Annotated in this window: 56 protein-coding genes and 2 pseudogenes (2 of these 58 only partly in view); 26 read left to right on the top strand and 32 right to left on the bottom strand. The window is 67.7% G+C overall.

Annotation, left to right across the window (positions count from 1 at the left end; all coding sequences use genetic code 11):
* The 3 genes from LGY53_RS15680 to LGY53_RS15670 form a co-directional block, all read right to left on the bottom strand.
* A protein-coding gene (locus LGY53_RS15680; protein WP_225727416.1) for an aspartate carbamoyltransferase catalytic subunit crosses the window boundary here: on the bottom strand, window positions 1-348 show its start. 612 nt of this gene lie to the left of the window's left edge; 348 of the gene's 960 nt are visible here — the first part of the coding sequence; it begins with the start codon at window positions 346-348; its stop codon lies beyond the left edge, outside the window.
* A gap of 76 nt (window positions 349-424) precedes the next feature.
* On the bottom strand, window positions 425-1,060 hold the full coding sequence (gene pyrR, locus LGY53_RS15675; protein ID WP_225727415.1) for a bifunctional pyr operon transcriptional regulator/uracil phosphoribosyltransferase PyrR: 636 nt from the start codon (window positions 1,058-1,060) through the stop codon (window positions 425-427).
* Window positions 1,061-1,229: 169 nt separating this feature from the next.
* Window positions 1,230-2,081 (bottom strand): SAM-dependent methyltransferase, encoded by an 852-nt coding sequence (locus LGY53_RS15670; protein WP_225727414.1) that lies wholly within the window; start codon window positions 2,079-2,081, stop codon window positions 1,230-1,232.
* A 106-nt stretch (window positions 2,082-2,187) separates the two neighbouring features.
* Between LGY53_RS15670 and LGY53_RS15665 the strand changes: the two genes are divergently transcribed.
* Window positions 2,188-2,742 carry a TetR/AcrR family transcriptional regulator gene (locus tag LGY53_RS15665; protein WP_225727413.1) on the top strand — a complete coding sequence of 185 codons (555 nt, stop codon included), beginning with the start codon at window positions 2,188-2,190 and terminating at the stop codon, window positions 2,740-2,742.
* 4 nt (window positions 2,743-2,746) lie between these two features.
* Here LGY53_RS15665 and LGY53_RS15660 read toward each other — a convergent pair whose 3' ends face one another.
* Window positions 2,747-3,328 (bottom strand): GNAT family N-acetyltransferase, encoded by a 582-nt coding sequence (locus tag LGY53_RS15660; protein ID WP_225727412.1) that lies wholly within the window; start codon window positions 3,326-3,328, stop codon window positions 2,747-2,749.
* Window positions 3,329-3,423: 95 nt separating this feature from the next.
* Between LGY53_RS15660 and LGY53_RS15655 the strand changes: the two genes are divergently transcribed.
* From LGY53_RS15655 to LGY53_RS15640, 4 genes are all read left to right on the top strand, one after another.
* Window positions 3,424-4,050: an alpha-ketoglutarate-dependent dioxygenase AlkB gene (locus LGY53_RS15655; RefSeq protein WP_225727411.1), complete on the top strand. Its 627-nt coding sequence runs from the start codon at window positions 3,424-3,426 to the stop codon at window positions 4,048-4,050.
* A gap of 95 nt (window positions 4,051-4,145) precedes the next feature.
* Window positions 4,146-5,246, top strand: a complete 1,101-nt coding sequence (locus LGY53_RS15650) for a mechanosensitive ion channel family protein (RefSeq protein ID WP_225727410.1) — start codon at window positions 4,146-4,148, stop codon at window positions 5,244-5,246.
* Between the two features lie 77 nt (window positions 5,247-5,323).
* Entirely contained in the window at window positions 5,324-6,037 is a 714-nt protein-coding gene (locus LGY53_RS15645; protein WP_225727409.1) for an HD domain-containing protein, read from the top strand.
* Window positions 6,038-6,135: 98 nt separating this feature from the next.
* Window positions 6,136-6,465 (top strand): type VII secretion target, encoded by a 330-nt coding sequence (locus LGY53_RS15640; RefSeq protein WP_225727408.1) that lies wholly within the window; start codon window positions 6,136-6,138, stop codon window positions 6,463-6,465.
* Between the two features lie 27 nt (window positions 6,466-6,492).
* Here the strand turns inward: LGY53_RS15640 and LGY53_RS15635 are convergent, their stop codons facing one another.
* The gene (locus LGY53_RS15635) at window positions 6,493-7,059 is read right to left on the bottom strand and encodes a TetR/AcrR family transcriptional regulator (protein WP_225727407.1); all 567 of its coding nucleotides are present in this window, start codon (window positions 7,057-7,059) and stop codon (window positions 6,493-6,495) included.
* A gap of 100 nt (window positions 7,060-7,159) precedes the next feature.
* Between LGY53_RS15635 and LGY53_RS15630 the strand changes: the two genes are divergently transcribed.
* The 3 genes from LGY53_RS15630 (at window position 7,160) to LGY53_RS15620 (ending at window position 10,525) form a co-directional block, all read left to right on the top strand.
* A complete protein-coding gene (locus LGY53_RS15630; protein ID WP_225727406.1) occupies window positions 7,160-8,128 on the top strand; it encodes a zinc-binding dehydrogenase in 969 nt (322 codons plus the stop codon).
* 99 nt (window positions 8,129-8,227) lie between these two features.
* Window positions 8,228-9,304, top strand: a complete 1,077-nt coding sequence (locus LGY53_RS15625; protein WP_225727405.1) for a mechanosensitive ion channel family protein — start codon at window positions 8,228-8,230, stop codon at window positions 9,302-9,304.
* A 21-nt stretch (window positions 9,305-9,325) separates the two neighbouring features.
* Entirely contained in the window at window positions 9,326-10,525 is a 1,200-nt protein-coding gene (locus tag LGY53_RS15620) for a serpin family protein (protein ID WP_225727404.1), read from the top strand.
* On the opposite strand, the gene LGY53_RS15615 is transcribed toward LGY53_RS15620, so the two are convergent.
* The 5 genes from LGY53_RS15615 to LGY53_RS15595 form a co-directional block, all read right to left on the bottom strand.
* On the bottom strand, window positions 10,484-11,716 hold the full coding sequence (locus tag LGY53_RS15615; protein WP_225727403.1) for an FAD-dependent oxidoreductase: 1,233 nt from the start codon (window positions 11,714-11,716) through the stop codon (window positions 10,484-10,486). The two genes, LGY53_RS15620 and LGY53_RS15615, sit on opposite strands and share 42 nt — an antisense overlap.
* A 149-nt stretch (window positions 11,717-11,865) precedes the next feature.
* Window positions 11,866-12,417, bottom strand: a complete 552-nt coding sequence (locus LGY53_RS15610) for a DUF4334 domain-containing protein (protein WP_225727402.1) — start codon at window positions 12,415-12,417, stop codon at window positions 11,866-11,868.
* A gap of 355 nt (window positions 12,418-12,772) precedes the next feature.
* The gene (gene nusB, locus LGY53_RS15605; RefSeq protein WP_225727401.1) at window positions 12,773-13,282 is read right to left on the bottom strand and encodes a transcription antitermination factor NusB; all 510 of its coding nucleotides are present in this window, start codon (window positions 13,280-13,282) and stop codon (window positions 12,773-12,775) included.
* Window positions 13,283-13,315: 33 nt separating this feature from the next.
* The gene (efp, locus tag LGY53_RS15600; RefSeq protein WP_225727400.1) at window positions 13,316-13,879 is read right to left on the bottom strand and encodes an elongation factor P; all 564 of its coding nucleotides are present in this window, start codon (window positions 13,877-13,879) and stop codon (window positions 13,316-13,318) included.
* Between the two features lie 36 nt (window positions 13,880-13,915).
* Window positions 13,916-15,043 carry a Xaa-Pro peptidase family protein gene (locus LGY53_RS15595; RefSeq protein WP_225727399.1) on the bottom strand — a complete coding sequence of 376 codons (1,128 nt, stop codon included), beginning with the start codon at window positions 15,041-15,043 and terminating at the stop codon, window positions 13,916-13,918.
* A 131-nt stretch (window positions 15,044-15,174) separates the two neighbouring features.
* Here LGY53_RS15595 and LGY53_RS15590 point away from each other — a divergent pair, with 131 nt between their 5' ends.
* The 5 genes and pseudogenes from LGY53_RS15590 to aroB all read left to right on the top strand — a co-directional run bounded on the left by LGY53_RS15590 (window position 15,175) and on the right by aroB (window position 20,071).
* Window positions 15,175-15,636, top strand: a complete 462-nt coding sequence (locus LGY53_RS15590; protein WP_225727398.1) for an A24 family peptidase — start codon at window positions 15,175-15,177, stop codon at window positions 15,634-15,636.
* A 76-nt stretch (window positions 15,637-15,712) separates the two neighbouring features.
* The gene (gene aroC / locus LGY53_RS15585; RefSeq protein ID WP_308102908.1) at window positions 15,713-16,912 is read left to right on the top strand and encodes a chorismate synthase; all 1,200 of its coding nucleotides are present in this window, start codon (window positions 15,713-15,715) and stop codon (window positions 16,910-16,912) included.
* Window positions 16,913-16,914: 2 nt separating this feature from the next.
* Window positions 16,915-17,427, top strand: a pseudogene (locus LGY53_RS15580) (shikimate kinase); the annotation flags it as partial.
* Window positions 17,428-18,568: 1,141 nt separating this feature from the next.
* Entirely contained in the window at window positions 18,569-18,889 is a 321-nt protein-coding gene (locus LGY53_RS15575; RefSeq protein ID WP_225727396.1) for a hypothetical protein, read from the top strand.
* 63 nt (window positions 18,890-18,952) lie between these two features.
* The gene (gene aroB, locus LGY53_RS15570; protein WP_225727395.1) at window positions 18,953-20,071 is read left to right on the top strand and encodes a 3-dehydroquinate synthase; all 1,119 of its coding nucleotides are present in this window, start codon (window positions 18,953-18,955) and stop codon (window positions 20,069-20,071) included.
* 159 nt (window positions 20,072-20,230) lie between these two features.
* Here the strand turns inward: aroB and LGY53_RS15565 are convergent, their stop codons facing one another.
* The 5 genes from LGY53_RS15565 to alaS all read right to left on the bottom strand — a co-directional run bounded on the left by LGY53_RS15565 (window position 20,231) and on the right by alaS (window position 26,468).
* On the bottom strand, window positions 20,231-20,719 hold the full coding sequence (locus LGY53_RS15565; protein WP_225727394.1) for a B-4DMT family transporter: 489 nt from the start codon (window positions 20,717-20,719) through the stop codon (window positions 20,231-20,233).
* Window positions 20,720-20,850: 131 nt separating this feature from the next.
* Entirely contained in the window at window positions 20,851-21,660 is an 810-nt protein-coding gene (locus LGY53_RS15560; RefSeq protein ID WP_374111186.1) for a shikimate dehydrogenase, read from the bottom strand.
* A gap of 4 nt (window positions 21,661-21,664) precedes the next feature.
* On the bottom strand, window positions 21,665-23,221 hold the full coding sequence (mltG, locus tag LGY53_RS15555) for an endolytic transglycosylase MltG (protein WP_225727392.1): 1,557 nt from the start codon (window positions 23,219-23,221) through the stop codon (window positions 21,665-21,667).
* A complete protein-coding gene (ruvX, locus tag LGY53_RS15550; protein ID WP_225727391.1) occupies window positions 23,218-23,805 on the bottom strand; it encodes a Holliday junction resolvase RuvX in 588 nt (195 codons plus the stop codon). The genes mltG and ruvX overlap by 4 nt, the downstream gene beginning before the upstream one ends.
* Window positions 23,805-26,468, bottom strand: a complete 2,664-nt coding sequence (gene alaS, locus LGY53_RS15545; RefSeq protein ID WP_225727390.1) for an alanine--tRNA ligase — start codon at window positions 26,466-26,468, stop codon at window positions 23,805-23,807. Before alaS ends, ruvX begins: the two co-directional genes overlap by 1 nt.
* 102 nt (window positions 26,469-26,570) lie before the next feature.
* Between alaS and LGY53_RS15540 the strand changes: the two genes are divergently transcribed.
* The gene (locus tag LGY53_RS15540; RefSeq protein WP_225727389.1) at window positions 26,571-26,987 is read left to right on the top strand and encodes a barstar family protein; all 417 of its coding nucleotides are present in this window, start codon (window positions 26,571-26,573) and stop codon (window positions 26,985-26,987) included.
* Window positions 26,988-27,000: 13 nt separating this feature from the next.
* Here LGY53_RS15540 and LGY53_RS15535 read toward each other — a convergent pair whose 3' ends face one another.
* The 3 genes from LGY53_RS15535 to LGY53_RS15525 all read right to left on the bottom strand — a co-directional run bounded on the left by LGY53_RS15535 (window position 27,001) and on the right by LGY53_RS15525 (window position 30,184).
* Window positions 27,001-28,353, bottom strand: a complete 1,353-nt coding sequence (locus LGY53_RS15535; protein ID WP_225727388.1) for a replication-associated recombination protein A — start codon at window positions 28,351-28,353, stop codon at window positions 27,001-27,003.
* A 43-nt stretch (window positions 28,354-28,396) separates the two neighbouring features.
* Window positions 28,397-28,951: a peptide deformylase gene (locus tag LGY53_RS15530; RefSeq protein WP_225727387.1), complete on the bottom strand. Its 555-nt coding sequence runs from the start codon at window positions 28,949-28,951 to the stop codon at window positions 28,397-28,399.
* A 63-nt stretch (window positions 28,952-29,014) separates the two neighbouring features.
* Window positions 29,015-30,184, bottom strand: a complete 1,170-nt coding sequence (locus LGY53_RS15525; protein WP_167476005.1) for a phosphotransferase family protein — start codon at window positions 30,182-30,184, stop codon at window positions 29,015-29,017.
* Between the two features lie 193 nt (window positions 30,185-30,377).
* Between LGY53_RS15525 and LGY53_RS15520 the strand changes: the two genes are divergently transcribed.
* Window positions 30,378-31,412, top strand: a complete 1,035-nt coding sequence (locus tag LGY53_RS15520; RefSeq protein WP_225727386.1) for a hypothetical protein — start codon at window positions 30,378-30,380, stop codon at window positions 31,410-31,412.
* A gap of 60 nt (window positions 31,413-31,472) precedes the next feature.
* Here LGY53_RS15520 and aspS read toward each other — a convergent pair whose 3' ends face one another.
* The gene (gene aspS, locus LGY53_RS15515) at window positions 31,473-33,251 is read right to left on the bottom strand and encodes an aspartate--tRNA ligase (RefSeq protein ID WP_225727385.1); all 1,779 of its coding nucleotides are present in this window, start codon (window positions 33,249-33,251) and stop codon (window positions 31,473-31,475) included.
* Window positions 33,252-33,487: 236 nt separating this feature from the next.
* On the opposite strand from aspS, the gene LGY53_RS15510 reads away from it, so the two are divergent.
* Both LGY53_RS15510 and LGY53_RS15505 read left to right on the top strand, forming a co-directional pair.
* Window positions 33,488-34,411: a neutral zinc metallopeptidase gene (locus LGY53_RS15510; protein WP_225727384.1), complete on the top strand. Its 924-nt coding sequence runs from the start codon at window positions 33,488-33,490 to the stop codon at window positions 34,409-34,411.
* Between the two features lie 251 nt (window positions 34,412-34,662).
* The gene (locus tag LGY53_RS15505; protein ID WP_225727383.1) at window positions 34,663-35,178 is read left to right on the top strand and encodes a hypothetical protein; all 516 of its coding nucleotides are present in this window, start codon (window positions 34,663-34,665) and stop codon (window positions 35,176-35,178) included.
* Between the two features lie 844 nt (window positions 35,179-36,022).
* Here LGY53_RS15505 and LGY53_RS15500 read toward each other — a convergent pair.
* Window positions 36,023-37,678, bottom strand: coding sequence for a hypothetical protein (locus LGY53_RS15500; RefSeq protein ID WP_225727625.1), 1,656 nt, complete (start codon window positions 37,676-37,678; stop codon window positions 36,023-36,025).
* A 2-nt stretch (window positions 37,679-37,680) separates the two neighbouring features.
* Window positions 37,681-38,013, bottom strand: coding sequence for a type VII secretion target (locus LGY53_RS15495; protein WP_225727382.1), 333 nt, complete (start codon window positions 38,011-38,013; stop codon window positions 37,681-37,683).
* A 246-nt stretch (window positions 38,014-38,259) separates the two neighbouring features.
* Between LGY53_RS15495 and LGY53_RS15490 the strand changes: the two genes are divergently transcribed.
* Window positions 38,260-39,264, top strand: coding sequence for an NAD-dependent epimerase/dehydratase family protein (locus LGY53_RS15490; protein WP_225727381.1), 1,005 nt, complete (start codon window positions 38,260-38,262; stop codon window positions 39,262-39,264).
* Between the two features lie 155 nt (window positions 39,265-39,419).
* On the opposite strand, the gene LGY53_RS15485 is transcribed toward LGY53_RS15490, so the two are convergent.
* Together LGY53_RS15485 and LGY53_RS44430 are read right to left on the bottom strand one after the other, a co-directional pair.
* Window positions 39,420-40,076, bottom strand: coding sequence for an NAD(P)H-binding protein (locus tag LGY53_RS15485; RefSeq protein ID WP_225727380.1), 657 nt, complete (start codon window positions 40,074-40,076; stop codon window positions 39,420-39,422).
* 35 nt (window positions 40,077-40,111) lie between these two features.
* A pseudogene (locus tag LGY53_RS44430) lies at window positions 40,112-40,258 on the bottom strand (hypothetical protein); the annotation flags it as partial.
* Window positions 40,259-40,368: 110 nt separating this feature from the next.
* Here LGY53_RS44430 and LGY53_RS15480 point away from each other — a divergent pair.
* The 5 genes from LGY53_RS15480 to LGY53_RS15460 all read left to right on the top strand — a co-directional run bounded on the left by LGY53_RS15480 (window position 40,369) and on the right by LGY53_RS15460 (window position 45,290).
* Complete coding sequence (locus tag LGY53_RS15480; protein ID WP_225727379.1) at window positions 40,369-41,385, top strand: Rv2578c family radical SAM protein; 1,017 nt, start codon at window positions 40,369-40,371, stop codon at window positions 41,383-41,385.
* A gap of 112 nt (window positions 41,386-41,497) precedes the next feature.
* Window positions 41,498-43,429: a 2-oxoacid:acceptor oxidoreductase subunit alpha gene (locus tag LGY53_RS15475; RefSeq protein ID WP_225727378.1), complete on the top strand. Its 1,932-nt coding sequence runs from the start codon at window positions 41,498-41,500 to the stop codon at window positions 43,427-43,429.
* Complete coding sequence (locus LGY53_RS15470; RefSeq protein ID WP_225727377.1) at window positions 43,426-44,505, top strand: 2-oxoacid:ferredoxin oxidoreductase subunit beta; 1,080 nt, start codon at window positions 43,426-43,428, stop codon at window positions 44,503-44,505. Before LGY53_RS15475 ends, LGY53_RS15470 begins: the two co-directional genes overlap by 4 nt.
* A 66-nt stretch (window positions 44,506-44,571) precedes the next feature.
* Window positions 44,572-44,871, top strand: a complete 300-nt coding sequence (locus LGY53_RS44425) for a hypothetical protein (RefSeq protein ID WP_225727376.1) — start codon at window positions 44,572-44,574, stop codon at window positions 44,869-44,871.
* A complete protein-coding gene (locus tag LGY53_RS15460; RefSeq protein WP_225727375.1) occupies window positions 44,868-45,290 on the top strand; it encodes a type II toxin-antitoxin system VapC family toxin in 423 nt (140 codons plus the stop codon). The genes LGY53_RS44425 and LGY53_RS15460 overlap by 4 nt, the downstream gene beginning before the upstream one ends.
* Before the next feature lie 5 nt (window positions 45,291-45,295).
* On the opposite strand, the gene LGY53_RS15455 is transcribed toward LGY53_RS15460, so the two are convergent.
* Entirely contained in the window at window positions 45,296-46,306 is a 1,011-nt protein-coding gene (locus tag LGY53_RS15455) for a malate dehydrogenase (RefSeq protein ID WP_225727374.1), read from the bottom strand.
* Window positions 46,307-46,440: 134 nt separating this feature from the next.
* The gene (locus LGY53_RS15450) at window positions 46,441-47,142 is read right to left on the bottom strand and encodes a hypothetical protein (RefSeq protein WP_225727373.1); all 702 of its coding nucleotides are present in this window, start codon (window positions 47,140-47,142) and stop codon (window positions 46,441-46,443) included.
* Window positions 47,143-47,651: 509 nt separating this feature from the next.
* On the opposite strand from LGY53_RS15450, the gene LGY53_RS15445 reads away from it, so the two are divergent.
* Window positions 47,652-48,116, top strand: coding sequence for a DUF6299 family protein (locus LGY53_RS15445; protein WP_225727372.1), 465 nt, complete (start codon window positions 47,652-47,654; stop codon window positions 48,114-48,116).
* 132 nt (window positions 48,117-48,248) lie between these two features.
* Here LGY53_RS15445 and hisS read toward each other — a convergent pair whose 3' ends face one another.
* A complete protein-coding gene (gene hisS, locus LGY53_RS15440) occupies window positions 48,249-49,523 on the bottom strand; it encodes a histidine--tRNA ligase (protein WP_225727371.1) in 1,275 nt (424 codons plus the stop codon).
* 174 nt (window positions 49,524-49,697) lie between these two features.
* Here hisS and LGY53_RS15435 point away from each other — a divergent pair, with 174 nt between their 5' ends.
* Complete coding sequence (locus tag LGY53_RS15435; protein ID WP_225727370.1) at window positions 49,698-50,573, top strand: peptidylprolyl isomerase; 876 nt, start codon at window positions 49,698-49,700, stop codon at window positions 50,571-50,573.
* Between the two features lie 391 nt (window positions 50,574-50,964).
* Complete coding sequence (locus tag LGY53_RS15430) at window positions 50,965-51,516, top strand: hypothetical protein (RefSeq protein WP_167476022.1); 552 nt, start codon at window positions 50,965-50,967, stop codon at window positions 51,514-51,516.
* A gap of 73 nt (window positions 51,517-51,589) precedes the next feature.
* Here LGY53_RS15430 and LGY53_RS15425 read toward each other — a convergent pair whose 3' ends face one another.
* The 6 genes in view from LGY53_RS15425 to LGY53_RS15400 are tightly spaced (at most 55 nt apart) and all read right to left on the bottom strand, a layout consistent with a single transcriptional unit that may run on beyond the window.
* Window positions 51,590-51,976, bottom strand: coding sequence for a DUF4913 domain-containing protein (locus tag LGY53_RS15425; protein WP_225727369.1), 387 nt, complete (start codon window positions 51,974-51,976; stop codon window positions 51,590-51,592).
* Entirely contained in the window at window positions 51,973-53,823 is a 1,851-nt protein-coding gene (locus LGY53_RS15420) for a type IV secretory system conjugative DNA transfer family protein (protein WP_225727368.1), read from the bottom strand. Before LGY53_RS15420 ends, LGY53_RS15425 begins: the two co-directional genes overlap by 4 nt.
* Before the next feature lie 32 nt (window positions 53,824-53,855).
* Window positions 53,856-54,497, bottom strand: a complete 642-nt coding sequence (locus tag LGY53_RS15415; RefSeq protein WP_225727367.1) for a hypothetical protein — start codon at window positions 54,495-54,497, stop codon at window positions 53,856-53,858.
* The gene (locus tag LGY53_RS15410) at window positions 54,494-56,143 is read right to left on the bottom strand and encodes a peptidoglycan DD-metalloendopeptidase family protein (RefSeq protein WP_225727366.1); all 1,650 of its coding nucleotides are present in this window, start codon (window positions 56,141-56,143) and stop codon (window positions 54,494-54,496) included. The genes LGY53_RS15415 and LGY53_RS15410 overlap by 4 nt, the downstream gene beginning before the upstream one ends.
* 7 nt (window positions 56,144-56,150) lie before the next feature.
* The gene (locus LGY53_RS15405; RefSeq protein WP_167476026.1) at window positions 56,151-56,459 is read right to left on the bottom strand and encodes a transposase; all 309 of its coding nucleotides are present in this window, start codon (window positions 56,457-56,459) and stop codon (window positions 56,151-56,153) included.
* Between the two features lie 55 nt (window positions 56,460-56,514).
* Window positions 56,515-56,580, bottom strand: partial view of a hypothetical protein gene (locus LGY53_RS15400; RefSeq protein ID WP_225727365.1) — the end only. 2,151 nt of this gene lie beyond the right edge of the window; only the last 66 of its 2,217 coding nucleotides appear in the window; its start codon lies beyond the right edge, outside the window; it ends in the stop codon at window positions 56,515-56,517.

Here is a 56,580-nt window from a genome sequence, read left to right as displayed (position 1 = left end):
GGCGATCTGGTGCGCCGCGCCGGAGGCCGGATGCCGGACGATCAGCGCGTCCGCGCCCGCCGCGTGCAGGGTGAGCGCGGTATCGCGCAGCGATTCACCCTTCGACACCGACGAACTGCTCGCGCTGACATTGATCACATCCGCGCTCATCCACTTGCCCGCCACCTCGAACGAAACCCTGGTGCGGGTGGAGTTCTCGTAGAAGACCGTCATCACGGTGCGCCCGCGCAGCGTCGGCAGCTTCTTCACCTCGCGGCCGAGCAGCGCCTGTTCGAAGCGTTCGGCCTCGTCGAGCAGCTGCGTGGCGGTGTCGCGATCCAAATCGGTCACCGTCAAGAGATGCCTCACGCCACGACCTCGCTGACGCTCGGTCGTGCCGTTCGGCACAGGGCCGCTGTGTCTTTGGTTCGCTCGCTGCGCTCCCTCACGCTTCATCCCCCTGGTGCAGGTAAACCCCGTCGCGGCCATCGGTTTCGGTGAGCAGCACCGAGATGTCCTCCGAGCGTGAGGTGGGGACGTTCTTGCCGACGTAGTCGGCGCGGATCGGCAGCTCGCGGTGGCCGCGGTCGACCAGCACGGCCAGCTGTACCGCGCGCGGGCGGCCGAGATCGCGCAGGCCGTCCAGCGCGGAGCGCACGGTGCGCCCGGAGAAGAGGACGTCGTCTACCAGCACCACCAGCGCGTCCTCGATACCGCCCTCGGGCACCGAGGTGCGCTCGAGCGGGCGATGCGGACGGCTGCGCAGATCGTCGCGGTAGAGGGTGATGTCGAGCGAGCCGAGGGCCGGGCGGACGCCGGCGAACTCCTCGATCTTGTCGGTCAACCGCGTCGCCAATGTGGTGCCGCGGGTCGGAATGCCGATCAGCACCACCCGCGAGGTATCCGGTTCACCCGAATCCAGGGCGGTCTTCTCGATGATCTGGTGCGCGATGCGCGCGATGGTCCGGCCGACATCGGAAGCCGACAACAGCTCCCGCCCCGCCGCCACCCATTCGGGTGTGTGTCGCTGCGATACCTCGGCAGCGCCGGACTTGGCGGCCCGTTCCTCGGGCACAGCCATGCCGACCTCCTTCCCCGCCTCACGGGACGGTCCGTTAAAGGATGTCTTACGGCTTGCAGCGTAACAGTGCCCGAAACAGGGCCTTCACCAGGGATATCCGGGTGTGAGGCAGGCCACCGGCGAACGGGGATCGCCCGGCCGCGACGACCGGGCGGTCCTCCCCTCGCCGCTACTCGCGAATCGCGAGCACGGTGCCGACGTCGGGGTCGTTCAGTGCCGCGGGGCGATCGAGTTCGGCGACCATCTCGTCCCAGCCGCGGAATTCGGTGCGCCAGCCGTGCTCGCGCAACCAGTCCTCGGCGCCGGGGCCGAGGCCGTGCGGTGTCCACTCCGGGTCGCCGCCGACAAGTTCGGCAAGCTCTCGGTAGTGCGGTTGGTTCGGGTCCACCTTCAATCGAGCGACGCCGAAACGGCTACCGGGCGCGGACAATTCGGTGATGGTGGTCACCACCCGGAGCGCATCCTCGTGCAGCAGATAGGGAATCGCGCCCTCGTCGACCCACTGCGTCGGTTCATCCGGCCGGAAGCCCTGCTCCCGCAAGGGTTTCGCCCAATCGCCGCGCAGGTCCTGGGCGATGACAGCGCGCACGCACCCCGGCACCGCACCGGCCGCCGCGAGTACCGGCTCCTTGAACGCGAACAGTTCCGGCAGATCGATCTCGAACCAGCGCGTCCCCGCGGGCAACGGCATCCGGAAGGCCCGGGTGTCGAGTCCGGCGCCGATCAGCACCACTTGGCGGCAACCGCTTTCGATACCGGCGCGCACCGCGTCGTCCACCAGCCGCACCGCCACCGACCGCCCGGTGTAGAACGCGTCGGCGACCGCCTCGATGCGCGACCAACGGTCGACTCCCCCTTCGGTTTCGGCGAAACCGGCGCGCGCGGCCTCGACGAATTCCCGCGCCAGCGGGTCGTCGTACAGCCGGTCCGGCCGCTCCGATTCCCGCGCCCTGATCACCGCGACACCGACCGCCGTCATCGCGACACCGTCGATCGGTACAGATCCCCGCGCCTGCGTCATTCGAACACTCCCCATATCGTTCCTTACTTGCCGACCGGCTAGTAAACCGCCGTCGGTCGCGACGCTAAGCTCCGTCTAGCCGGTCGTCAAGTAAACGAAGGAATCGATGGACGCGCGCCGAAGCGATACCCGCGAACGCATCCGGGCCGTAGCCATGGAACTGTTCGCCGAACGCGGCTACGACAAGACCTCGCTGCGCGAGATCGCCGAACGCCTCGGGGTCACCAAAGCCGCGCTCTACTACCATTTCCGCACCAAAGAGGACATCGTCGCGAGCCTGGCCGACGAGCTGACCCGCGGTATCGACGAGATCGTCACCTGGGCCGAGGCCCAGCCGCCGGGCCGGGAGCGAGCGCAAGGCATCTTGACGCGCTACGGCGTCCTGATGCACGGGCTCGGCCGGGACATGATCCGCTTCTGGGCCGAAAATCAGCCCGCCTTCCGCGATCTCGGCTTCGGCACCAGCCTGCGCTACAAGTTCCGCGTGCTGGCCGACCTGATGACCGAACCCGATGACGCCGCACTCGCCGCCTTCCACGCGCGACAGGCGCTGCTGGCCATCAGCTGGAGCCTGACCATGATGGGCGATCTGGAACTCGACCGGGACGAGCAGGCCGCCGCGGCGGCGGCAATCGCGACCGACATACTCGCCAGGATGTGAGGCGCTACCCGATTACCTTGTCGCGCAAGGCCAGCCAGCGTTCGCGAGTGATCGCGTACTCGACCTCACCGTGTTCCGATCCGGGAATCGGCTCCTCCCACTGCTGTTCGAAGGTTCGAACATATTCCAGGCCAACCGAATTCATGGTCGCGCGGGACGCGGCGTTCACCGCCATGGTCTCGGCGAAGATCCGGGCGAGCCCGAGATCGGCGAACCCGTGCCGGATCAGTTCGCGCGCACCCTCACTCGCCAAACCCTTTCGCCAGTAACGGGGTAACAGCCGATATCCGAGTTCGCCCTGACCCGCCACCGGTCCCTGATCCGGCCGATCGGGCGGCGCGAGCAGCCACCACCCCACGAAATCGCCGTCGACGAACCCGACCCAGAAACCGAGCCCGTCCACCCGATCGGCGACCGCCATGCGCCGCCCGTGGAACCGCTCGACCTCCGCGCGCGAACGCGGCTGGCCGGTGCCGAGGTAGCGCATCACCTGCGGCTCGGCATCCAGTTCGATCTCGTACTCGAGGTGCTCGTCGGACAATGGGACCAGCGCGATGCGCGGGGTATGTAATTCGGCTTGTGGCACCGAATGATGCTCGCCGCCATTCGGCCGTTCCGTCCAGCGAATTCCGGCACCCCAAGATCTAGCACATACGTTCGAATACGCGTACGCTCACGATCATGTCGACACCACTGCAGGGATCGCTGCTCGACGGGTTCGGCGAGGCGGAACTCGGGTCGCTCGACGGACTCCGGCGGACCGAGTTGAGCCAGGGCGCCTGGGTGGATTTGTTGCCGGGCTGGCTTTCCGGGGCCGATGCGCTGTTCGACCGGCTCGCGGCCGAGGTGCCGTGGCAGGCCGAGCGGCGGCCGATGTACGACCGGGTGGTGGACGTGCCGCGGCTGCTGTGCTTCTACGAGGAGCGCGAAACACTTCCCGATCCGGTGTTGGATGCGGCGCGGGACGCCTTGAGCGCGCACTATCTGCGCGAACTCGGCGAACCATTCCGCACGGCGGGGCTGTGCTACTACCGGGACGGGCGCGACAGCGTCGCATGGCACGGCGATACGTCGGGACGCGGCGCGACGCACGACACCATGGTCGCCATCGTGTCGGTCGGCGCGGCGCGCAGCCTGCTGCTGCGGCCGCGCGGCGGCGGCCCGAGCCTGCGGTTCCCGGCCGGACACGGCGATCTGCTGGTGATGGGTGGCTCCTGCCAGCGCACCTGGGAGCATGCGGTGCCGAAGACGCGCAGGCCGGCCGGGCCGCGGATCAGCATCCAGTTCCGGCCGCGCGGCGTCCGTTAAGCGAGCGCGACGCGCGGCGTACAATTCCGACCTGCTGGTTTGTTATCGGTGCACCACCTGCTGTTCCCTCGACCCCCGTCAGAAGGATCACGCGCGTGAACAAGCCACTGCTGCTGGCCGTCGCGGCCGCACTCGTCATCGCCGGGCCGCTGGCCGGAATCGCGGTCCGCCGCTTCGTCATCCGGCTCGAACACCGCACCACCGAGGGTCCGCGCTCGCTGCGCTCCCTCGGCCTGCGCCTGGCGCACGACCTCGCCATCCCGGTCGCGGCGCTGGTGGGGCTGATGGTCGCGCTATCGCTGCCGGGCGCGCTGCCCATCGCGCCGACCGCCGCGCACAACGCGCTGCTCGTCGCGCTCATCATCGTCATCTCGTACGCGGTGTCGCGGATCGCCGCCGACATCATCGCCTCGATCGTGCTCGCGGTCACCGGGGCCGAGGGTTCGGTGAGCCTGTTCGCCACCATGACCCGGGTGCTGGTATTCGGCATCGGCATCCTGATCACGCTGGGCAGCTTGGGAATCGAGATCACCCCGCTGCTCGGCGCGCTCGGCATCGGCGGTTTGGCCGTCGCGCTGGCCCTGCAGGCGACGCTGGCCAACCTCTTCGCGGGCATCCACATACTCGCCTCGAAGATGGTGCAGCACGGCGATTTCGTGCGCCTGGACTCCGGCGAATCCGGTTGGATTCACGATATCGGTTGGCGCAACACCACTTTGAAGGAGATTCCGGGCAACTACGTGATCGTGCCGAACGCCAAATTCGCCGACGCCATCCTCACCAACTATCACCAGCCCGAACAGAGTATGGCGGTGGTGGTGGAATGCGGGGTCAGCTATCGCAGCGACCTCGAACAGGTGGAACGGGTCGCGCTGGAGGTGGGCCGGGAGGTGATGTGCGAACTCGACGTCGGCGTCGCGCATGCCGAACCCCGGGTGCGCTTCCACACCTTCGGCGAATCCAGCATCGATTTCCGAGTCGTGTTGTGGACCAGGCATTTCGCCGATCAGTACCTGCTGGTGAGCGAGTTCATCAAGCGGCTGCACGAGCGATTCCAGCAGGAGAAGATCGTCATTCCGTACCCCATTCGCACGCTGGAACTCGGATTCACCAACGGGCACACCATGACTCCGTTCGACGCGCTCGCCGCGGAGCTGCCGATCGACCCGGAACCCCACCCGGCGGTGAGCCCGTGACGACGCGCGGTTGAACGGCACATGACGGACGCCACACCGGCTTACCTGTTCATCTCGGGCACCGATACAGTGGCGATATGACCATTCCGGGGGCGGGTGTACTTGCGGTTATGCCGCTGCACGCGATCAGTGAGGTGTACGGCGAATCCGGCCTGCGGGACCGACTGCTCCTGGAAATCGCCGAACTGCCGGAACCCGAAGGGCCGGCAGCGGCGCTGGATCTCGCGTCCGAACTGCATCGCGACGACCGCTACGGGCGCGAGCCGTATCTGAATCATCTACTGCGCGTTGCCATCCGGATCGTCAGCCACTACGAGGTGCGCGACCCGGACGTGGTCGCGGCCGGCCTGCTGCACGACGCGGTCGAAGATCACGGCCCCGAGTTGGCGGGCGACCGCCCCGGCCCGGCCACCGCCGCCGCACTCGGCGAACTGTCCACCCGCTTCGGCACCCGGGTCGCGGAAATCGTTGCCGCCGTGACCAATCCGGCGCCGGATCCGGCCGTCGACCGGCATGTGCAATACCGCGAGCACGTCGCGGCGAATCTCGCCCGCGCACCGTGGGCACGCGTGGTGAAGCTGTCCGACTTCACCGACAACGGCGTCGGCATCCTCTACGCCACCGGTTCGGCGATGCACCGCCTCGCCACCAAATACCGCCCACTCACCAACGTCTATCGCGACCTCGTCAACCGCCCCGACACCCCACTCGCCGACCATGTGAAATCGCACATCCTCGACCAACTCGACCGCGCCGACGAACGCTTCGACGCCATCCTCGGCGCGCGGTAGTCCGGTGCGGCCTCTCGCAGCAGCTGAATCCGATCGACCGGAAAACCGGTCTATCCGCGTACGCTGACATCGCATACGGCGCATACGAGGGGTGGACCATGAGTGACGCATCCGGGGTCGCGGTCGATCCGGAGAAGATCCGCACGCACGCGGCGAATGTGGAATCGGTTGGTCGATCACTGACGCAGGCCGTCGAGGCCGCGCAGGCGGTTTCACTGCCGACCGATGCGTTCGGCAAGCTCTGCGCATTCCTGCCGCCGCTATTTCTCGACTCGATCGAGTCCGAGGGTGTCACGACGCTGCAAACCGCGCAGCAGGCCCTCACCGATGATGCGGGCAAACTTCGCTCCGTCGCGGCGGGTTTCGAGCAGATCGATACGACCAACGCGGCGAACCTGAAATCCGTCGAGGCCAACGGCGCGCGCTGACCGCCTGCGCCACAAGGCATTCGAGACTTACGGGGCGCGTAGCACGGATTCGACGATTTCGCGGACCGCGTGCAGTAGCGGTTCGGTCTTTCCGGCCCGGGCCATCGCGGGAACCATTTCGCCGCCGAGAATAGATAGCAGCAGCTGGCCTACGGTGTCGGCGTCGAGATCCGGGCGGGCTTCACGGAGCAATTCGGCGATGTGGCCGGCCCAGAAGGCGTGGAATTCATCGCGGCGCGGATGCGGCGGGATGGCGTTGTAGGCGACGACCAGTTCGACGTTCGCGATAACCAAGCGGGTGAAGGCGTCGAAGAAGGCCACCAGGCGATCGCCCGCGGCGGCGCCGGGGCCGAGCGGCGGCGGACCGGACCGGACCGCCGCCATGAGCTCGACGGCCGGTTCGCCGATCAGCTCGTGCAGCAGCCCGGCCCGGCTGCCGAAGCGGTGGAAGATGGTCCCCTTGCCGACCCCGGCCGCGGCGGCGACCCGGTCCATGGTGACCGCTTCGGCGCCGTGTTCGATGAGCATCGCCCTGGTGGCGTCGAGGATGGCTCGGCGGTTGCGAGCGGCGTCCGCCCGCTCTTTCGGGGGCATCTCACCTACTTTCGTTGCGCGGCAACCCCATTGACAAGTTGACCGGCGGTCCATATTGTCGGGCAAGCAACTGGACCATCAGTCAACTTATGGAGTTTTGATGCGAGCAATCGTAATGACCGGAGTCGGCGGGCCCGAGGTGCTGGTCGCCCGGGACGTCCCGACCCCGCGGCCGGGGCCCGGCGAACTGGTCATTCGGGCCGAGGCGATCCCGGTCCTCTACCCGGAGACAGTGGTGCGGGCCGGTATCTTCCCGATGGCCGCCGAACTGCCCGCGGTATTCGGATTCCAGGCGGTCGGCGTCGTCACCGAGACCGGAGCCGATGTCGACCAGGCACTGGTCGGCAAGCGCTATGCCGTCGCGACGACGGGCGCCGGATCGTATGCCGAATTCGTCTGCGCCCCTGCGGCTTCCGCCATCGAAATCCCGGAGGGCCTGGCATCGGCCGACGCCGCGGCCGTGCTGATGAGCGGATCGACGGCCATCGCGCTGCTCGAACGGGCACTGCTCACCGGCGCGGAAACCGTGCTGATCGAGGCCGCCGCAACGGGTGTCGGCGCATTCCTCACCCAGCTCGCCAAGGAGTACGGCGCGGCACGCGTCATCGCCACCGCGGGCGGCCCCGAAAAGACCGCCCAGGCACGGAAACTCGGCGCGGACGCGACGATCGACCACACCGATCCGAACTGGCCCGCGCGATTGCCCGAAATCCTCGGCGACACAACCGTCGACGTGGTCTTCGATTCGATCGGCGGCACCAGCGCCAACGATCTGGTGCCCGCCGTGACACCGCTGCACGGCCGGATCCTCAGCTACGGTTGGCTTTCCGGCGCACCGACGCAACTGTCGGTCGCCGACCTGCTCGGTTCCGGCCTGACCCTGCAGGTCTGTGCGGGCCCGGCCTGGCTGGCGACCGTCGCCGCCGCGCGCGGCGCCATCCTGACCCGTGCGGCGAGCGGAACGCTCGACCCGCTCGTCGATTCGGTGCTGCCGCTGGCCGACGCCGCCGAGGCGCACCGCCGCGTCGAACGGCGTGCGCAACTCGGCCGCATCGTGCTGCGCCCCTAGTCCAACCCTTGGCAAACCGCAAGGCGGACAACAGGACAACCACATCGCCGCAGCGCGAAAACTCGTACCGAGCCCTCGCTTTGCTGCCACCATTTCTGCGTGAACCAGCCACTTACGTGGGGAGCCGCCGCGGCGGTCGTCATCATTGCCCCCGCGCTGGGGTTCGGACTGCGCAAGGTTTTCGACCGCCTCGGTGCCAAACCCGAGGAGCGCAGCCGGACCTTCCGGGCGCTCGTCCTGCGCCTCGGACGTGATCTGTCGGTCCCGTTGATCTCGTTGACGGGCCTGCTCATAGCCATTTCGATACCGAACAAACTCCCGGTGGCCACCGATGTGGCCCGCAATACGCTCGTCGCGGCGCTGATCATCGCGGTCACCTTCGCGGTGGCCCGGCTGGCCGCCGACATCATCACCTCGATCGTGATGGCGGTCAGCGGGATCGGCGGTTCGGCCAGCCTGTTCGCCACCATCACCAGAGTGGCCGTCTTCGCGATCGGCATCCTGATCAGCATGAGCAGCTTGGGCATCTCGATCACCCCGCTGCTCGGTGCGCTCGGCATCGGCGGTCTCGCGATCGCACTCGCCCTGCAGGACACGCTCGCGAATATCTTTGCCGGCATGCACATTCTGGCCACGAAGATGGCCCAGCCGGGCGATTTCGTCCGGCTCGACAGCGGTGAGCAGGGCTGGCTGCACGATGTCGACTGGCATCACACCACCATCCGGGAACTGCCGGGCAATCTGGTGATCGTGCCGAATTCCCGGTTCGCCGAGGCGATTCTGACCAACTACAACCGGCCATCGCCGGATTCCGAGGTCACCGTCGACATCGCCGTCGGGTGCGAGAACGACCTCGACTATGTCGAGCGGATCACCATGGAGGTGGCGCGGGAGATCGTCGGCAATTCGGAAACCGCCGCGCCCGAACATGATCCGCAGCTGCGCTTCCACACCTTCGGCGACAGCATCGGTTTCCAGGTGCAACTGCGCAGCCGCCGCTATCCGGACCGCAACCTGCTCGCCAGCGATTTCATCAGGCAACTGCACCGCAGGTTCCGCCTGTCGAAGGTCACCCTGCACCGTTCCGGCGTGACCGAGGATCTGGTACCCAAGCACCATATGGATCTCCCGATCCGCACCAGGGATTCCGAACCGGACTTCGACAACGCTTCATAGCCGGCCCACTAGGCTGTGCTGGTGGGCACATCGCTGAAACAACAGGTCGGCGCGGCCAACGAGTTGACCGCGCGCTGGTGCGCGGCCGCGGGCGAGGCGGACTTCGTCCTCTCCGGCGCGGGCGTGTGGCCGCTGCTGGCGCTGCTCGCCGCGGCGGCGGACGGACCGGCCCGCGCCGAATTGGCGGCCGCGGCCGGAATTCCGGCGGATACCGCACAGGCCGCCGCAGTCCAATTGATCGGGATACTCGACGACGCCGTCGACATCGCGGGCGCGCTCGGCATCTGGGTGCGCAAAAAGCTTCCACTGCACGACGATTGGGTCGCCGAGCAGCCGAAGGGCACGATCGACCTGCTCACCGACCAGGCGGCGCTGGACAGCTGGGCCGCACAGCACACCGGCGGGCTGATCGAGAAATTCCCGCTCCAGCTGGATCCGGCGACGGTATTGGTGCTGGCCACCGCACTGGTTGCGAAGACCAAGTGGCGCAAGCCTTTCGAGGAAATCCTGCTGATACCGGAGCACGGGCCGTGGCAGGGCGCTCGGATAAGCGGTCTCTATCGCTCGACCGACGATATCGACGCCGCCGCGATACTCGACGGGCCGACCCCGGTCACCCGCGTAATCGTCACGGGCACCGCGGATTTGGACGTGCACCTGCTGGTCGGCGACGGCGATCCGGGAATCGTGCTGCGGACCGGTCTCGGCGCGCTCACCGGCGCGGTGCCGGTGAACACCGAATTACCGCCCGGGACAACGGGTCCCGGGCTGAGGGTGACCACCATCGAATCGACCGACCGCCACGATCGGCTCGGTATCCGGTTGCCGTCCTTCGATATTCGCTCCTTCCACAACCTGCTCGCGCTGCCCGACGTCTTCGGCCTGCGGGCGGCCACCGACACCACCCGCGGCCACTTCCCCCGGATCTCCCCCGCCCCGCTCGCGGTGAACCAGGCCGCACAGGATGTCCTGGCGCGCTTCACCAGGGAGGGCTTCGAATCGGCCGCGGTCACCGCGATGGGCATGGTCCTGGCGGGAATGGCCCGGCCGACGCATACGGTCCGAGCGGCCTCGGTCGAATTCGACCGGCCGTTCGGGTTTCTCGCGGTGCATCGGCCGTCCGGGCTCGCCGTCACGGCGGGCTGGGTGGCCACCCCCACCCCGGCGCCGCCGCCCCGATCAGGCGGTGCGCCTGGCGAATTCGGGCGCGTGTTCCGGTAAGAAGCCGCGGGCCACCACGAACGGCGGCGCGCTGCGCAGCACCGGAATGCGACGCAGTATGCCGAGTGTGGGTGGCAGCGTGGTGCGGCCGGTCAGGTTGATCCGGCCGTACAAGGCGGGTTCGATCACCCGGTCGTGCAATAGGCGCTGCATGGCCTGAGTCGCGACGGTCGGGTACATCCGGCGGCGCTGCACCCGCGCCAGGTCCTCGGTGCGCACCGAACCCGAACGCAGCGGTCCGGCCAGGATCCGCGCGGCGGCGACCGCGTCCTGTACCGCGAGGTTGATGCCGACGCCGCCGACCGGCGACATGGCATGTGCGGCATCACCGAGGCAGAGCAGGCCGTCACGGTACCAGCGCCGCAACCGGTCCAGCTTGACGTCGAGCAGCTTCACCTCGTCCCAGCCGCTCAGCGCGTCGACGCGATCGCCGAGCCACGGCGCCACCGTCGCGATATCGCGCACGATATCGCCGACCGGATTCCGCCGCGCCGCCGCGTCGGTGCCCTTCGCTATGAGCAGCGCGACCTGCCAGTAATCCCCGCGGTCCAGCATCACGCCCGCCCGATTGCCGGTGGCGAACGGTACCGCGGCCGCCGGATCGATCTCGGTGCGTGGCAGGCGGAACCACCAGACGTCCATCGGCGTCGTCCAAGTAACCGACGGCAGCCCCGCCGCGGCCCGCAGCACCGAACCGCGACCGTCACAGGCGACGGTCAAATCGGCTCGGATCTCACCGGTTTCGCCACTCGAGGTCCGGTAGGCGATGCCGATAACGCGGCCGTCGTCCCGGATCAGGTCCGTCGCTTCGGTATTCATCCGCAGGTGGAAACTCGGTTCCTGTTCGGCGTTGCGCGCCAACAGATCCAGTAGATCCCACTGCGGCACCATCGCGATGTATTTGTGTTTTCCGGGCAGGTTCCGCAGCTCGAACGCCGTGCCGAGCGTTCCGTTGACCGGCAGCAGAACCGTCTCCACCCGCCGCTGCGGCAATTTCGCGAATTCGGCGCCGAGGCCGAGTTCGTCGAGCAGATCCAGGGTGGTGGGGTGCACGGTATCGCCGCGGAAATCCCGCAGGAAATCCTTGTGCTTCTCCAGCACGGTGACATCGACACCGCCTCTGGCCAGCAGCAGTCCGAGCACGATTCCGGCTGGTCCACCACCGGCGATCAGGCAGGTTGTCCGCTCCATCCGACTGTCCTCCCTCGAGGCGCGCGCGGTGATCCGCGCCCGCTGTTCGGTATTCGTCGATGTGCACCCGCCATCGATGGTAATTGGACCGCGGACTCGTGACGAGCGAAATTATTTGTGCGACAACGGGAATCGGAAACCGGACAGCATCATATTTCCCGGCGCAGCACGAAGAAGTACGGCTCGCGCATGCCGCGCATATCCATGATGCCGAGCAGCGTATCCGGGTCGACCTTGCGGAAATGGTCGATCACCGGCAGATGGTCGTAGATCATCGCGGCGCTCACCGTGCCGCGGTATTCGATATCGCGCAGCCGGGCCTTCGGCGTCGTGGTGCGCAGGGCGGGCGCGAGGTACCGCAGCGATCGACGCACCAGCCGCATCCCGGACCGCGGCAACACACCGGCCAACCGCATCGGCACCCGCCTCGGGTCGACCGCGAAGATCGCGCCGGTCTCATCGGCGAACAGCAGCGGATGCACATCCTCGGGACCGTCGAATTGCTTGCCGTACCAGCCGGAGGCGGCCAGCGCCCCGGCGAACGGATGTCCGGTGTCGAACTCCTCGCCCTGCCACCGCCCGCTCGTCACCTCGGTGACGAGCGCCGCGGGCAGCCGATCGAACAGCGCCTGCGCCGCTTCGGCCGTACAACCCTCGGCCTGCAAAGCCCTCAGCTCGTCCGCCGCCGATTTTCCGTCCATGAGAGCCTCCTTGCCGCGTCGATGCGAGATAAACACTATCTACCTCTCGCAGCACCGTCGCGGACACTCTGTCAGCTCAGTCTAGATAAATCCGAGATCACTTATTGGACAAGGGATTTCACTCGCGAAAAGCATCGAGTGACCCAGCTCACCCGAGCGGGCATTGACCTCAACCCGAGTTGAGATACCAGTATCGAAGTCGAGGCCCGGACGGAAAAACAACCGGTAGCTGGGTCCGGGCCTCGTTTCCGGGAAAGCTCCCGCCGGACAATCCAGTACACCCACCGGCGGGAGCAATCCGGAAAGCACAACGGCCGCACCCGATTTCGGATGCGGCCGTGCGATATACGCCGAATCAGTCCTCGGACTCCCGGCGCGGTGCGCGGGTGGCCGCCGCCGCGGCCCGCACCTGCGGCGCGACCAGCACCACCTGGCCGAGCACGCCGTTGATGAACGACGGCGAATCGTCGGTGGACAGCTCCTTGGCCAGCTCCACCGCCTCGTCCACCGCGACCACCGGCGGAACATCGTTGGCGTGGAACAACTCCCACACCGCGACGCGCAGCACGGCCCGATCCACCGCGGGCAGCCGGGACAGCTCCCAATCCTTCAGGTACGACTCGATGGTGCCGTCCACCCGATCCAGATCGTCGGCGACGCCCTCCACCAGCGTGCGGGTATACGCGTGCACCGGCGCGACCGACTGATCGCTCGCGGCCAAGGCGACCCGCTCGTCCAGCAGGTCGGCCGCGTCGACATCCCGGGCCTCCGCCTCGAAGAGCAGATCCACCGCGCGACGGCGCGCCTTGTGCCTGGCACCGAGCTTCTTGTACGTGGACTTCTTGTCCACCGGCTGTTCCGCCACAGTCACATTATTTCCCGGCGCCGCCGACGCCGCTCAGCTGTTGACCCGGCCGAGGTAGCTGCCGTCGCGCGAGTCGATGCGCAGCTTGTCGCCGGTGTTGATGAACAGCGGGACCTGGACCTCGGCACCGGTCTCCAGGGTGGCGGGCTTGGTGCCGCCGGTGGACCGGTCGCCCTGCAGGCCGATATCGGTGTGCTGGACCACCAGCTCGATCGACACCGGGAGCTCGACGAACAGCGGCTCGCCCTCGTGCACGGCGACCTGCACCGGCATATTCTCCAGCAGGAAGCGGGCGCCCTCGCCGATGGTGGCCTCGCCGATGTGCATCTGGTCGTAGGTCTCGCCATCCATGAAGATGTAGTCCGACCCGTCGTGGTACAGGTAGGTCATATCGCGGCGGTCCACCGTCGCGGTCTCCACCTTGACGCCCGCGTTGAACGTCTTGTCGACGACCTTGCCGGACACCACGTTCTTCAGCTTGGTCCGCACGAACGCAGGGCCCTTGCCCGGCTTGACGTGCTGGAATTCGATGATCTGCTGGAGCTGACCTTCGATCTTCAGCACGAGGCCGTTCTTGAAGTCGCTGGTGTCCGCCACTGTCCTCGGATCTCCTGTTCTAGGGCACGACCGACGTCAATCGACGACGGTCAGGTCTTTGCTGGTGTGGGTGAGCAGCTCCGGGCCCCCTTCGCGCACCACGAGCGTGTCCTCGATCCGGACCCCGCCGCGGCCGGGAAAGTACACACCTGGTTCGACGGTCACCGCCACGCCAGACAGAAGTGTACCGGTTCCGGTTTTGGCGAGTCCGGGCGCTTCGTGGATGCGCAATCCGACACCGTGCCCGAGACCATGTACGAACAGCGCGCCGTGACCCGCCTCCTCGATCACCGCGCGGGCCGCCGCATCGACGCCGGTCACCGACGCACCCGGTTTCAGCGCCGCGCAGCCCGCCCGCTGCGCCGCCTGGACCAGCGCGTACACCTCGCGCTGCCAGTCGCTGGCCGCACCGAGCACGAAGGTGCGGGTCATATCCGAGTGGTAGCCGCCGACCATGGCGCCGAAGTCGAGCTTCACGAAATCGCCGGTCTTCAGCACCGCATCGGTCGGACGGTGATGCGGCACCGCCGAATTCGCGCCCGCCGCGACGATCGTCTCGAAGGCGAGCGCCTCGGCGCCGACCTCGAACATCGCCCATTCCAGATCCCTGGCCACCTGGCGTTCGGTGCGGCCGGGACGCAGGCCGCCGCGCTCCAGCAGGGCCGCGAGCCCGGCGTCACCCGCGGCGCACGCGGCGCGCAGCTGTTCCACCTCGTACGCGTCCTTCACCATTCGCAGCTGCTCGGTCAGGCCCGGGGTCGGGACCAGCTCCAGGCCGGTGCTCTGATCCTCGAATCCGCGATGCTGGTCGACGGTCACCACATGGCTTTCGAATCCGACCCGGCCCAGCTGCCACTCCCCGGCCAGCTCGACGATGCGCCGCGCGCTGGCGCGGGCGATCTCGGCGTGCAGATCCGGCACCTGTTCGGCGACCTGGGTGCGGTAGCGGCCGTCGGTGCAGATCACCGTGCGCTCCTCGGCATTGCGCATATCCCAGCAGTGCACGAGCAGTACGGCGTTGGAGCCGGTGAACCCGGTGAGGTAACGAATGTTCACCAGATCCGTCACCAGCAGGGCGTCTACCTCGTTCTCCACCAGCAGACTGCGCAACGCGCCACGCCGCGCCGCGTAGTCGGGCCCGAGGCCCGCGTGATCAGCACACATGTGTCAAAACTACCGCTGACACGCCGTTGGCCGGGAGGTAACACGGGGCCCAGCCGGTCCGGATCGCAAGATTTCCACATTTCGGGAATCCATCCACAATCGGCGCATCGGGGGTTGTTTCGAGCGAGCCGATGACGAGGCTGGAAGGCATGTCCTTCGTCGCGTTCGCCGCGCTCGTGCTGTGGTGTGCGGTGCTGAGCGTCATCGATATCCGGGAACGCAGGCTGCCCAACGCGCTCACCGGCGTCGGCGCGCTCGGCGTCCTCGGATATGCGCTGTACTCGGCGCAATTCACCGCCGCACTGGTCGGTGCGGCAGTGCTCGCCCTCCCATACCTCGCCGTCCATCTGGTGACGCCGACGGGTTTCGGGGCGGGCGACGTCAAACTGGCCGTCGGGCTCGGCGGCGCCGCGATGCTCGCCGGGGCCAGGGCGTTGGCGCTCGCCGCGATTGCCGCACCGGTGCTGACGGCCCTGATCGGCACGATCCTGCTGATCCGAAGACGCGTCACGGGCGGCGCGGCGCCCGGCCCGATCCCACACGGCCCCGCCATGTGCCTGGCGACGGTCTCCGCGATACTGCTGGTCCGATGACCGGTGGGCGGCCGAGCCGGAAAAGGCGCGGAGGGGCGGACGAGGGCGGGCGCGCCGACATGGGAAGATGGACGGCGTGTTGCGCTGGATAACTGCCGGAGAATCCCACGGTCCCGCCCTCGTCGCGATTCTCGACGGAATGGTCGCCGGGGTCGAGGTGACGTCGGAGGAGATCTCCGCCCAGTTGGCCCGCCGCAGGCTGGGTTACGGGCGCGGCGCGCGGATGAAGTTCGAGGCCGACAAGGTCACCGTCGTCGGAGGCGTCCGGCACGGGCGCACCATGGGCGGTCCGGTCGCCATCGAGGTCGCCAACTCCGAATGGCCCAAGTGGACCACCGTCATGTCCGCCGATCCGGTCGATCCCGCGGAACTGGCCGAGCTGGCCCGCAACGCGCCGCTCACCCGGCCGCGCCCCGGCCACGCCGACTACTCCGGCATGCTCAAGTACGGCTTCGACGACGCGCGAAATGTGTTGGAGCGGGCCAGCGCCCGGGAGACCGCGGCCAGGGTCGCCGCGGGCACCGTCGCCCGCAACTTCCTGCGGCAGGCGTTCGGCGTCGAGGTCGTCTCGCACGTCGTCTCGATCGGCGCCGCGGCCAACACCACCGGCGTCGTGCCGACCGCCGCCGATCTGGCCGTCATCGACGAGAGCCCGGTGCGTGCGTTCGACAAGGACGCCGAGGCCGCGATGATCGCCGAGATCGAGGCCGCGAAGAAGGACGGCGACACCCTCGGCGGCGTCGTCGAGGTGATCATCGAGGGACTTCCGGTCGGCCTCGGTTCGTTCACCAGCGGCGAGCAGCGGCTCGACTCGCGACTCGCGGCCGCGCTCATGGGAATTCAGGCCATCAAGGGTGTCGAGGTCGGCGACGGATTCGAAACCGCGCGCCGCCGTGGCAGCCAGGCGCACGACGAGATGCGACCCGGCCCCGACGGTGTGCTGCGCTCCACCAACCGCGCGGGCGGCCTGGAGGGCGGCATGACCAACGGCGAGGCGCTGCGGGTGCGCGCCGCCATGAAGCCGATTTCCACCGTGCCGCGCGCGCTGTCCACCGTCGATATGGCCACCGGCGACGAGGCCGTCGCGATCCACCAGCGCTCCGACGTGTGCGCGGTGCCCGCCGCGGGCGTCGTCGCCGAATCGATGGTCGCGCTGGTCGTCGCGCAGGCCGCGCTGGAGAAGTTCGGCGGCGATTCGCTGGCCGAGACCGCGGAGAACATCACCAGCTACGTCAAGCGGATCGGCAGCCGTCCCCACATCCCGGCACCGCAGTGATCGTGCAGACCGACCCGCGCACACCGCGCGTTGTGCTGGTCGGGCCGCCCGGCGCGGGAAAATCGACGATCGGCCGCAAGCTGGCCAAGGAACTCGACGTCGAGTTGTACGACACCGACGCGGGTATCGAACGCGAGACCGGCCGCACCATTCCGGAGATCTTCGCCCAGGACGGTGAACCGGAATTCCGCCGGATCGAGGAGCGGGTCGTGCGCCGCGCCATCCTGGCCGAACGCGGTGTGGTCTCGCTCGGCGGCGGCGCCGTCCTGTCCAAGGAGACCAGGGCGCTGCTGCGTGGCCGCACCGTGGTCTATTTGGAAATCAGTGTCGGAGAAGGACTTCGGCGCACCGGGGCGAGCACCAACCGGCCGCTGCTCAACGGTGACGACCCGGGCGCAAAATATCGGGAGCTGATGCGCATCCGGCGGCCGCTCTACCGGGAGGTCGCCTCCGTCCGGGTGCGCACCGACGGGCGCAGCCCGGGCCGGGTCGTCCGGATGATCATGGCGAAACTGGGTCTCGAACCGGCCGAGCCGAATCCCGCCGCACCCCCCACCGAATCCAACGGAATCCCCCAGGGCAGCAGCCGGTCCCGTGCCCGTCGTCGCGCCAGGGCCCGCGCCGCCGCCCGCCGCCGCGCCGAGGCCGCCGGACAGACTGCCGCGGCGATCCCGGCCGATCAGCCGGCCGCGCGCAGCGGTACCGCATCCGCCGCCCCGACGCCCGATACCGCGAAAACTGCTGGCAACCAGGACAATTCGACCGAAGCCCGCAACCCCACCGCCGACGCCCCCGCAAACCCGGCAACCGATCCCGCCGCCCCGCGTCGACGCCGCCGCCGTCGCCGCACCACCCGCCGCGAACCCGGCGGCACCACCACCGGCGAAACGACGACCGACAACCCGCATACGGACACCGGCAACGCCGCCGAACCCGAAACCGCCATCGGCACCGGCACCGGCACCGGCACCGGCACCGGCACCGGCACCACCGATCCCAGCAGCGGCGGGAAAGCAAGCCGTCGGCAACGTCGCACGACCTCCCCCGCCCGCGGCCGTACCTCGGGCAACTCGCGGCCCGGCGCCGACAGCAGCGCCCCTCGCGAACCCGAGACAACCGACCTCACCACCAGCCGCAGCCATAGCCGCACACCACCGCCCGGCACCGACAACAGCACCTCACACGAACCTGAGACAACCGACCTCACTACCAGCCGCAGCCATAGCCGCACAACGCCCAGCACCTCACACGAACCCGGGGCACCGACGTCCGGCGCTGATGACGCCGCTCGTCGGAGCACCGGGACTCCCGGGCGTGACGGCAGCGGCATTGCGGCCGATCACAACGCTGGCCCCGCCGAAAAGGCCTCCGGCACAGCTGAATCCGGCGGCAGGGGGGATCGAAGGCGGCGCAGGGTCGCGTCGCGGCCCGCCGGTGCGCCGGAACGACCGCCCGCCGTATCCGGCTCCGATGCGCGGCCGGGTACGACGGCGGTCGAATCGGGCCGGTCCGATGCCGAAGCGGCGAGTTCCCGAGGCGCTGCGACACGCATGGAAGCGGATCCGCGGCAACCGATGCCGGTTGTGAATCCGCCATCCGGTGGTCACGGCACTGCCGATCCCGTTCGGAGTAACAGGTGAAAAGAACTTCGACGCAATGGATTTCGCCAGCCACACCGATGACGGAAGCCGGATGTCGGCGAGCGGTTCGACCGCCGTCCCCTGCGACCACGGCAATTCGGCGGCGGGATCATCCAGCGATGATGTCGCCGAGTCGCCTGGCAGTTCGACCGGCTTCCCCGCTTTCGGCGGCCGGGACAATCCGTCGGTGGCAGCACCCGGCGACAACTCGGCGGCGGCCCGAAGTTCCGGACCAGATCGCGGCCCGGCCGCTGAGGGTCAGCGAAACCACTTCGGCGCAACGGGTTTCGGCGCGCGAGAGCAGTCGGCCGACTCGGCGCGGCCGGGTGCGCAGTGAGGGGTGGTCCCGGATGGCATACGAGTACAAGCAATCAGCAGCAACAGGATCGGAGAGGCAGTCGTGAGTGAGCCGACTCGTATCGAAGTCCGGACGGCGCAACCGTATCCGGTGATCATCGGGCGCGGGCTGCTCGGCGAGCTGGTGGAGGCGGTCACCGGCGCCGACGGGGTGCGCACGGTCGCCATCTTCCATCAACCGCCGCTCGCGGAGACCGCGGAGGCGGTACGGAAGGCGTTGGCCGACAAGGGGATCGACGCGCACCGGGTGGAGATCCCGGATGCCGAGGCCGGTAAGGATCTCGCGGTCGCCGGTTTCTGCTGGGAGGTGCTCGGGCGGATCGGCCTGACCCGCAACGATGTCGTGGTGAGCCTCGGCGGCGGCGCCGCGACCGATCTGGCCGGTTTCGTGGCCGCCACCTGGATGCGCGGGGTGCGCATCGTGCACGTGCCCACCACCCTGCTCGCCATGGTCGACGCGGCCGTCGGCGGTAAGACCGGCATCAATACCGAGGCGGGTAAGAATCTGGTCGGCAGTTTCCACGAACCGAGTGCGGTACTCGTCGACCTGGTGACGCTGGAGACGGTGCCGCGCAACGAGATCGTGGCCGGGATGGCCGAGATCATCAAGGCCGGTTTCATCGCCGATCCGGTGATCCTGGATTTGATCGAACGCGACCCGCAGGCCGCCCTCGACCCGAAGGGCGAGGTGCTGCCCGAGCTGATCCGGCGCGCCATCCAGGTCAAGGCCGACGTGGTCGCGGCCGATCTGAAAGAGGCCAGCCTGCGCGAAATCCTCAATTACGGGCACACTCTGGGTCACGCGCTAGAGCGCAGGGAGCGCTACCGCTGGCGGCACGGCGCGGCGGTCGCGGTCGGGCTGGTGTTCGCCGCCGAACTCGGCAGGCTCGCGGGCCGCCTCGATGACGAGACCGCGGACCGGCACCGCACGGTACTCGAAAGCGTCGGCCTGCCGACAACTTACGACGCCGACGCACTCCCCCAACTGCTCGACGCCATGCAAACCGATAAGAAAACCCGTTCCGGCGTATTGCGTTTCGTGGTCCTGGACGGCTTGGCCAAGCCGGGCCGCCTGGAGGGTCCGGACCCGGCGCTGCTGGCCGCCGCCTATTCCGCGATCGCCCGCGAGGAAGGCCCTCAAAGCAGCGCAATCCTGTTGTAGAACAATCGGATCGGCGCATCCGAACGGATGCGCCGATCCGACTGACAGTTATTGGGTTCGCCTGAACGCCTCAGTCGCCAGGAACCCGGAGATCGTACCTATCGCTCCCACCGGGCGCTTGCGCATCTCGAAAGGTGCGCCGATCCACTCATGTCGCGGTCAGGCCGTCACCGCGGGGAGCTGCTGGGTAGGCGGGTCGACCTCGTTCACCTGCGCGCCGTTGTCGAGCTTTCGGCCCGCCACCCAGCGACCGATGGCGACGCCGAGCAAGGCGGGCAGGAATACCACCAGGATGATGGCCGAAGCCGATGCGGTCAGCTCGAAAAGCAGCCCGTTGTCGCCGAGGTCGAAGCGGGGCAGGAAGTCCAGCAGCCAGGCGACCAGTCCGCTGCCGAGTCCGGCGCCGACCGCCGCCTTCAGCCACAGGATGGTCAGGTCGGAGCCGTGCTCGGGGTCGACGTGCACGGCCCGGTCGCGGCGGCCGTCCAGGATGCCCCAGTACACGACCGCGGCGAGCAGCAGGATCAGGCACAGCACCCGCATCCACGCACCGTGCGTCGGCCAGTACACCATCGCGAAACCGAGTACGGCCCGCAGGACGACGACCAGCGCCCCGAGCCCGACGGCCCGCAACACCCAAGCATTCATGCCGACCACCATAACCCGCAGCGCGGCGGATCCAAACGAGAACCTGTGTCAGCACCGGCCCACGCGGACAATCCCGGCGCGAAACGGCCCTATTTTCCGCATTGCCGCCGATTATTGTCCGCTCAGGCCGGTTACGCCGAAAGATCCAGCGCCGCGGCCATTTCCGCGCGCGGCGCCGGCCGACCGGTGAACTGCTCCACCTGGCCGTATGCCTGGTTCAACAGCATCCGCAGCCCGCTCACCACGACATGTCCCGCACGCTCGACGGCCTGCGCCAGCGGCGTCGGCCACGGGTTGTAGATCGCGTCGAGCACCACCGGCGCGGTCGCGATCGCGGCGGCGAACGGAGCGGCCGCATCGGCCGGAACGGTGCTGACCACGGCTCCCGCGCTCGCGCACGCCTCGGTGATGGCGAACGGGTCGAAGCCGATGACCTCGGCGGTCAACTCCAGTCGCTCGGCCAAATCCAGTGCGCCCCTTGCCCTTCCGGCGTCACGGGCGACCACGGTAACCGATTTGACGCCGAGTTCGGCCAGCGCGAGCAGCGCGGGCCGCGCGGTGCCGCCCGCGCCGAGCACCACCGCCTCCGACAGCTCGGCGACACCGGCCTCACGCAGCGCGCCGATCACCCCGTCCACGTCGGTACAGTCGGCGCGCCAACCGTTTTCGGTCCGCACCAGGGTATTCGCCGAGCCGACGAGGACTGCCCGCTCGGAGCGTTCGGTCGCGTAGGCGAGCGCGGCCTCCTTACCGGGCATGGTCACCGACAGCCCGACCCATTCGGGTCCGAGCCCGCCGACCAGCGCGGGCAGCTCCTCGGCCGAACATTCGATACGCTCATACGTCCAGTCGAGCCCGAGCGCCCGATAGGCCGCCAGGTGCAGCTGCGGTGACCGCGAATGCGCGATCGGCTTACCGAGGACGGCCGCTTTGCGGGACAACGAATCACCTGCCACTGTCGAGGATTCCGCTCTGCTCGGCCTGGTGCACATTACGGATGTGCTCGGCATAGTTGTCGGCGAACAGGGTGGTGCCCTGTACGGGGTCGACGGTCACGAAGTACAGCCACTTCCCCGGCTCCGGATTCTCCATGGCCTTCAGTGCGTCGATCGACGGTGAAGAGATCGGCGTCGCGGGTAGGCCGGTCATCGCGTAGGTGTTCCAGGGGGTTTCCTTCGCCCGGTCGGTCCCGCTGGTGCTGACCTCGGTGCGGTCGAGCGCGTAGTTGACGGTCGAGTCGAACTCCAGCTTCTGGTCGGCGTTCAACCGGTTGACGATCACCCGTGCCGCCTTGCCCATGTACTGCGGGTGCACCTCCCGCTGGATCATCGAGGCGCCGGTGAGCATCTGGTATGGGTTCAGTTTGGCGTCGCCGCCGGACTGCAGCAGCCCGGTCGACTCGTATCTCGCGGCGCTCGCGGTGATCAGCTGCTTCAGGATGTCCTGCGGCGAACTGCTCGGATCGAAATCCAGCGAGCCCGCCATGATCAGCCCCTCGAGCTGCCTACTGCGATCGGGTACCGCGCGCACTGCGGCGACGGCCCAGTTCGGCACCCCGAGAGCGGCCAGATCGGTGCTCGCGCCCGCCGCGTCGAGCTGTTCGTAGGTGACGCACTTCTTGTCGGCGCCGGTGCCGATGCAGCTGGCGTCGGCGATCTTCCGATAGATGCCCTCGGTGGGTGCACCGGTCTTCACGTCGTGTTGATCGTGCAGCTGCCTGCCCTCGGAGATGACGAGGTAGCCGACCCGCGATTCCTTGTTCACCAGCGCCGCAACCGCTTTGGCGCCCTGACTGTGGCTCGGGACGGCGTAGAAGCCGGGCTGCACCGAGTTCATATTCGTATTGCGCAGCGCCGCTTCGTAGAACGCGCCGGTGCTGGCGACGACGCCCTTATTCAGCATGGTTTGGGCGATCTGCTCCGAAGTGTCGCCCGGATGCACCTGCACCACCACCAGCGGTCCGGGCGCCCCGGCGTAATCCTCCGGCGCGCTGAACCGCTTCATCAGTTTCAGGCCCGCGAAACCGGCCGCGGCCAGGAACAGCAGCACGAACACCGCGCCGACGATCCACAGATTGCGGCGGCGGCGTTTGCGCTCGGCCGCCTTGCGCGAAGCCATCCTGGAGCGCTTACGCGGTTGTGCCGCACGCGATTCCGTGCGCCCGCGCCGCGGCTGCTTGCGCGCGGGCGGCTCCTCGTATTCGGGCTCGCCGTACTCGTCGTATTCGTGACTGTCGTACTGGTGACTGTCGTAATCGGGCTCGCGTCGACCGCTTCGACGATGGTGCCCGGTATGGCCCTCGTCCTCGTCGGTGTAGCGGGGGATGACGGTGGTGTCGTCCTCGTATTCGGCCCAGGCGTCCTGTTCGGGTCTGGCGACCCGGTCGCGCGACTCCCGGTTGTCGCGCGCCTCCCGGCCCCACGCTCGGTCGTCGCGCCGGTAACGCCGCTCAGCCTCGCGCTGTCGGAAACGTTCCTCGGCCCGCGCCCATCGATCCGTCATGCATCGTCCCCTGGCACTGGACGAGCCATTCCGATCGACCTCAACACCGCACTCCGTTCGTCCAACCATCCTTGCAGGATCGATACGGCCGCCGCCTGATCGATCACCTGCCGCTGGCCACGCGCGCGAACTCCACTGTCCCGCAATGCACGTGCAGCAGACACCGTAGTCAAACGTTCGTCGGAAAGTCGGACGGGCACCGGAGCGATCGCGACCCGCAAATCGTCGGCGAACGCTGCGGCAAGCCCGGCCGCGACGCCTTTTTCGCCCCGCAATGTCCGGGGCAGGCCGACGATAACCTCGACCGCCTCGTACTCCCGCACAATTTCGGCAATTCGGTTGATATCCGGTGCGCCGCCACCGGGCGTGCCCGGTTGATCACCGCGGCGGCCGGATTGCTTGGCGCGCGGCACGGTTTCGACGGGTGTGGCGAGGATGCCGTCGGGATCGCTGGACGCGACGCCGATCCGGACACTGCCGACATCGACGCCGATCCGCCTGCCCCGGCCGGGATCGGTGGCCGGGTCGGGCCGGTCGGCGCCGCGTCCGGCGTCCGGCGAAGATGTACTCGCGGGGTCCTCCATTACTTCGCCAGCTCGGCCACCCGAGCGCGGACCGCGGCCAGTCCGGCCGCGATACCGGACGGATCCGAGCCGGCGCCCTGCGCCATCTCGGGTTTACCGCCGCCGCGGCCCGCGATGCTCGGGCCGAAGCTGCCGACCAGATCGCCCGCCTTGAAGCCAAGATCCTGGGCGCCCTTGTTCACGGCGACCACGAACGGCACCTTGCCGTCGGCATTGCCGAGCAGCACGACCACCGCGGGCTGACTGCCGAAGCGGCCGCGAATATCGGTGGCCAGGGTCCGAAGGTCGCCCGCCGCAACACCTTCCGGCGCGGCGGCGGCCACCAGCAGCACGCCGCCAATCCGCTCGGCATCCTCGACGAATTTGCCGGCCGAGGCCAGCACGGACTGAATCTTGGTGCGCTCCAACTCCTTTTCGGCCACCTTGAGGCGCTCGACGAGCTGTTCGACCCGCCCCGGCACCTCCTCCGACGGCACCTTCAGCGAGGCCGCGACACCGGCCAGCAGCGCGCGCTCCCTGGCCAGGTACTTGTAGGAGTCCAGGCCGACGAAGGCCTCGACGCGCCGCTTACCGGATCCGATGGCCGATTCGCCGAGCAGCGTGATCGGGCCGATCTGGGAGGAATGCTGCACGTGCGTACCACCGCAGAGCTCCATCGAGAACGGGCCGCCGATCTCGACCACGCGGACCTCGTCGCCGTAGTTCTCACCGAACAGCGCCATCGCACCCATCTGCTTGGCCTTGTCCAGATCGGTGACGAAGGTGTTCACCGGGAAGTCCGCCCCGACCGCATCGTTCGACACGGCCTCGATATCGGCCTTCTGCCGCTCGGACAGCTGCCCCTGCCAGTTGAAGTCGAAACGCAGATAGCCCGGCTTGTTCATCGAACCCGCCTGCACGGCATTGGGTCCGAGCACCTGACGCAGCGCGGCGTGCACCATATGCGTACCCGAGTGGCCCTGCGTCGCGCCGCGCCGCCACGCCGGATCCGCCTGTGCCAGCACCACATCGCCCTCGGTGATCTGGCCCTGCTCGACGGTGGACTTGTGCACCCACAGCGTCTTGGCGATCTTCTGCACATCGTTGACGCGCAACTTCAACCCGGCCGCCGTGATGCTGCCACGGTCGGCGATCTGACCGCCCGACTCGGCGTACAGCGGGCTGCGGTCCAGGATCACCTCGACATCCTGACCGACCGTCGCGGTCGGCACCCGGACGCCGTCGGCGATGAGCGCGAGCACATTGGCCTCGGAGGTCAGCTCGTCGAAGCCGGTGAATTCGGTGGGGCCGCGGTCCACCCACTCCTTGTAGATCGAAAGGTCGGCGTGGGCGTGCTTGCGGGCCTGCGCATCCTCCTTGGCGCGCTGGCGCTGCTCGGCCATCAGCGAGCGGAAGCCCGCCTCGTCCACCGTGAGCCCGGCCTCGGCGGCCATCTCCAGGGTCAGATCGATCGGGAAGCCGTAGGTGTCGTGCAGGGTGAAGGCGTCCGAACCGGCAATCGTGTTGCCGCCCTTGGACTTCAGCGCCGCCACCGTATTGTCGAACAGGGTGGAGCCGGTGTTCAGCGTCTTCAGGAACGCCGTCTCCTCGCCGACGGCGACGGTTTCGATGCGCTGGAAATCGGTGGCCAGCTCCGGATACGACGGGGACATCAGCTCGCTGACGACCTTCATGAACTCGCCCATCACCGGCTTCTCCGCGCCGAGCAGGCGGGCCGAGCGCACGATGCGACGCAGCAGGCGACGCAGCACGTAGCCGCGGCCGTCGTTGCCCGGATTCACCCCGTCGGCGATCAGCATGGCGCCGGTGCGCGCATGGTCGGCGATGACGCGGAAACGCACGTCGTCGACGTGTTCGACACCGTAGGAGCGGCCGGTGAGCTGTTCGGCCTTATCGATGATCGGGCGCAGCAGATCGGTCTCGTAGACGTTCTCCACGCCCTGCAGCAGGAATGCGACGCGCTCGACACCCATACCGGTGTCGATGTTCTTCTTGGGCAGCGGGCCGAGGATCTCGAAATCGTCCTTGCCGCGCCCCTCGCCGCGCTCGTTCTGCATGAACACGAGGTTCCAGATTTCGAGGTAGCGGTCCTCGTCGGCCTCCGGACCGCCCTCGCGGCCGTATTCCGGACCGCGGTCGAAGTAGATCTCCGAACACGGGCCGCACGGGCCGGGGATGCCCATCGACCAGTAGTTGTCGGCCATGCCGCGGCGCTGGATGCGCTCCGGCGGCACGCCGACGCTCAACCAGATCTGCTCGGCCTCGTCGTCGTCGAGATAGACGGTGGCCCAGAGCCGTTCGGGATCGAAGCCGAAGCCGCCGTCCTCGACGCTATTGGTGAGCAACGACCAGGCCAGCTCGATCGCGCCGCGCTTGAAGTAGTCGCCGAAGGAGAAATTGCCCGCCATCTGGAAGAAGGTGTTGTGGCGGGTGGTGATGCCGACGTTCTCGATATCCAGGGTCCGCACGCATTTCTGCACGCTGGTCGCGGTCGCGAACGACGGGGTCTGCTGACCGAGGAAATACGGCACGAACTGCACCATGCCCGCGTTCACGAACAGCAGGTTCGGGTCGGCCAGGATCAGCGAGGCACTCGGCACCTCGGTGTGGCCGGCACGGACGAAATGGTCCAGGAAACGCCGTCGAATCTCGTGGGTCTGCATAACCATCCAGCCTACCGGGGCGGCTCCATCGGGTTTTCATCGGTAGCCGGTGATCCGCGCCGGTCAGCGCACCGGGTTCGTCAGACGTGGTACACCTGCCCCGTGACGTCTGCTGAGGCAAAACCGGTGCTGGTCATCGACGGATCGGCGTTCGACGACTTCGAAGGGTTCGCGCGGGAATTCTCGAAGCTGCTCGACGACTACGTCTGGCGCGGCAATCTCGACGCGTTCAACGACATTCTGCGGGGTGGGTTCGGGACGCCGGAGGACGGGTTCGTGCTGCAGTGGCTGCATTCGGAACGGTCGCGGGAGGCGCTGGGGTGGGCCGCGACCATCGCTCGGCTAGGGCAGGTCGCGACCACCTGTCATCCGGATAATCGGGAGCATTTCGCCGCGCGAATCGCCGCCGCGCGGCGGCGCGAGGGGCGGACGCTGTTCGACGAGGTGGTGGCGATCATTCGGGACCACGGGCCCGGCGGACAGCAGCAGGCCGACGGCGTCGATCTCGAACTGCGCTGAATCTCGACGCGCCTCATTCCCCCCGCACGATCCGGCGCAACTTGGTGACCCGCGGCCCGACCTCACGCTCATACCCGTGATCCGTCGGATGGTAATAATCCGACCCCACCAGCTCGTCGGGCGGATACTGTTGCGCCAGAACACCATCCGGATGATCGTGCGGGTATTTGTACCCCTGCGCGTTGCCGAGCCGAGCCGCACCCGCGTAATGCCCGTCGCGCAGATGTGCGGGCACCGCACCGGCCTTACCCCCGCCGATATCGGCGAGCGCTTTACCGATCGCGGCGGCCACCGCACCCGATTTCGGCGCGGTGGCGATATGAATCGTCGCGTGGGCCAGCGCCAACTGCGCCTCCGGCATGCCGACCAACTGCACCACCTGCGCGGCCGCGACCGCGGTCTGCAGCGCGGTCGGATCGGCCATGCCGACATCCTCACTGGCCTGAATCATCAACCGGCGGGCGATGAATCGCGGATCCTCGCCCGCGCTGATCATCCGGGCGAGGTAGTGCAGCGCGGCATCGACATCGGAGCCGCGAAGGGATTTGATGAACGCGCTGATCACGTCGTAATGCTGATCACCGGCCCGGTCGTACCGGACGGCCGCCCGGTCCACGCTGGCCTCGACCAGATCCACATCGACGACGCCGTCCAGTGAGGATTCGGCCGACGCCTCCAGCGCGGTGAGCGCGCGCCTGGCATCACCGCCCGCGATGCGCACGATGTGATCGAGCGCCGCATCGGTGACGGTGTATTCGCCGCCGAATCCGCGCGGATCCTCGACCGCACGCGTCAGCACCTGCCGCACATCCGCCTCGGTGAGCGAACGCAGTTGCAGCACAAGCGATCTCGACAGCAACGGGGATACCACCGAGAAGGACGGGTTCTCGGTGGTCGCGCCGACCAGCAGCACCACCCGGTTCTCCACCGCGGCGAGCAGCGCGTCCTGCTGCGTCTTGGAGAACCGGTGCACCTCATCGATGAACAGCACGGTCTGTTCGCCGGCGGCCAGCCTGCGCCGCGCCAGATCGATGACCGCGCGCACCTCCTTCACCCCGGCCGAGAGCGCGGACAGCGCCTCGAACCGCCGCCCGGTAGCTTGCGAGATGAGGGAGGCCAGCGTGGTCTTGCCGGTGCCCGGCGGCCCGAAGAGCAGCACCGATGCGGCGCCCGACCCCTCGATCAGCCGCCGCAGCGGCGATCCCGGGCCGAGCAGATGCCCCTGGCCGACCACCTCGTCCAACGACGCGGGCCGCATCCGCACCGCCAGCGGCACGAAATCCCCGGCGCCCCGGAACTCGACGCTGCCGCGCGCATCCGGCTCCGCCGCGACCTGCCCCGGCATGTCGAACAGCCCATCGCTCATATCCCGACCGTATCGTCCGGGTGCGACATCTCCCGGGCCCGGATCACCGCGTCCCGTCGGGCAGCCACGAATTGCCGGGCACCGTCCAGTTCTGGTCCTTGATCATCCGCCGAGCCGCCCGCTGATTCCGGCCGATGAGGCGGGACAGGTAGAGCCGTCCGCGGAGGTGATCGGTCTCGTGCTGCAGGCAGCGCGCCAGGTAGCCGGTGCCCTCGACGGTCACCGGTGCACCGGTCACGTCGACGCCGGTGACCCGCGCCCAGTCCGCGCGACCGGTGGGGAACCATTCGCCGGGCACCGACAGGCAGCCCTCCAGGTCGTCGTCAGGGTCGGGCATGGTCTCCGGCACCTCGGACGTCTCCAGCACCGGGTTGATCACGCAGCCGCGATGGCGCACCGAATCATCGATCAGGTCGTATACGAATACGGCGCGCGGATCGCCCACCTGGTTGGCGGCCAGGCCCGCGCCGTGCGCCGCGGTATTCGTCTCGAACAGGTCGTCCACGAACGCGGCCAGCTCGTCGTCGAACTCGGTGACGGGCAGCGCGGGCGCGGACAGCCGGGGATCACCGGCGATGAGAATCGGTCGAACAGCCATGCGATGAGGGTACTAGCCGATTTCGGTTGTCCCTGAAGGGCTTCCGATTCTCCGCTGCGAAACCTATTCCGCCCAGCGCTCTTCCAGCATGGCGGAGACGTCCTCGGCGAAATCGCCGACCGCGTCGTCGCCGGTGCAGCGGGCGTCCTCGGCGAGCGCGGCCCACCGATTGATCAGCGCCTCCGACCGCGGCACCGACAGCCCGTGCTCGCGAGCCGCCGCGATCCGGGTGTGATCCGCGGGCAGGAACCAGTAGGTGGTCAACCAGACCCAGATGAGGCGTGCCTCCAGGATCCGCTCGGCCAGCACCGCGTCGTCCGCGAGCGCCGGCCAGACACCGACCACCTCGGAACGCCACGCCTCGACCATCTGCCTGGCGCGCTCCCTGGACAGTTCGAAATCGCACAGGCAGCCCGGGAAGGAGACCAACGCGTACGCGATATCCAATGTGGCATCCCGGAATCCGCCCCACTCGTAGTCGAGGAAGCGTGCGCCCTCGTTGTTGAGGATCACATTGTCCGGGCACAGGTCCGACGGGCTGAACGCGCGCAGGCGCCCCGCCGAGAACAGCCGGTTGCCCCGAACGATGCGCTCGGCGATCTCGCCCGGCACCTCGATGCCGAGTTCGCGGCGCAGCAGATGCGGCACCTCGGCGATGGCCGATTCGGCCTGCTGGGCGATGCCGTCGACGCGGTGCACCACATCCACCCGGCGCAGCAGCGCGACGAAATCCGCCTCGCGCCCGACGGTCGCGGCGTGCATCCGGCCCATGGCCTGCGCGAACGCCATCAACGCATTGCGGGTGGCCGGTTCGGCGCCGGACTGCAGCACGGAGGTGAGGCGGGTGTTCTCGCCGAGATCGCTCAGCACCAGCAGCCGGTCGGGCAGGCTGTGCGCGATCAGGTAGGCACCGGGCCGCTGCTCCCGGCTGAGCGCGGTGGTGAACTGATACGACACCGCCTCACGCAGGAATGCGGAATCGATGCTGGCGACGCCCGGCGCGAGACCTCCGGTGCGGCGGTCCGCCGCCGAGCCGCGGACCTGTTTGAGAATCAAGGTCCTCGGCAACGAGAAGGCGTTCTCGGCGACACGCACGCGTAGGACCGTCGTCCTACCACTGCCGCTGAGTTCGATCGGATCGCTCAGCTTTACCGGAGCACCCATTCGCTTTGTGAGCAACTGTTGCGCTGCGGACACGACTTCGGTGGCGCGTTCGGCCAATAGTGCGGTCATCGCCTCTCAAGTTACTCGCATCGGGTCACTTCTAGCGAGCGGTTGCACAACCTTTCCGCGTCGTTCGGCGTGTCTCGCTCGAGGTTGCGGAACGGGCGCTGATTTGCTTGACAGTGCAAGTGCCCGTGCGGTTTTCTCATCGTGAACTGCAGTGCGCCACACCGCAAACCGGCTGCGTCGAAAGGTCTTGGCAATGACCGAACCGCCCGCCTCAACACCCGCCGAACCGGGTGGCGACGCACCCGGGCACGGGGGTGGGGAACATCGCACAGCGCAGCCGGGTCCGGCCCAGCACGCCCCGGGTCCGGCCGCCGACCACGGCAGGCACGAGATGGCGGGCTCGGCCGGATATCCGCAATTCGAGGGTCCGGGCGCGCCGCAGTACGGCAGTGAACCGGTCGAACCGCCGCCGCCCATGCCCCCGCACCCGGGCGCGCCGCAGCCGACCTACGGTCCGCCCGGCACCATGCCACCACCCACCGCCGCGATGCCACCGCCCACCGGAACCATGCCACCCGGCGCCTATCAGCCGCCCTATCAGCCGCCCGGCGCGATGCCGCCGCCACCGCCACCCGGAGTTCCGCAACCGTATGGCTACCAATACGCCGCACCGACCGGTCTCGATGTCGGAATCGCGCTGAGCTACGGCTGGGAGAAGTTCCGCGCCAACGCGCCCGCCTGGATCGGGGTGACCGCGCTCGGCGTGCTGATCTATCTCGCGTTCGTGATCGTCGTGCAGATCACCGAGGTGAATTCGATCCTGCCGCTGTTCATGATCTTCCTGGCCGTCATGGTCGCGGTCTGGCTGCTGCAGGCCGCGTTGGTGCGCGGCGCGCTCTACGAAACCGACGGCAACAGACCGGCTTTCGGCTCGTTCTTCCGATTCGTCAACGCGGGCAACGTATTGCTCACCGCACTGCTGGCCTTCCTCGCCACCGCGATCGGATTCGGATTCTTCATCCTGCCCGGCATCGTCATCGGCTTCCTGTGCATGTTCTCGATACATTTCGTCATCGATCAGGACCTCGGCCCGTTCGCGGCGCTGAAAGCCAGTGCGGTGCTGGTGCTCAACAATCTGCTGCAGACATTGCTGCTGGCCATCGCGGTGGTGGTGATCACCTTCGTGGCCGCGCTGCTGTGCGGACTCGGATTGCTGGCGGCCGGGCCGGTCTGCGTCATGGCGGTCACCTATGCCTATCGCGTGCTCAGCGGCGGAGTCGTCGCCTGAACGAAAAATCCGCGGCGTCACCGGTTTTCGGTGACGCCGCGGATTTCGTGTCCGAGCGGCCTACTCGGCCGCGTCCTTCTTGTCCGGCTTGAAGTCCAGCCCGGCCTCCTTGCGCTGCTGCGCCGTGATCGGCGCGGGCGCATCGGTGAGCGGGTCCACGCCGCCACCGGTCTTCGGGAAGGCGATGACCTCACGGATGGAATCCAGGCCCGCGAGCAGGGCGGTGATGCGGTCCCAGCCGAAGGCGATGCCGCCGTGCGGCGGCGCACCGAAGGCGAAGGCGTCCAACAGGAAGCCGAACTTCTCCTGCGCCTCCTCGTGGCTGATGCCCATCACCTTGAACACCCGCTCCTGCACGTCGCGCCGGTGGATGCGGATGGAGCCGCCGCCGATCTCGTTGCCGTTGCAGACGATGTCGTAGGCGTAGGCCAGCGCCGAACCCGGATCGGTGTCGAAGGTGTCGAGCGACTCCGGCTTGGGCGAGGTGAACGCGTGATGCACCGCGGTCCACGCCGAATAGCCAAGCGCCACATCGCCGCTCGCGGTCGCCTCGGCGGCGGGTTCGAACAGCGGCGCGTCGACGATCCAGACGAAGGCCCAGGCGTTCTCGTCGATCAGGCCGCACTTGCGGGCGATCTCACCGCGCGCCGCGCCGAGCAGCGCCCGGCTCGACTTCACCGCACCGGCCGCGAAGAACACACAGTCGCCGGGTTCCGCGCCGACCTGCTTGGCCAGCCCGTCGCGCTCGGCCTCGGTCAGATTCTTGGCGACCGGGCCGCCGAGCGTGCCGTCCTCGTTCACCAGCACATACGCCAAACCCTTCGCGCCGCGCTGCTTCGCCCACTCCTGCCAGGCGTCCAGCTGACGGCGCGGCTGGCTCGCACCGCCCGGCATCACGACGGCGCCGACATACGGCGCCTGGAAAACCCGGAACGGCGTGTCCTTGAAATAGTCGGTGAGCTCGGTGATTTCGACGCCGAACCGCAGATCCGGCTTATCCGAGCCGAAGCGCCGCATGGCCTCCGCGTAGGTCATATGCGGGATCGGCGTCGGGATCCGGTAACCGATGAGCTCCCACAGCGCGCTCAGGACGTCCTCGGCGAGCAGGATCACATCCTCCTGGCGCACGAAGCTCATCTCGATGTCGAGCTGGGTGAACTCCGGCTGCCGGTCGGCGCGGAAATCCTCGTCGCGGTAGCAGCGCGCGATCTGGTAGTAGCGCTCGATGCCGCCGACCATGAGTAGCTGCTTGAACAGCTGCGGGCTCTGCGGCAGCGCGTAGAAGCTGCCCGGCTGCAGCCGCGCGGGCACCAGGAAGTCGCGCGCGCCCTCGGGCGTCGACCTGGTCAGCGTCGGGGTCTCCACCTCGACGAATTCATGTTTGGCCAGCACCTGCCGCGCCGCGGCGTTCACCTTCGAGCGCAGCCGGATCGCATGGGCCGGGCCCTCCCGGCGCAGATCCAGGTAGCGGTGCTTGAGCCGGGCCTCCTCACCGGGCTGCTCGTCGAGTTGGAACGGCAGCGGGGCGCTTTCGTTCAGCACCTCCAGCTCGGTGACGTTCACCTCGATCTGCCCGGTGGGCAGCTCCGGATTCTCGTTGCCGCCCGGGCGCTGTTCCACCACACCGGTGACCTGGACGCAGAATTCGGCGCGCAACCGGTGCGCCTGCTCCGCCGGATCGCCCTCGCGGAACACCGCCTGCGCAACGCCCGACGCATCACGCAGATCGATGAAGATCACCCCACCGTGGTCACGACGACGGGCCACCCAGCCGGTGAGGGTGACGGTCTGACCGGCATGCTCGCTTCGCAGCGAACCGGCCAAGTGGGTGCGCAGCACGGGATTCCTTTCGACGATGTGACACCGGAATGCCCACCCGGTGCGCTAGCCATCGTAGTTAGACACATTCCCCGAGTGAAAACCGATCTCGGCCCGCACATGCCAAGCTATAGCTGCCCCGGGTTGCCACACGGTTTTCCGGGCCGCGGATCGGATACAGACTCTATGCGAGACTCCTCCCGGTCCGCGAACGAGCGCCAGGCGCTGCCGAACAACACAGAAAGCGATGACGACCCATGACCTTCAACGAGGGCATGCAAATCGACCCCGATGCGGTCAAGTCCGGTGGCGGGATGGGCGGCAAGATCGCGCTCGGCGGCGGTGCGGGTGGACTCATCCTGGTGGTGATCGCACTGCTGCTCGGGGGAAACCCCAGCTCCCTGCTCGGGCAGTTCACCGGCGCGAAGGGCCAGGACCAGAGCCAGTCGCAAGCCCTGCAGGGCACGCCGGCGCACTGCAAGACCGGCGCCGATGCCAACAAGTACGTCGACTGCCGGGTCGCGCTGACCGCGCAGAGCCTGAACGCGGTGTGGGCCGCCGAACTGCCCAAGCAGGTCAACAAGAACTACGCCAAGCCGACCGTCCGGTTGTTCTCCGCCGCCGTCGGCACCGGCTGCGGCCAGGCGTCGAGCGCGGTCGGCCCCTTCTACTGCCCGGCCGATCGCGTCGCCTACTTCGACACCAGCTTCTTCCAGGAACTGGTCGATCGCTTCGGCTCCAGCGGTGGGCCGCTTGCCCAGGAGTATGTGGTGGCGCACGAAATCGGCCATCACATCCAGAACCTGCTCGGCGATATCGGCCGGGCGCAGAAGGATCCGCGCGGTCCCGAATCCGGATCGGTCCGCACCGAACTCCAGGCCGACTGCTACGCGGGCATCTGGGCCTATTACGCGGATAAGCTGCCCGCACCCGGAACCAACCAGCCGTTCCTGAAACCGTTGTCGGACAAGGATGTCAACGACGCGCTGTCGGCCGCGGCCGCGGTCGGCGACGACCGGATCCAGAAGTCGTCCACCGGCCGCGTCAACCCGGAGGCATGGACACACGGCTCCTCCACCGAGCGGCAGAAGTGGTTCCTGTCCGGGTACAAGACCGGCAAGATCAGCGCCTGCGACACCTTCTCGGCCCAGGACCTGAACAACCCACCCCCACCGCGCTGACCTTTCGCCTTGTCTCGCAAGGCTTTTCGTCAGCCTCGGCGCGGCGGGCGGCCACTCGCGCGGTCGTCGGCCGCATCCGCATGGACTCCGTCAGGTTGCGCACGCCCGCCGGACCGGATGCGGCCGAGCGATGACCTGGATCGACTCACCCGCGCGACAGACGGCAAGGTGAGCCGCGCGCGATGCCCGCGTGCGGCACTGCCATGATCTACGGCGGAATTTTGTTGCGGCACAACGATGATGGAGGCGGGATGGGTAAGACGAGGACGGTTCTGTTCGCGACGATCGCAGCACTGGCCGTGACGCCGCTGACGAACGGATCAGGAATTGCCGCCGCGGCACCCGCCGCTCCGGTGGCCTTGCTCACGCTGACCACATGGCCCGGCGGTTGGCAGGGACGGACCGATCTGCGGCCCGTTCTGGAGGTTTCGGCGGACGGGCGGGCGGTGAAATCGCCCGATGCTGCGGACCCGAACCGCGGATCCGACAAAGCGCCGAAGCGGGTCGACGGGCATATTCCGGCGGATGTGCTGTCCGCCGCGGTGAGCGAAACCAAGGCGGTGGCCGCGCTCGACCTCGGCATGCCGTCGAATTCCGATCAGGGCAGTCAGATCATCGACCTCATGCCGCAGGCGCCCGACCAGGATGTGCATGTGGTCATGTACGCACCGGATTCGACCGAAAACCTCAACGCCGAACAACAAGCCAACCGCAAACGGTTCAGCGAGCTGTACCGGAAACTGGTGGACGCATTCGTTCAGGGGTGATCGGTACGCCGAGTGCTTGATCGCGCCGGTACGACGAAATCCGCCTAGCCAGGCGGCGGAGTGCGTTGCATGTGGTGTTCCGGGTTCGCCTCTTCGGGGAGGAATCGGTACGTCACGCAAGTGGTTGCGTCGCTACGACGACTGGATCGCCTGAGGTAGGCGCGGGGTGCGTCGGCAGGCGGGGTCTCGTTCCCACCGAGCGGGACCGGGTCGGCCGGTATCCATGTGTCGGTAACACCGCACCTCGGCTCTAAGGTGCACACCCCGTACATCGAATGTGCGGTTCGAAGCCGGGGTGCGGCAGCCTTATTTTATCTTTGAGCGCGTAGGTAACTCGCTGAGCGGGACCGCGGCTTCCAGTTCCATGCTGCAACTGGCTTCTCGGAAGGCGATTTCGGCCTGAGCGGACAAAAACAGCGCGAATAGGCGGAAATCCGGCGGAAATCGCGTGGTTTTGTCCGCTCAGGCCGGATGCCGCAGCACCAGTGCGGAGATCACCCCGGATTCACCTTTGAACACATAGGTAACCGGTCCGCGCCCAGCAATCGGCTTCCCGCACACGCTATTGCCTACGCGAGAACCTGAAACCTACGCGGGAACAACGCCATCCGTGATGCGCAACCGGAACACTGCTCCCTGCACCTACTTCGGGCGATCCAGCCGTAGCGACGCAACCGCACACCCAGTGCACCGCTTCCCGGACCCCAGCCACCGCCTCCGGGCTCCCAGCGCACCGCCTCCGGGCTCCCAGCGGACCACTTCCCGGCCCCCAACGCACCGCCTCCCGGACCCCGGCCACCTCCGGCCCCCACCCACCGGAGGCGAACCCCGCACCCGTAACTACCTAGAACTGGTCCTGTTCGTAATCCGAAACGATCTCGTCCGGATGTGTCGCACCGATCACGTCCGGGGTGGATTCGCCCAGGGGGCCGGTCAGATCATCGTTGCCGGTGCGGCTCTGGTAGGGCTGCACCGTGCGGGCATGTTCTTCGTCGTTGCTGCGCTGTGTGCCTGCGGCGCCGGGGCCGCCCATGAACGAGTTCGCGCCGGTGCCGGTGCCGGTCGGGCTGGTGCGGGTGAGCACGGGTTCGTTGGGGGTGACGCCGGGACGCAGCGTCGGCGGGACGGTGGTGCCGGGTACGCCGGTGAGCTTCGGCGTCGACGGGGTGCCGGGGGTGCTCGGCGTGCCGCTGGTCGACCGGTACGGGACGCCGGACAGGCTGGGCGTGCCGGGCGCGTGGCTGGTGGGCGTGCCGGTCGGGCTGACCGAGGTCGGCGAGGTCGAGGTGGATGGGCTCAATGTGCCGGTCGGATCCTGCAGACCGGCGCTCTGGGTCGAGGTGTCGGTGGCCGACTGCGCGATGTCCTTGGCCTGGTTCAGGATCGGCTCGCCGATGTTCTTGGCGACCGCGGCGGCCACCTCCTGCGGTGCGGGCAGTCCGCTCTGCCCGACCATCTGCTGCACGATGCCCGTCAATTCGGCTGTCTGCCCGGACAATTCGCCGCGGGTGAGGTTGACGATGCCGACGGCCTGGCCGAGATGTTCGGTGGCCGAGGCGAGCAGCGTCGCCTGTGCGGGCGGGGTGAGGATCACCGGCGCGAGCGCGGTGGCCTGCGTCGCGAAAGATGTTGCGACACCGACCAGTTGGGCATTGCCCTTCTGCACGACCGCGGCGGCCTTCTCGGTGAGGTCGGCCATTTGGGTGCCGCGCTGGCTGGTCTCCTGGCCGTGGTTGTTCGCCTGCTGGCCGGAGGTCTGGGCGCTGCGCGAGGCCTGGCCCTGCCAGAGCTCCTCCACCGTGGACAGGCTGCCCTTGCCGACCTGCATGGCCGCATCGATGACCTTCGACGCCTCGCTGAGCAGGGTGGACGGATTGATCGCGCCGAGCACACCGGTGCCGAAGGTGCTGAGCAACTGCAGGATCGGCTGGATCAGCTGGTCGATGCCCGGCAATGCGGGCAGCGAAACACCTTGCAGCAGTGAGGCGACCGGATCGGCAGGCATGGTCGCGCCGGGAACCGCGGCGGCCGTGGACGGCGCGGCGGCAGCGGCGGCGGTCGCGGTGGACGGCGTGCCCGCGATGCTGCTGACCGCGTTCTGCACATGGCTCGCGACCTGCTGGGCGGCATCGGCTACCGGCTGCGCCGCATGCTGGATGGCGGAGCTCGCATTGTCGACCGCGGAGCTCACGTCGTGGTGGATGCCCGTCAGAATGTCCTGCGCGTCGGGCTGCTGGCCACCCGGGAATCCGGGCAGACCGGCCGGCACGGTACCGGTGGCGTGATCCTCGGAGATCTTGCGGGACAGCACGAAGGCGGGCGGTTCGATGGGCGGCAGATCCGCGGGCAACTGCGGCAGCGGGGTATCGAGGATGGCCTGCGCGGCGGGCGCCGCCGCCTGCTGCGCGGCGACCACGGTCGGCGCCGCGTGATGCGCGGTGGCCGCGACCTGTTCCACGGACGGTGCGATGACGCCGCTGGTGTCGAGGTGACGCACCATGGTCACAGACCTCCCGCGATCTCGGCGGTCTTGCTGGCCATCGCCCCCGAATTGATCATGTCGGTGATGTCGTAGGCATTGGCCGATTTGAACGCGGCATCGGACAGCTTGGCGTATTTGGCCGACAGATCGTTCATATCCTTCGCCTGCAGCACCTGCGCCGCGGCGAACATGGCCAGATAATCGGCCCCGATCAAACCGAATACCGGCGTGAGCGCGGTGACGTTCTTGACGACATCAATATTCGCCACTCCGGCGATATCCCCCGCGATACCGGCATTCGACGCGGCGAACGCGCGAACCGCCTGAGTTTCCACCGATAGTTCATCGCTCATGCGTACTGCCCCCCAATCTTTGTGAACATAGTCGTCGGCTCGTGTGTGGTGAGCCGCGCTCCCGGTCGGTGCACCTCGCCTGATCAGGTCGCGGCCGCTACGGTTGGGGTCAATATAGCCCACGGTAGCGACAAGTTTCGAGCCATCGCGCAGCCCGAGTCGATCACACTCCCGGCGGACCCGTACCCGATCTCGAAGGAACTGAAACGTGTTGCAAATTAGAACAAGTTCTATATTCTCGGTGCCATGAAGGTCGCAGTGACCGGCGCCGCCGGCTACCTTGGCACGAATCTGTTGCACCGCCTGGTCGGCCGCGGCGACGAGGTCATCGCGATAGATCGAGTCACTCCCACGCGGCCCACCGACCCGAAGGTCACCTGGGTGGACGGCAATGTGCTCGATCCGGCATCGATGTGCTCGGTGCTCGAGGGCGCCGAGGTCGTCTACCACCTGGTCGCCGTCATCACGCTGGCCGACAAACACGATTTGGCCTGGCAGGTGAACACCGAAGGGGTGCGCGTCGTCGCCGAGGCGGCCCGGGCGGCCGGTGTGCGCCGGATGGTGCACGCGAGCTCGATCCACGCGTTCAACCAATACTGTTGCGGCGGCCGCATCGACGAGAGCTCACCCCGCTCCACCGATTCCGGCCTGCCCGTCTACGACCGCTCGAAGTGGACGGGCGAGGTCGAACTGCGCAAGGTGATCGAACAGGGCCTGGACGCGGTGATCTGCAATCCAACCGGCGTCTTCGGACCGCTCGACTTCTGCAAACCGCTCTCCCGGATCAACCGCACACTGCGCGACGCCGCACACGGCCGCGTCCCCGCCATGATCGGCGGTGGCTTCGACCTGGTCGACGTGCGCGACGTGGCCGACGGCCTGATCCTGGCCGGCGAACACGGCCGCACCGGCGAGAACTACCTGCTCGGCGGATCGATGATCTCGATGCTGGACCTGTGCCGGATCGCCGCCGCGCAGAACGCGAAGAAGGGTCCGCGGTTCGCCGTCTCCCCCAGGCTCGTCTCCGGCCTGATTCCTGTGCTGGAGCCGATCGGCAAGCTGTTCGGCACCGATATCGTCTCCAAGGCCGCGCTCGGCGCGCTGGTCTCCGCTCCCGTTGTCGACCACGGCAAGGCCGAACGCGAGCTCGGCTACCGGCCGCGCCCCACCGCGGATACGGTCCGCGATCTGGTCGCATTCTTCGCCGACCCGGACTGCCTGCCGACACCCGATACCCGCCGGATCGCCTGATGTCTCACGCAAGCCGATGGGAACCTTTCGGGGGCGGCCGATTTGAGAGCCTCCACCCGATCGGCCGGGAACGAGCCCAAGTCCCTGAGTAGCCGATTATGCGGCGGTATCAGGTTGCCTCACGTCGGTCGGTCCATGCCCGCGGACACGGCGGATCATCCGGCCGACCACACACCGGTGGCCGCCGCCCGCCGGGCGTACTCGGCGAAATCCCGCGGCTCACGCCCGGTGGCTCGCAGCACCCCATCGCTCAGAAAACCGGTATTTCCGCGATGCAGCCACTGGAACGGACCCGCCCGCATCTCCGCCGACCGTCGGTCGTAGCCCCGATCCATCAGATGTCGCACATAATCGGGCACCTCCACCGGCACGTACCTGATCTGCCGACCGGTCGCCTCGGCGATCTGCGCGACCGCATCGGCGAAGGTCATCGCCTGCGGACCGGACAGCTCGTATATCTGTTCGTGGTGGCCGTCCTCGGTGAGCGCGGCGACCGCTACCGCGGCGATATCGACGGCGTCGACGAAGGGCACCGTGCCATCGCCCGCGGGTATCACCACCGCGCCGTCGCGCACATCGGACAGCTTCGGATCCTCCTCGAAGGTCTGCGCGAACCAGCACGGCCGCACGATCGTCCACTCCGCACCGCTCTCGCGGGCCGCGCGCTCCCCGTCCGCCACGGCCTGAGCCCATGGCCCGTACGGGGTTTCCAGCAGGTAATCCTCGCCGTCGTCGCCCCGCCCGGACAGCGCGACGATCCGCCGGACCCCCGACCGCACGGCCAGCTCGGTGAACTCCGCCGGGTCCACCACTCACCCACCACGCCCCATACATTCAGATACACCGTGTCGACATCGGCCAGGGCGGGCCGCCAGGTGGACCGGTCCGCCCAGTCGAAGCGATCGGGGCTGGTCCGGGAGACGGCCCGCAGGGGGCGCCCCAGCTGACGCAGCTGAACGACTACATGGCGACCGACCTTGCCGGTCGCACCCATCACCAGAATGTTCTTCATACCCGGCACCCTACCCGAGATTTAGGTTACCCTAACCTAAATCGAGCCCGAGGTTGCTTGACACTCGATAGAACAAATGTTCGACTGATTGGGTGCGGTGGCAAAGCCAGACCCTGGACGCCGATGACGGCGCCCTGCCCGGCCTCGACCGGGCCGGGTTCGTGCGCACCGTGCAAACGCCGGAATTCGAGGGCATCACATTTCACGAGGTGCTGTGCAAAAGCGCGCTGAACAAGATGCCGGAAAGCTCCGGACTGCCGTTCCACTGGACGATCAATCCGATGCGCGGCTGTTCGCACGCCTGCCGGTACTGCTTCGCCCGGCCATCGCACGAATACCTGGAATTGGACGCGGGCCGCGATTTCGATTCGCAGATCGTGGTGAAGACCAATATCGCGGCGGTGCTGCGCAAGGAGTTGCACCGGCGATCCTGGCATCGCGAACCCGTGGCGCTGGGCACCAACACCGATCCCTATCAGCGAGCCGAGGGCCGATACCGGTTGATGCCGGGCATCATTGGCGCACTGACCGATTCCGGCACGCCGTTCTCGATTCTCACCAAGGGCACGCTGCTGCGCCGGGATCTGCCGCTGCTGACCCAGGCGGCGCGGCAGGTGCACGTGAGCGTCGCGGTATCGATCGCGATCCTGGACCCGGCGCTGTATCAGGGACTGGAATCCGGAACGCCATCGCCCAGAGCGCGTTTGGAGCTGGTGAGCGCGCTCGCCGATGCCGGATTCGCGGTGAATGTCATGGTGGCCCCGGTGATTCCGTATCTCACCGACGGCCGCGCGCACCTGGACGAGCTCTTCGGCGCGATCGCGGCGGCGGGCGCGAATTCGGCCGTCGCGTTCGCGATGCATCTGCGCGGCGCGACCCGCGGCTGGTTCCTCGGCTGGCTGGCCGAACACCATCCCGCGCTGCTGCGCCGCTACCGGCAGCTGTACGGGCGCGGTGCGTACGTGACTCCCGAATACGCGACCTGGCTGCGCGAGCGGGTGGACCCATTGCTAGAAAGACATGGCCTGAAGCGAAAGCCGCAGGTGGAGCCGGAGCCGCGGTCGCAGGGTCCGCTCACGACGGATCCGCAGCTCGCCCTGTTCACCTGATACCGCCCGGTTGGTTCTGGTACGAAGACCCCGCATCGGACGCTTTTCCCGTGTGCCGGGGAGTAGTTTGGCCAATGGCACCTCTCACCGACGAGGAAAGTGAAGTAGGTACATGGTTTCGCACGAAAGTGATGTCGGCACAGCGAAATTGGAAAAGGTCGTCATTCGGTTCGCCGGTGATTCCGGCGACGGAATGCAGCTGACCGGCGACCGCTTCACGCACGAGGCGGCGGCCTTCGGCAACGACCTGGCCACCCAGCCCAACTTCCCCGCCGAGATCCGGGCGCCGCAGGGCACGCTGCCGGGCGTCTCGTCCTTCCAGATCCAGATCGCCGACTACGACATCCTCACCGCTGGCGACCAGCCCGACGTGCTGGTGGCCATGAATCCGGCGGCGTTGAAGGCGAACCTGGAGGATCTGCCGCGCGGCGCGACCCTGATCGTCAACACCGACGAGTTCAGCAAGCGCAATCTGGCCAAGGTCGGCTACGCCGCCGATCCGCTCGACGACAACACCCTCTCCGATTTCGTGGTGCACCGGGTGCCGATGACCACCCTGACGCTGACCGCCACCGAATCGACCGGGGTCGGCAAGAAGGACGCCCAGCGCGCGAAGAATATGTTCGCGCTCGGCCTGCTGTCCTGGATGTACGGTCGCCCGATCGGCGGCACCGAGCAGTTCCTGCGGGAGAAGTTCGCCGCCAAACCCGAGATCGCGCAGGCGAATATCCTCGCGTTCCGCGCGGGCTGGAACTACGGCGAGACCACCGAGAGCTTCGCGACCACCTATTCGATAGCGCCCGCCGCGCTGCCGCCCGGTACCTACCGCCAGATCACCGGCAACACCGCGCTCGCCTACGGACTCGTCACCGCGGGCCAATTGGCCGGGCTGCCGGTATTTCTCGGCACCTATCCGATCACCCCGGCCTCGGACATCCTGCACGAGCTGAGCAAGCACAAGAACTTCGGGGTGACCACCTTCCAGGCCGAGGACGAAATCGCCGGTATCGGTGCGGCTTTGGGCGCTTCGCTGGGCGGGGCGCTCGGCGTCACCAGCACATCGGGTCCCGGTATCGCGCTGAAGAGCGAGACGATCGGCCTGGCGGTGATGACCGAATTGCCGGTGGTGGTCATCGATGTGCAGCGCGGCGGCCCGTCCACCGGTCTGCCGACCAAGACCGAGCAGGCCGATCTGCTGCAGGCGCTCTACGGCCGCAACGGCGAATCGCCGGTCGCCGTTATCGCGCCGCGCTCGCCCGCCGACTGCTTCGCGACCGCGGTGGAGGCGGCCCGCATCGCGCTCACCTACCGCACGCCGGTGCTGCTGCTGTCCGACGGCGCGATCGCGAACGGCTCTGAGCCGTGGTCGATTCCGCGCGTCTCGGAGCTGGCGCCGATCGATCCCGGATTCGAACCGGACGCCGACGACGAGTCCGGATTCCAGCCGTACGCCCGCGATCCGGAGACCCTGGCGCGGCCGCTCGCGGTGCCGGGGACCAAGGGCCGCGCGCATCGCATCGGCGGCCTGGAGAAGGCCGACGGCACCGGCAACATCTCCTACGAACCGGGCAATCACGAGCTGATGGTCCGGCTGCGGCAGGCCAAGATCGACGGTATCGCGGTGCCCGAACTCGAGGTCGACGATCCCGACGGCCGGGCCGAACTGCTGCTCATCGGCTGGGGCAGTTCGTTCGGGCCGATCGGCGAGGCGTGCCGCCGGGCGCGCAGGCGCGGGGTGCCGGTGGCGCAGGCGCATCTGCGGCATCTGAATCCGTTGCCGCCCAACCTCGGTGATGTGTTGCGCAGCTACCGGACGGTGGTCGCGCCGGAGATGAACAACGGGCAGCTGGCCATGCTGCTGCGCGGCAAGTATCTCGTCGACGTGCAACCCTGGACGAAGATCGCGGGCACCGCGTTCTCGGCGCAGGAACTGGTCGGCGTCATCGATGCGGCGCTGGACGGCTCCATCGAGGATATGGAACACGACAAGGCCTTCGCCGCCCGCGCGCGGGCCACTTACCGCACAGCAGGGGGCAACCGATGACGATCACCGAAACCTCGCTCGTCCGAACCGATCTCGGCCTCACCGGGCTGTCCGGGGTGCCGAAGGCCGACGGACCGCAGAAGGTCAAGGACTTCACCTCCGATCAGGAGGTGCGCTGGTGCCCCGGCTGCGGCGATTACGTCATCCTCGCCACCGTGCGCGGATTCCTCGCCGAACTCGGATTGCGCAGGGAGAACCTGATGTTCGTCTCCGGGATCGGCTGCTCCAGCCGGTTCCCGTACTACCTGGAGGCCTACGGCATCCACTCCATTCACGGCCGCGCCCCCGCCATCGCCACCGGACTGGCGGTGACCAGGCCGGATCTGTCGGTGTGGGTGGTGACCGGCGACGGTGACGCGCTGTCCATCGGCGGCAATCACCTCATCCACGCCCTGCGCCGCAACGTGAATCTGACCATTCTGCTGTTCAACAACCGGATCTACGGCCTGACCAAGGGCCAATACTCGCCGACATCCGAAGAGGGCAAGGTCACCAAGTCGACGCCGATGGGTTCGGTGGACCACCCGTTCAACACGCTGTCGGTGGCGCTCGGCGCCGAGGCCACCTTCGCCGCGCGGGCGCTGGACTCCGACCGCGCCGGGCTCACCGAGGTGCTGCGCGCCGCCGCCGAACACCGCGGCACCGCCTTCGTGGAGATCCTGCAGGACTGCCCGATCTTCAACGACGGCTCCTTCGACGCGCTGCGCCGGGACAATGCGGCGAACCACCTGATCCCGCTGCGGCACGGCCTGCCGATCACCTTCGGCGCCGAGGGTGAATTCGCCGTCGTCCGAAGCGGTTTCGGGCTGGAGGTGGTGCGCACCGCCGAGGTCGCCGAATCCGACATCGTGGTGCACGACGCCTACTCCGACAATCCGGAATACGCCTTCGCGCTCTCCCGGCTCTCCGATCAGGATCTGGACCACGTCGCCACCGGCATCTTCCGCAGCGTCACCCGCCCGACCTACGACGACGGCGTCCGCGCCCAAGCGAAACTGGCCAGGGAACGCAAACCCGTCGACCAGGATTCCCTGCAGAAACTGCTCAGCGGCACCGAAACCTGGACCGTCGGCTGACGCAGGGCGGCCAACGTCCGACTAATTGGCGAGGCGACACCTGATACCACACGGTATCATGAAGGTATGGCCATGACTCTCCGTCTCTCCGACGAACAGACCGAAGCTCTGCGTCGCCGCGCCGAGGTGGAGCACCGGTCGATGCAGCAGGTTGCGCTGGCCGCCATCGACGCATACGTGAACCAGCCGGATGCCCGAAATCGCCGAAAGGCGGTGCCGGTCAGCGAGCTGCACGAGATATTCGGCGGTTTGCCACCGATGGATGCTGCCGAATTCCGTGCCGACCAAGCGCGGTACGTCGATGGCGACGCGTATTTCGACGCCTATCTGCGGGTGAACCGCAGCGGTAGCGAGGACGGCGAATGAGTCCTCGCTATCTGCGCGGCCTCGGCGACACCAATATCCTCATCTACCTCGAGCGGATCTCAACCCAGTATCTGCCGGCCGAACTGCTCACCAGCGCAGTCACATTGGCTGAATTATCGGCGGGTATACATCAGACCGATGACACAGCGGAGCGCGGCGGCCGAATGGCCCGTTTGCAGCGAGTGGAAGCGACGTTCGATCCACTGCCATTCGATGCCGAGGCCGCCCGCCAGTATGGGGCGATCGCCGCCGGAGTCGTCGCGGTTGGGCGCAAACCGAGAAGGCGAGAGGCCGATCTGATGATCGCGGCGGTCGCAGCCGCTAATCGACTCCCCCTGTTCACAACCAATCCGGACGATTTCCGGGGAACCGAGAACATCGTCACCGTCGTTCCGGTGCCACGACCTGCTGCCGGGTGAAGCGCTTACGCGCGCTTGGCGAAGCCGAGGTCGATTACGGCGTCGCGTTCCTGGACCAGTTCGGCGACGCTGAGATCGATTCGGGTGCGGGCGAATTCGTCGATGTCGAGATCGGGGACGATGGTGTATGAGCCGTCGGCGCAGGTGACGGGGAATGAGCTGATCAGACCCTCGGGGACGCCGTAGGAGCCGTCCGAGGGCACCGCCATCGACACCCAGTCACCGTCGTGGGTGCCGCGTACCCAGTCGTGGATGTGATCAATGGCGGCGCTGGCCGCGCTCGCCGCCGACGACGCGCCGCGGGCGTGGATGATCGCGGTGCCGCGCTGCTGCACCGTCGGGATGAAATCGTCGGTGAGCCAAGAGTTCTCGACCAGGTCGCGGGCTGGGCGGCCGGCCACCGTCGCATGCGCGATATCCGGATACTGGGTGGCGGAGTGGTTACCCCAGATCGCGACGCGCGCGATATCGGCGGCGGGCGTGCCGGTCTTCTTGGCCAATTGCGCGATGGCGCGGTTGTGGTCGAGCCGGGTCATCGCGGTGAAACGCTCGGCGGGCACATCGGGTGCGTTGCTCATGGCGATGAACGCGTTGGTGTTGGCCGGATTGCCGACGACGAGCACCTTGATGTCGTCGGCGGCGCTGGCGTTGAGCGCCGCGCCCTGTTCGGTGAAGATGGTGCCGTTGGCGGCCAACAGATCCGACCGTTCCATTCCGGCCGTGCGCGGGCGGGCGCCGACCAGCACCGCAATATTCGCGCCCGCGAAACCGGCCCACGGATCGTCGCTGATATCCACCGAATCCAGCAGCGGGAACGCGCCGTCCTCCAGCTCCATCGCCACACCCTCCAGCGAGGCGACCGCGGCCGGAATCTCCAACAACCGCAGGCGCACCGGGGTTTGCGGACCGAGCAGCGCGCCGGAGGCGATCCGGAACAGCAGTCCGTAGGCGATCTGGCCCGCGCCACCGGTCACGGCGACGGTGACGGGCGCGGTCCGGGCGGCTGGCTCACTCACAGCGAACTCCTTGCGATCGGCCGATCTTTCGCCTTTCACCCTAGCCACGCGCATGTCCCGCGAACCCGAGTCGTGAGATACGCCTCAGCATTCCGGCGCACATCCCGCCCAGCGAATCACACGGCGGATGCGGTTCAGTACAGCTCGGCCACTTCACGATCGGTGAGGACGATGGGCGAGACGTAATCCTTCGCCCGGGCCAAACGCGTCGCCCGGTAAAGCGGCCGCTGCTCCAGGGTCGCATCCCGCGCCTCGGCCCGCAGCTGCTCCACCAGCAGCGCCGAAACCGCAACGGCCGCAGCGAGTTCGCAGGTCGCGAGGGCGTCGGCGAGGCGGCGCAGGCCCAGCAGGTGCAGTTCCCGCCCGCTGCCCGCGTCGGTGTACATGGCCAGCGGGACGAGCTGCATCTCCGCTCCCGAGGTCACCCGGAGCACGATCCGGCTCAGCCGTCCCGGGTACACCAGCACCTCGACGCCGGTCGCGGCGCCCAGCTCGACCAGCCGCTCGTGCAAGACGGTGCGCGCATGGATCGTATTGCCCACCAGCCACATTCGCCGCCGACGCAGGGCGAGCGCGTAGGCAACCGTCGGCGCGCCGACGACGAATCCGACGACAACGGCGATCGGCCAGGACAGTACGGTGGCCGACAGCAGCCCGGCCCCGATGCCCACGCCGGTGGCCGCGAGCGCCAGCCGCCGCAGCATCGGCGCGTACATCTCGGGCGCGACGATATCCAGCCCCACCGGCGAAACTGCTTGGTCGTCACCGGAATTCGACTGCACAGCTCCGCCTCTCTCCCACCACCCCGCGGCACGCCCGCACCGCTCGGAAGTCATCTGGGCGAAGCATACGTCGCACGCCGACCCGTCACGGCGCTTGTCGGCAATTCCGCTGTTCGCACACAGGCGACGAGCCCCGGCAGTGCCCGCGCGACCTTCACTCACGTGGCCCCGCACCACAGTCAGAAGACATCACCAGATCGGGTGCGTCCCCGCAGCCGCTGTTCGTCGTCGGATGTGGCGCGGTGCTGAAGATGCCGACAAACACGGCATTCACGGTGCCGACGAGTGCTCCAGCGAATCGGCGTCCGCGTCGGAATGCTGTCGGCTCGAGTCCGATCCGATGGGTTGTCTGGGGATTCGATCAGGGACCGGCTGATTATGGTTGGCGGACACTGTAATTCGATCACGGCCTGGTACGTATTCGCTTGGCGCAGAACATAACTGGGGAGCGATTCGGCCCAGTGGCGCTGCTACGGTTGCGGAGCGCCGGGGAAGTAGGCCGGTGATGGGGGGCCCGACGCCCGGCGCGATGAGGGCGCCCCACCGCATAGAGAGATCGTGTGATGGTCGAATATCTCCGGCCCGCCGAACGGCGGACCCTCATATCCAGGAATCGGATCATCGAACTGGTTGCCGCCACGACGGTGGGGTTCGCCGGCACGGCCGTGCTGGCGGGCCCGACTCTGGCGGCCCCGTCCGCCAGTGTCACGGTCGATCAGATCCAGCACATCGAAGCCAACTCGGACCTCGTGGACGTCACGGGCACCTACACCTGCAGCAGCGATCTGACCGACAGCTACTGGAGCACTACGTTGGAACAAGGTCTAGCCCGCAGCTCCACGTCTGTACTTTTCCAATCGGTGACCTGTGACGGCGCCGCGCACCCTTACACAAGCCTGGTCTCACCGTCGCCGTTCGGCCCAGTCCGGCCCGGCCCAGGCCTGGTCTCCATCAGCTGGCGCTTCTACGGCGCCAACGGTGCCACCGACGTCATCGTCCACGACACCCCCGTCACCGTGCAGCGCTGACCGGCCACGGCAGCTGCGCCGCGGTCCGGGTAGCGCAACCGCCTCGGATAATCTCGCATCCGCCGGGCCGACCGCACGCGGGCACCCGCGCGAATGAGCGCGAGTGCCCGCGAGATCGATTGCGGCGGAGGGTTATTCGCCAGCCAATGCAGCTTGGACGATACCGGCGGCCTCGTCCAGCGGGATCTGACGCTGATCCCCAGTCGACATATCCTTCAGGCCGATGGTGTTCTCGGCCAGGTCGCGGTCGCCGAGCACCAGGGTGAACCGCGCGCCGGATTTGTCCGCCGCCTTCATCGCACCCTTCACGCCGCGGCCGCCGTAGGCGAGGTCGACCCGCACACCCGCGGCGCGCAGTTGCGACCCGAGTGCGACGAGCCGCTGCTTGGCCGCATCGCCGAGTGGAACCCCGAACACCTGGCAGCGCGCCGGATCGCCCGCCGATTTACCTTCGGCCCGCAGCGCGAGCATGGTGCGCTCGACGCCGAGCCCGAATCCGATGCCGGACAACGGTTGTCCGCCGAGCTCGGCCATCAGGCCGTCGTAGCGACCGCCGCCGCCGATCCCGGACTGCGCGCCGAGACCGTCGTGCACGAATTCGAAGGTGGTCTTGGTGTAGTAGTCCAGCCCGCGCACCATGCGCGGATTCACCACATAGGCGACGCCCATCGCGTCCAGGTGCCCGAGCACCTGATCGAAGTGGGCCTTGGCCGATTCGGAGAGGTGATCGATCATCAGCGGCGCGTCGGCGGTCAGCTCGCGAACCTCGGGGCGCTTGTCGTCGAGCACCCGCAGCGGGTTGATCCTGGCGCGCCGCATGGTCTCCTCGTCAAGCGGCAGCTTGAACAGATAGTCCTGCAACAGTTCTCGGTACTGCGGGCGGCAGGTCTCGTCGCCGAGCGAGGTGACCTCGAGCCGGAACCCGGTGAGCCCCAGGGCGCGGTAACCCTGATCGGCCACCGAGATCACCTCGGCGTCCAGCGCCGGATCGTCGACGCCGATGGCCTCGATGCCGACCTGATTGAACTGCCGGTACCGGCCCGCCTGCGGACGTTCGTAGCGGAAGCAGGGACCCGAGTAGTAGATCTTCACCGGCAGCTGCCCGCGATCGAGGTTGTGCTCGATCACCGCGCGCATGGCGCCGGCGGTCAACTCCGGGCGCAGCGAGAAGCTGTTTCCGCTGCGGTCCTCGAAGGTCCACATCTCCTTGGTGACCACATCGGTCGATTCGCCGACGCCCCTGGCGAACAGGGCGGTGTCCTCGAATATCGGCAATTCCAGCAGTCCGTACCCGGCCAGATGGGCGGCGCGGACGAGGCCGTCGCGAACCGCGGCGAACTCGGCGGAGTCCGGTGGGATGTAGTCGGGAACCCCCTTCGGGGCGGAGAAGCTGCTGGTCTTGGTCACGATGGTCCAGTTTCCACCACCATGGCCCGGCAAGTCCAACCGGATTATCATGCCGCGTCGGAACATGTGCCGGGCTGTCTCAGGAATTGATGGCAGACTCTTAGGCCGAACGTAACGTCGGGCGGGCCGCCCAGGCCCCCGAGCGCCGTAAACCGAACACGGAGGAACGTGGTAGTGCCGAGCAACGAACAGCGACGGGCAGCGGCCAAGCGCAAGCTCGAACGGCAGCTGGCGAACCGGGCCCAGCGGGCGCGCAGGCGCAAGCAACTCACCATCGCGGGATCTGTCCTGGGTGTCGTGTTGCTGGCGGCCGCGGGTACCGGCATCTACTTCCTCACCCGCGGTGACGACAAGGCCTCCGATGGCAAGGACGCGTCGCTGTCCAGCTCCCCCACCGTCGCGCCGCCGCCCAGCCCGAACGCCAAGCCGGCGATGGTGACCTGTACATATAAGGACGCCCAGAAGCCGGCGTCGAAGCCGGTGAACAAGCCGGCCAAGACCGAGGTGCCGACCACCGGCGACAAGGCCCAGACGGTGAGCCTGAGCATCGACACCACCCAGGGCCCGATCGGCCTGACCCTCAACAACGCCGAATCCCCTTGCACCGTCAATAGTTTCGTGAGCCTGGCGCAGCAGGGCTTCTTCGACGGCACCAGCTGCCACCGGCTGACCGCCTCCGAGACGCTGAAGGTGCTGCAGTGCGGCGATCCGGAGGGCAACGGCGAGGGCGGCCCCGGCTACGAATTCGACAACGAGTACCCGACCGATCAGTACCAGCCGAACGATCCGGCGGCCAAGAAGAAGCCCATCGCCTACAAGCGCGGCGTCGTCGCCATGGCCAATGCGGGTCCCGGCACCAACGGCAGCCAGTTCTTCCTGGTGTACGGCGATTCCCAGCTGCCGCCGCAGTACACGATCTTCGGCACGGTGGACGAGCAGACCCTCGGCACCCTGGACAAGATCGCCAAGAACAAACAGGACAACTCGAATGGTCCCGGTGACGGCAAGCCGCTGCAGCCGGTGACGATCAATTCCATCCGGGTTGACTGATTTTTCGCGGGCCCGTCCACATCCGGTGGACGGGCCCGCATCGTCTTCAGCCAGGGTAGGCGTACCTAATACTCCGGTTAGGCTGCGCTTACACCGGAACTCCTCCTGAACAATCGGCTCCTGGCCGGAATTGTGCGATATATGCTGATAAGCGGCACGTCCGTACGATTGTGCCGGACCGTTCTCGGGTAATCTCGTAAGAAGGAGTTCCCGTAGCGCAGTCGTACCCTCGTGAGGGCGAACCCCGAGCAAGGGAATACCGCGCGACGAGTCCTCTGGGTGTCCGCGTTTGCAGGCGGGGCATCGCCCTCCGGACTACAGTTCGCGTGGCGATGTCCGTGACGAAGCACCACAATATCCATAGTGATCACTGCAGCATCGGGGAGCAGCCATGTCCGAGGAACTGGACGACATCGGCCGGGAAGCCGCGGCCATGATGAGGACTATGTTGCAGCTTGCGACGCTGGTCGCACTGCGCACCCGGGAACGTGGTCAAAAAGAGGCGGAAGCCCGCATCAAAGTCACCGAGGCCCGCATGAAAGAGGCTCGCGAAATGCAGATTCGCGAGGCCCGCGATGTGAAGGCCAAGGATCCGCGCAACACCGAGCTGGCGCGACTGATCGATAAGCCGCTGCCGGACAAGGGTGTTTCGCTGGAGAAGGACCGCTTCTCCGCGCAAGCGGAGGCCTCCCGGATGGCGGCGACAGCGGCGGCACACGCCAAGCCGGTGCTGCGCTACGACTCCCCCGAACGCCGTATGGCCATCGCCAACCATCTCGCGAAGATCGGTGTGGCGCCCGAATTGGCCGCGGTACGCATGCTGATCGAGGTCGGGCAGGCGCAGCCGCCGGGCGCGGCGGTCCGCGAACGGGCCGACGAGGCGCCGGCCGTCCAGCGAGCCCGAGAACAGGAAGCCCGCGGCCTGGAACGCACCCGGCAGTAATCGACGAAAACGCCCGCTGAGATTCAGCGGGTGTTTCGTTATTCGCCCAGCGCCAATTCGCCCAGCGCCGCAGTCAGATTCGGAAATCGCCGATGGTCGGGTCGCCGAACATGCCGTGCTGCGGGGACTTCAACGGCAGCGGGCTGAGCATATCCTTGTGACCGTTGCGCACGCTGCAGTACTTGAACGGACCCTTCGGGTCGAACAGTTTGGCCATATGCGCATCGGCGTGGTCGAGGAACCACACGCTCAAACCTGTTCGGCCGTCCAGCCGATAGTGCTCCCAGGCCCGCCATAGCGCGTCCAACCGGGCCACCGCCTCGGCGTGCTGCCACCATTCCGGGCACCACACGGTATCGCTCAGGTCGGTGACCTGACGCCGGTACACCAGGCTGAGGTAGTTCTCCACGAACTCCACGACGCTGGCGTAGATCATGGGTTGCTGCTGTGGTTCGGTCACAGTGGCCGGACCTCCTCGACCTGTCCGTACTCCTGGGGCGGCTGCGCTTTGCTCAGATTCGGCGACCCGACGATGTCGGCGATCTCGGTCTTGCGCTGCGGATCGTGGTGGGTGATGGACCGCTTCACCTCGGCAGCGTACTCGCCCTCCCACCACGGGACGGTACGCACGAGCACCGGTGGCGCGCCGGACGGGAAGACGATCACCCGCCCCCTCGGCAACTGCGCCAGCGCCTGAACGCTGAACGTCTTGGACGAACTCAGCGAACGCGAATAACTCTTGCCGCCTTTGGATTCCGACATCGACTGGGAGATGACCTCGTGCTCGCCGATGGCATCGGAACGCGCCTGCAGGAATTTGGTGTCGTCGACACCGCTGCCGAGCACCTTGATGTTGGCGGCGGCCCACAGCGCCTCCATACCCGCCTCACCCCAGCAGCGCACACCCTGCGCCCAGGACTGCAACACCGTCATCACCACGATGCCGCGCGAGCCGAAGTGACTGTACTGCTTGGGCAGATCCTTCCAGCGGACCACGTTGGCGGCCTCGTCGAGCACCGCGAGCAGCGGGACCGGCAGTCGACCGCCCGGTGACCTCGCGGCCTTGCGCATGGCCACATCGATCACGGCCTCGGTGAGCGCGCTGACCAGCGGACCGGCCGAGCCGCGGCCCTCGAGCGAAAGGCTGTAGAGGGTGCCGTTGCGTTCGATGAATTCCAGCTCGTCGAATTGTCTGCGGTCGCCGCCGGGGGTGATCCACGGGTGCACGTTGGACAGTTTCAGGCAGCGAATCATCTTCTTCGCGGTGCCGAAAATGCCGCTCTTCGTGCGGGTATCGGTGTTGTACTGCTGGGCGAGGCCGGAGGCGGTGTAGTGGTGCCGGGCCGTGCGCAGCAATTCGATGGGCTCGGTGTCTTGCGGGTTGGTCACCCATTCCCACACCTGGACGATCGGCCGCTGTCCGACCGCGGCCGCCAGGAAGAGTCCGGCGAGCAGATCCTCGGCCTCCGGATCGAAGAAGGCGTCGGTCTTGGCGTCGGAGCCGTCGTCACCGTCGGCGAAGTGACCCGCCAACCGCGCCGCCCGCATTTCGCAGCCGTCGCGCCGGGCATCCACCCAAGCCAACGGATCCCAGTACCAGGTGGCATCCTCGTCGGCCACCCGCTGCGGGTCGAACACATAGGTGCGACTTCCCTTGGACTCCCGCACATCTCGGGTCGCGTCGACCACATCGCGCTTGTTCGAGGTGGCCAGCACCGGGCCGATGGCGCTCAGGATCGCCGGGATCACCCGCGAGGTCGACTTGCCCTGACGCGGACCCCAGATGTCCAGGTGCAGATCCTCGAAGGAGCCGTACAGCATGGTGCCGTCGGCGACACCGATACCGATCGGCACGCCGGGCACCGGATCCTGGTTCCAGCCGTGATCGAGGATGGCGTGCGAATCCATCCGCACGCCGAGCTGATCGGCCTTCTCCCGCACCCCGGCCTCGGTGAGCGCGGCGATCGCGCCGCCGTTGCCCATGACATCGGCCTTGTCGTCCACGCCGAGGCGGCCTTTGCTCTTGCGCGCCTTCATATTTCGCTTGACGAACACATAGGCGAGGACCAACGCGACCACGACGAGCACCAGCACCGTCGACGCGTGCGGCCAGTGCAGTTTGCCCTTCACCAGGTCGACGACGATGGCGATCGGGTTGAGCGGGATGTTCTGCGGATGCACCGACAACCAGTTGCCGATATGCAGCGCCAGCCACAGCGTGCCGAGGATGGCGAAACCGGCGTAGACGGCGAGCAGCTGCAGATCCGGCCCGATCTCGGCCGGATCCTTCACCTTCTTCTTCGCCATGTCTGCCTCCTTAACAGGTGGACGTGAAATGCTCAGCGGTACGCGTCCAGCCGCCAGCCGCCGGGCGTGCGCACGACGGTGGCGATCACCGTCATCGGCGCCAGTTGTTCCTTACGCCCGTCCGGGTAGACGACCGTCTGCTCGATCCCGATCTTGAACTGCTGGGTATTCGGATCGGGATTGGTCGGCGGCCGCTCACCGGATGCGAAGGTGAACGCGTCGACCCGGGCCTTGGCCTTGGCCCAATTCGCCCACTGCACCGTCGCCTTCGGGGTCTCCACATTGCTCGGCGCGCTGTCGACGACCCGAATCAGGCTGGGGCCCAGCCATTTTCGCGCACGAGCCAGCGACGCGCCCTGGCTCTCCCGCTCCGGGTACCAGGTGTAGATCTCCTTCAGCGCGGCCACCGCGACGCCGTCCGGCGTCACCGGGTCCGGCGCCGGAGCCGCCTCCAACAGCCGAGTCGTGGACGTAGCCTGGTGCGGCGCACCGGAACCCGCATCATCCCGGGAGCCGGAACCACAGCCCGCACCGAGCAGCGCAACGCTCACCACCAGCATCACCACCAGTTTCGCGCGTGCCTGTGCCTTGTCTTTCCAGGCTAGTCGTTCGCCCCGCCGGTTCGGTGGCCGAACGGACACCCGAGTTCCGGCGTGTTCGCGGTGGGCGGTCACATCACCCTCCGCACCCTGGCGTCACCGGGCACCGCGGCCTCGACCACACCGCCCGACGTCGGCGCCGAGACGATCATCGTCCCCGGGCCGGAATATATTCCGACCTGCGCCGGGCCGCGCACCCCGAACGAGCTGAACACCAGATCGCCCGGCTGCGCCTTGCTCAGCGGCACCTCGACGCCCGCCTCCCACTGCTGTTCGGCGGTGCGCGGCAGCGTCACCGCACCCGATGACGCGGCGAATACCGCGGCCGAGGTCAGACCCGGCCCGTCCATACCGCCGCCGCTCGGCCCCTGCGGACCGCCGCCGCCCCACACATACGGCGTGCCGAGCCACTGACGCGCGGCCTCGACGATCTGCCCGCTGCCACCGCCCGGCTGCGGTTGGAACCGGCCGAGCGAACCCTGCGCCCGGTACTGCGGCTCCATCGCGAGAATATTGGCGACGTACGGGCGGGTCTCGGAGTAGTGCGCCGCAACCTGATTCGGCATACCGCCGGAGGCGAGCACCGCGCCCTCGCCCGCGTTGTACGCGGCCAGGGTCAGCGCGACCACATCGCCCTGCACCTTGCCCTCGCCCATCCAGCGCTCGATCTGATGCGCGATGGCGCACATGTAGCGGCCCTGGCCGATGATGGAGTCGCCGTCGTCGGACAGGCTGGCATAGCCCTTGCCGCCGGTATCGATGACGTACGGTTTGCCGTCCTCGGGATCGATGGCGGCGGCGGTGCCGGGCAGGAACTGCGCGAGGCCGACGGCGCCCGCGGGCGAGGTGAGGCCGCGCTGGAAACCGGACTCCTGCCTGCCCTGGGCCGCGAGCAGCGACGGGGTGATCTCCGGGCAGATGGATCCCGCACGGCGATACCAGATTTCGAGTTCCGGCGGCACCTTGCCCGGCGCCAGCGCGCCGCCCGCGGTGCCGAAGCCGAGCACACAGTTCGGATCGATCGAAAACGCCTTCGCACCACCGACATCCGGGGTCGGCGCGCCGTCCAGCCAAGGGATCGGGTCGATTTGGCGGCCACCGGTGAAGCGGCCGCCCGGCACGATCTCGAAATGCAGGTGCGGGCCGGAGGATTCGCCCGCCGAACCCACCTGGGCGATCGGCTGTCCGGCGGTGACGGTGTCGCCGACCCGGACGTGAATTCCGCTGTCCCACATATGCCCGTAGACCGCGGAGAAGGTGCGGCCGTTGAAATCGATCGAGTCGATCACGATCCAGTTGCCGAAACCCGATGCCGGACCGGCGGCCACCACTTTGCCGTCGGCCACCGAGTAGATGGTGGTGCCGTCCGGCGCCGCCAGGTCGACCCCCAGGTGGGTGCCGCCGCGCGCGCCGAATCCGTCCGTCACGGTGAACTTTCCGGCCTCGATGGGCAGGGTGCGCCGGACCGGACCGGCGCCCGCGGCCAACGACGGCGTTCCGGTCACGGTCGGAATCGATTGGGTGCCTGAAGGATTCGCGGCGGCGGCGGGCGTCGGAGCGCCGATGACCGGACCGCCGAAGGTGGGCAGCACGGTGTTCGACCCGAGCACCGACGACCCATCGCACGGGTTGTCCACCGAGGGCAGCACGACCACCAGCACGAGCGTCATCAGCCCGAGGACAGCACCCAGCGCCACCCAGAGAATGCTCTTGGCACTCATATTTCGGTCACGTCTGGCGTCGGGATTCGTTGAGGGTATCGGCCAGGGTTCGGTTCATTTCCGCGGCCGCGGCCAGTTGTTGTTGCAGCAGCGCCACTTTCCGGCGCAGTGCGATCGCGTCGAGGCGTTCCAGGCTCGGGCCTTCGGCGGCCCGAACCCAGTTGCGCACCGAATTCGTGTGCACGCCGATCTGTTCCGCGACCACCCGGCACGCCTCGGACTCGCTGCGCAACTTCCCGGTGAGCGCGATGACCTGTTCCACGGCGGCCTGCCGCACCTCCGGCGAGACCCGGCGATATGAGCGATGCGGCATCATGCTGGCCTCCCGGATAGCCGAACCGGTCTCGATCTGCCCACCTGACCCGCTCCCCTCATGCCGCGCTCCCGCCCTCGGACGGCGGATCCTGTTCCCGCGTAGTCGATTCCACGAACTCGCT

Origin of the sequence: Nocardia sp. JCM 34519.1, assembly GCF_020361265.1 — a bacterium.
Lineage (GTDB): Bacteria > Actinomycetota > Actinomycetes > Mycobacteriales > Mycobacteriaceae > Nocardia > Nocardia arthritidis_A.
Note: the sequence above shows the minus strand (reverse complement) of the source record. Positions and strands in the feature narration are given on the sequence as shown.

Excerpts from the sequence above, each read along its gene's own strand:
- pyrR (WP_225727415.1), bottom strand. The coding sequence starts at position 1,060 with ATGGCTGTGCCCGAGGAACGGGCCGCCAAGTCCGGCGCTGCCGAGGTA.
- LGY53_RS15670 (WP_225727414.1), bottom strand. The coding sequence starts at position 2,081 with ATGACGCAGGCGCGGGGATCTGTACCGATCGACGGTGTCGCGATGACG.
- LGY53_RS15665 (WP_225727413.1), top strand. The coding sequence starts at position 2,188 with ATGGACGCGCGCCGAAGCGATACCCGCGAACGCATCCGGGCCGTAGCC.
- LGY53_RS15655 (WP_225727411.1), top strand. The coding sequence starts at position 3,424 with ATGTCGACACCACTGCAGGGATCGCTGCTCGACGGGTTCGGCGAGGCG.
- LGY53_RS15645 (WP_225727409.1), top strand. The coding sequence starts at position 5,324 with ATGACCATTCCGGGGGCGGGTGTACTTGCGGTTATGCCGCTGCACGCG.
- LGY53_RS15640 (WP_225727408.1), top strand. The coding sequence starts at position 6,136 with ATGAGTGACGCATCCGGGGTCGCGGTCGATCCGGAGAAGATCCGCACG.
- LGY53_RS15635 (WP_225727407.1), bottom strand. The coding sequence starts at position 7,059 with ATGCCCCCGAAAGAGCGGGCGGACGCCGCTCGCAACCGCCGAGCCATC.
- LGY53_RS15630 (WP_225727406.1), top strand. The coding sequence starts at position 7,160 with ATGCGAGCAATCGTAATGACCGGAGTCGGCGGGCCCGAGGTGCTGGTC.
- LGY53_RS15615 (WP_225727403.1), bottom strand. The coding sequence starts at position 11,716 with ATGGAGCGGACAACCTGCCTGATCGCCGGTGGTGGACCAGCCGGAATC.
- LGY53_RS15610 (WP_225727402.1), bottom strand. The coding sequence starts at position 12,417 with ATGGACGGAAAATCGGCGGCGGACGAGCTGAGGGCTTTGCAGGCCGAG.
- LGY53_RS15595 (WP_225727399.1), bottom strand. The coding sequence starts at position 15,043 with ATGTGTGCTGATCACGCGGGCCTCGGGCCCGACTACGCGGCGCGGCGT.
- LGY53_RS15590 (WP_225727398.1), top strand. The coding sequence starts at position 15,175 with ATGACGAGGCTGGAAGGCATGTCCTTCGTCGCGTTCGCCGCGCTCGTG.
- LGY53_RS15575 (WP_225727396.1), top strand. The coding sequence starts at position 18,569 with ATGGATTTCGCCAGCCACACCGATGACGGAAGCCGGATGTCGGCGAGC.
- LGY53_RS15565 (WP_225727394.1), bottom strand. The coding sequence starts at position 20,719 with ATGAATGCTTGGGTGTTGCGGGCCGTCGGGCTCGGGGCGCTGGTCGTC.
- mltG (WP_225727392.1), bottom strand. The coding sequence starts at position 23,221 with ATGACGGATCGATGGGCGCGGGCCGAGGAACGTTTCCGACAGCGCGAG.
- ruvX (WP_225727391.1), bottom strand. The coding sequence starts at position 23,805 with ATGGAGGACCCCGCGAGTACATCTTCGCCGGACGCCGGACGCGGCGCC.
- alaS (WP_225727390.1), bottom strand. The coding sequence starts at position 26,468 with ATGCAGACCCACGAGATTCGACGGCGTTTCCTGGACCATTTCGTCCGT.
- LGY53_RS15535 (WP_225727388.1), bottom strand. The coding sequence starts at position 28,353 with ATGAGCGATGGGCTGTTCGACATGCCGGGGCAGGTCGCGGCGGAGCCG.
- LGY53_RS15530 (WP_225727387.1), bottom strand. The coding sequence starts at position 28,951 with ATGGCTGTTCGACCGATTCTCATCGCCGGTGATCCCCGGCTGTCCGCG.
- LGY53_RS15525 (WP_167476005.1), bottom strand. The coding sequence starts at position 30,184 with ATGACCGCACTATTGGCCGAACGCGCCACCGAAGTCGTGTCCGCAGCG.
- LGY53_RS15520 (WP_225727386.1), top strand. The coding sequence starts at position 30,378 with ATGACCGAACCGCCCGCCTCAACACCCGCCGAACCGGGTGGCGACGCA.
- LGY53_RS15510 (WP_225727384.1), top strand. The coding sequence starts at position 33,488 with ATGACCTTCAACGAGGGCATGCAAATCGACCCCGATGCGGTCAAGTCC.
- LGY53_RS15505 (WP_225727383.1), top strand. The coding sequence starts at position 34,663 with ATGGGTAAGACGAGGACGGTTCTGTTCGCGACGATCGCAGCACTGGCC.
- LGY53_RS15500 (WP_225727625.1), bottom strand. The coding sequence starts at position 37,678 with ATGGTGCGTCACCTCGACACCAGCGGCGTCATCGCACCGTCCGTGGAA.
- LGY53_RS15495 (WP_225727382.1), bottom strand. The coding sequence starts at position 38,013 with ATGAGCGATGAACTATCGGTGGAAACTCAGGCGGTTCGCGCGTTCGCC.
- LGY53_RS15490 (WP_225727381.1), top strand. The coding sequence starts at position 38,260 with ATGAAGGTCGCAGTGACCGGCGCCGCCGGCTACCTTGGCACGAATCTG.
- LGY53_RS15475 (WP_225727378.1), top strand. The coding sequence starts at position 41,498 with ATGGTTTCGCACGAAAGTGATGTCGGCACAGCGAAATTGGAAAAGGTC.
- LGY53_RS15470 (WP_225727377.1), top strand. The coding sequence starts at position 43,426 with ATGACGATCACCGAAACCTCGCTCGTCCGAACCGATCTCGGCCTCACC.
- LGY53_RS44425 (WP_225727376.1), top strand. The coding sequence starts at position 44,572 with ATGGCCATGACTCTCCGTCTCTCCGACGAACAGACCGAAGCTCTGCGT.
- LGY53_RS15460 (WP_225727375.1), top strand. The coding sequence starts at position 44,868 with ATGAGTCCTCGCTATCTGCGCGGCCTCGGCGACACCAATATCCTCATC.
- LGY53_RS15450 (WP_225727373.1), bottom strand. The coding sequence starts at position 47,142 with ATGACTTCCGAGCGGTGCGGGCGTGCCGCGGGGTGGTGGGAGAGAGGC.
- LGY53_RS15445 (WP_225727372.1), top strand. The coding sequence starts at position 47,652 with ATGGTCGAATATCTCCGGCCCGCCGAACGGCGGACCCTCATATCCAGG.
- LGY53_RS15430 (WP_167476022.1), top strand. The coding sequence starts at position 50,965 with ATGTCCGAGGAACTGGACGACATCGGCCGGGAAGCCGCGGCCATGATG.
- LGY53_RS15420 (WP_225727368.1), bottom strand. The coding sequence starts at position 53,823 with ATGGCGAAGAAGAAGGTGAAGGATCCGGCCGAGATCGGGCCGGATCTG.
- LGY53_RS15410 (WP_225727366.1), bottom strand. The coding sequence starts at position 56,143 with ATGAGTGCCAAGAGCATTCTCTGGGTGGCGCTGGGTGCTGTCCTCGGG.
- LGY53_RS15405 (WP_167476026.1), bottom strand. The coding sequence starts at position 56,459 with ATGATGCCGCATCGCTCATATCGCCGGGTCTCGCCGGAGGTGCGGCAG.